This window comes from Cellulomonas palmilytica, from assembly GCF_021590045.1.
Lineage (GTDB): Bacteria > Actinomycetota > Actinomycetes > Actinomycetales > Cellulomonadaceae > Cellulomonas > Cellulomonas palmilytica.
The window spans coordinates 1,372,863-1,430,186 of record NZ_CP062221.1; the positions used below are offsets into that span (position 1 = coordinate 1,372,863).

Annotated in this window: 54 protein-coding genes and 2 tRNA genes (2 of these 56 running past the window's edge); 43 read left to right on the forward strand and 13 right to left on the reverse strand. The window is 74.5% G+C overall.

All coding sequences use genetic code 11. The features are described 5' to 3' along the window. The 3 genes from F1D97_RS06435 to F1D97_RS06445 all read left to right on the forward strand — a co-directional run. A protein-coding gene (locus tag F1D97_RS06435) for an endo-1,4-beta-xylanase (RefSeq protein ID WP_236123043.1) crosses the window boundary here: on the forward strand, positions 1-1,035 show its 3' portion. The gene continues 822 nt to the left of window position 1, outside the view; 1,035 of the gene's 1,857 nt are visible here — the last part of the coding sequence; its start codon lies beyond the left edge, outside the window; its stop codon occupies positions 1,033-1,035. 130 nt (positions 1,036-1,165) lie between these two features. After that, on the forward strand, positions 1,166-1,675 hold the full coding sequence (locus tag F1D97_RS06440; protein ID WP_236123044.1) for a helix-turn-helix domain-containing protein: 510 nt from the start codon (positions 1,166-1,168) through the stop codon (positions 1,673-1,675). Positions 1,676-1,802: 127 nt separating this feature from the next. Continuing rightward, positions 1,803-1,967, forward strand: a complete 165-nt coding sequence (locus tag F1D97_RS06445) for a hypothetical protein (protein WP_236123045.1) — start codon at positions 1,803-1,805, stop codon at positions 1,965-1,967. 63 nt (positions 1,968-2,030) lie between these two features. Here the strand turns inward: F1D97_RS06445 and F1D97_RS06450 are convergent, their stop codons facing one another. Continuing rightward, complete coding sequence (locus F1D97_RS06450; protein ID WP_236123046.1) at positions 2,031-2,315, reverse strand: ribbon-helix-helix protein, CopG family; 285 nt, start codon at positions 2,313-2,315, stop codon at positions 2,031-2,033. Between the two features lie 36 nt (positions 2,316-2,351). Between F1D97_RS06450 and F1D97_RS06455 the strand changes: the two genes are divergently transcribed. The 4 genes from F1D97_RS06455 (at position 2,352) to F1D97_RS06470 (ending at position 6,575) form a co-directional block, all read left to right on the forward strand. After that, positions 2,352-2,753 (forward strand): OsmC family protein, encoded by a 402-nt coding sequence (locus tag F1D97_RS06455; RefSeq protein WP_236123047.1) that lies wholly within the window; start codon positions 2,352-2,354, stop codon positions 2,751-2,753. Positions 2,754-3,071: 318 nt separating this feature from the next. Continuing rightward, positions 3,072-5,219 carry a DEAD/DEAH box helicase gene (locus tag F1D97_RS06460; RefSeq protein ID WP_236123048.1) on the forward strand — a complete coding sequence of 716 codons (2,148 nt, stop codon included), beginning with the start codon at positions 3,072-3,074 and terminating at the stop codon, positions 5,217-5,219. Positions 5,220-5,311: 92 nt separating this feature from the next. Then, a complete protein-coding gene (locus F1D97_RS06465) occupies positions 5,312-5,683 on the forward strand; it encodes a PH domain-containing protein (RefSeq protein WP_094181928.1) in 372 nt (123 codons plus the stop codon). Between the two features lie 106 nt (positions 5,684-5,789). Next, positions 5,790-6,575, forward strand: a complete 786-nt coding sequence (locus F1D97_RS06470) for a DUF4184 family protein (RefSeq protein ID WP_236123049.1) — start codon at positions 5,790-5,792, stop codon at positions 6,573-6,575. Here F1D97_RS06470 and F1D97_RS06475 read toward each other — a convergent pair. Then, complete coding sequence (locus tag F1D97_RS06475) at positions 6,532-6,957, reverse strand: DivIVA domain-containing protein (RefSeq protein WP_236123050.1); 426 nt, start codon at positions 6,955-6,957, stop codon at positions 6,532-6,534. The two genes, F1D97_RS06470 and F1D97_RS06475, sit on opposite strands and share 44 nt — an antisense overlap. A 236-nt stretch (positions 6,958-7,193) precedes the next feature. Between F1D97_RS06475 and F1D97_RS06480 the strand changes: the two genes are divergently transcribed. Next, positions 7,194-8,732, forward strand: a complete 1,539-nt coding sequence (locus F1D97_RS06480) for a DEAD/DEAH box helicase (protein ID WP_236123051.1) — start codon at positions 7,194-7,196, stop codon at positions 8,730-8,732. A 491-nt stretch (positions 8,733-9,223) separates the two neighbouring features. On the opposite strand, the gene F1D97_RS06485 is transcribed toward F1D97_RS06480, so the two are convergent. Continuing rightward, positions 9,224-9,805, reverse strand: coding sequence for a TetR family transcriptional regulator (locus F1D97_RS06485; protein ID WP_236123052.1), 582 nt, complete (start codon positions 9,803-9,805; stop codon positions 9,224-9,226). Positions 9,806-9,921: 116 nt separating this feature from the next. Between F1D97_RS06485 and F1D97_RS06490 the strand changes: the two genes are divergently transcribed. Beyond that, positions 9,922-10,131 carry a BldC family transcriptional regulator gene (locus F1D97_RS06490; RefSeq protein WP_236123053.1) on the forward strand — a complete coding sequence of 70 codons (210 nt, stop codon included), beginning with the start codon at positions 9,922-9,924 and terminating at the stop codon, positions 10,129-10,131. A 186-nt stretch (positions 10,132-10,317) separates the two neighbouring features. Then, positions 10,318-10,722 (forward strand): transferase, encoded by a 405-nt coding sequence (locus F1D97_RS06495; protein WP_236123054.1) that lies wholly within the window; start codon positions 10,318-10,320, stop codon positions 10,720-10,722. Positions 10,723-10,792: 70 nt separating this feature from the next. Here the strand turns inward: F1D97_RS06495 and F1D97_RS06500 are convergent, their stop codons facing one another. Then, a complete protein-coding gene (locus F1D97_RS06500; RefSeq protein ID WP_236123055.1) occupies positions 10,793-12,217 on the reverse strand; it encodes a basic amino acid/polyamine antiporter in 1,425 nt (474 codons plus the stop codon). 567 nt (positions 12,218-12,784) lie between these two features. Here F1D97_RS06500 and F1D97_RS06505 point away from each other — a divergent pair. From F1D97_RS06505 to F1D97_RS06530, 6 genes are all read left to right on the forward strand, one after another. Then, positions 12,785-17,689: a hypothetical protein gene (locus F1D97_RS06505; protein WP_236123056.1), complete on the forward strand. Its 4,905-nt coding sequence runs from the start codon at positions 12,785-12,787 to the stop codon at positions 17,687-17,689. Between the two features lie 44 nt (positions 17,690-17,733). Further along, entirely contained in the window at positions 17,734-18,018 is a 285-nt protein-coding gene (locus tag F1D97_RS06510) for a hypothetical protein (protein WP_236123057.1), read from the forward strand. A gap of 105 nt (positions 18,019-18,123) precedes the next feature. After that, positions 18,124-18,795 (forward strand): SAF domain-containing protein, encoded by a 672-nt coding sequence (locus tag F1D97_RS06515; protein WP_236123058.1) that lies wholly within the window; start codon positions 18,124-18,126, stop codon positions 18,793-18,795. A gap of 48 nt (positions 18,796-18,843) precedes the next feature. Then, positions 18,844-19,392 (forward strand): large conductance mechanosensitive channel protein MscL, encoded by a 549-nt coding sequence (mscL, locus tag F1D97_RS06520; protein ID WP_236123059.1) that lies wholly within the window; start codon positions 18,844-18,846, stop codon positions 19,390-19,392. Positions 19,393-19,654: 262 nt separating this feature from the next. Next, entirely contained in the window at positions 19,655-19,990 is a 336-nt protein-coding gene (locus tag F1D97_RS06525; protein ID WP_236123060.1) for an FmdB family zinc ribbon protein, read from the forward strand. 36 nt (positions 19,991-20,026) lie between these two features. Then, a complete protein-coding gene (locus F1D97_RS06530) occupies positions 20,027-22,582 on the forward strand; it encodes a penicillin acylase family protein (RefSeq protein ID WP_236123061.1) in 2,556 nt (851 codons plus the stop codon). 58 nt (positions 22,583-22,640) lie between these two features. Here F1D97_RS06530 and F1D97_RS06535 read toward each other — a convergent pair whose 3' ends face one another. After that, positions 22,641-23,276: a 5-formyltetrahydrofolate cyclo-ligase gene (locus F1D97_RS06535; RefSeq protein ID WP_236123062.1), complete on the reverse strand. Its 636-nt coding sequence runs from the start codon at positions 23,274-23,276 to the stop codon at positions 22,641-22,643. Between the two features lie 211 nt (positions 23,277-23,487). On the opposite strand from F1D97_RS06535, the gene galU reads away from it, so the two are divergent. The 5 genes from galU (at position 23,488) to F1D97_RS06560 (ending at position 27,581) form a co-directional block, all read left to right on the forward strand. Next, positions 23,488-24,387: a UTP--glucose-1-phosphate uridylyltransferase GalU gene (gene galU / locus F1D97_RS06540; RefSeq protein WP_236123063.1), complete on the forward strand. Its 900-nt coding sequence runs from the start codon at positions 23,488-23,490 to the stop codon at positions 24,385-24,387. Between the two features lie 38 nt (positions 24,388-24,425). Then, positions 24,426-25,661: a molybdopterin molybdotransferase MoeA gene (locus F1D97_RS06545; RefSeq protein ID WP_236123064.1), complete on the forward strand. Its 1,236-nt coding sequence runs from the start codon at positions 24,426-24,428 to the stop codon at positions 25,659-25,661. Continuing rightward, entirely contained in the window at positions 25,661-26,263 is a 603-nt protein-coding gene (locus tag F1D97_RS06550; protein ID WP_236123065.1) for a GNAT family N-acetyltransferase, read from the forward strand. Before F1D97_RS06545 ends, F1D97_RS06550 begins: the two co-directional genes overlap by 1 nt. Positions 26,264-26,374: 111 nt before the next feature. Beyond that, positions 26,375-27,421, forward strand: coding sequence for a hypothetical protein (locus F1D97_RS06555; protein ID WP_236123066.1), 1,047 nt, complete (start codon positions 26,375-26,377; stop codon positions 27,419-27,421). A gap of 87 nt (positions 27,422-27,508) precedes the next feature. Then, a tRNA-Ala gene (locus tag F1D97_RS06560) sits at positions 27,509-27,581 on the forward strand. Between the two features lie 594 nt (positions 27,582-28,175). Here F1D97_RS06560 and F1D97_RS06565 read toward each other — a convergent pair. The 4 genes from F1D97_RS06565 to F1D97_RS06580 form a co-directional block, all read right to left on the reverse strand. Then, positions 28,176-28,688, reverse strand: a complete 513-nt coding sequence (locus tag F1D97_RS06565; protein ID WP_236123067.1) for a hypothetical protein — start codon at positions 28,686-28,688, stop codon at positions 28,176-28,178. Between the two features lie 82 nt (positions 28,689-28,770). Further along, entirely contained in the window at positions 28,771-28,938 is a 168-nt protein-coding gene (locus F1D97_RS06570; protein WP_236123068.1) for a hypothetical protein, read from the reverse strand. Further along, a complete protein-coding gene (locus F1D97_RS06575; RefSeq protein WP_236123069.1) occupies positions 28,925-29,512 on the reverse strand; it encodes an HAAS signaling domain-containing protein in 588 nt (195 codons plus the stop codon). The genes F1D97_RS06570 and F1D97_RS06575 overlap by 14 nt, the downstream gene beginning before the upstream one ends. Further along, positions 29,509-29,850 carry a PadR family transcriptional regulator gene (locus F1D97_RS06580; protein WP_094181947.1) on the reverse strand — a complete coding sequence of 114 codons (342 nt, stop codon included), beginning with the start codon at positions 29,848-29,850 and terminating at the stop codon, positions 29,509-29,511. Before F1D97_RS06580 ends, F1D97_RS06575 begins: the two co-directional genes overlap by 4 nt. Positions 29,851-29,984: 134 nt before the next feature. On the opposite strand from F1D97_RS06580, the gene F1D97_RS06585 reads away from it, so the two are divergent. From F1D97_RS06585 to F1D97_RS06595, 3 genes are all read left to right on the forward strand, one after another. Next, entirely contained in the window at positions 29,985-30,599 is a 615-nt protein-coding gene (locus F1D97_RS06585) for a hypothetical protein (protein WP_236123070.1), read from the forward strand. A 137-nt stretch (positions 30,600-30,736) separates the two neighbouring features. Continuing rightward, a complete protein-coding gene (locus F1D97_RS06590; RefSeq protein WP_317618964.1) occupies positions 30,737-31,720 on the forward strand; it encodes a bile acid:sodium symporter family protein in 984 nt (327 codons plus the stop codon). Between the two features lie 46 nt (positions 31,721-31,766). Continuing rightward, positions 31,767-33,272: a family 20 glycosylhydrolase gene (locus F1D97_RS06595; RefSeq protein ID WP_236123071.1), complete on the forward strand. Its 1,506-nt coding sequence runs from the start codon at positions 31,767-31,769 to the stop codon at positions 33,270-33,272. 51 nt (positions 33,273-33,323) lie between these two features. Here the strand turns inward: F1D97_RS06595 and F1D97_RS06600 are convergent, their stop codons facing one another. Further along, on the reverse strand, positions 33,324-35,303 hold the full coding sequence (locus tag F1D97_RS06600) for a dolichyl-phosphate-mannose--protein mannosyltransferase (RefSeq protein WP_236123072.1): 1,980 nt from the start codon (positions 35,301-35,303) through the stop codon (positions 33,324-33,326). Positions 35,304-35,404: 101 nt separating this feature from the next. Between F1D97_RS06600 and rsmI the strand changes: the two genes are divergently transcribed. The 14 genes from rsmI to F1D97_RS06670 all read left to right on the forward strand — a co-directional run bounded on the left by rsmI (position 35,405) and on the right by F1D97_RS06670 (position 50,231). Beyond that, positions 35,405-36,271, forward strand: a complete 867-nt coding sequence (gene rsmI, locus F1D97_RS06605) for a 16S rRNA (cytidine(1402)-2'-O)-methyltransferase (protein ID WP_236123073.1) — start codon at positions 35,405-35,407, stop codon at positions 36,269-36,271. Positions 36,272-36,361: 90 nt separating this feature from the next. Further along, complete coding sequence (locus F1D97_RS06610) at positions 36,362-36,952, forward strand: isochorismatase family protein (RefSeq protein WP_236123506.1); 591 nt, start codon at positions 36,362-36,364, stop codon at positions 36,950-36,952. A 196-nt stretch (positions 36,953-37,148) separates the two neighbouring features. Beyond that, positions 37,149-38,330 (forward strand): PQQ-dependent sugar dehydrogenase, encoded by a 1,182-nt coding sequence (locus F1D97_RS06615; RefSeq protein WP_236123074.1) that lies wholly within the window; start codon positions 37,149-37,151, stop codon positions 38,328-38,330. Between the two features lie 127 nt (positions 38,331-38,457). Beyond that, on the forward strand, positions 38,458-38,787 hold the full coding sequence (locus tag F1D97_RS06620; protein ID WP_236123075.1) for a hypothetical protein: 330 nt from the start codon (positions 38,458-38,460) through the stop codon (positions 38,785-38,787). After that, on the forward strand, positions 38,784-39,644 hold the full coding sequence (locus tag F1D97_RS06625; protein ID WP_236123076.1) for a hypothetical protein: 861 nt from the start codon (positions 38,784-38,786) through the stop codon (positions 39,642-39,644). The genes F1D97_RS06620 and F1D97_RS06625 overlap by 4 nt, the downstream gene beginning before the upstream one ends. Before the next feature lie 73 nt (positions 39,645-39,717). Further along, positions 39,718-41,502, forward strand: a complete 1,785-nt coding sequence (metG, locus tag F1D97_RS06630; protein ID WP_236123077.1) for a methionine--tRNA ligase — start codon at positions 39,718-39,720, stop codon at positions 41,500-41,502. Beyond that, on the forward strand, positions 41,502-42,467 hold the full coding sequence (locus tag F1D97_RS06635) for a TatD family hydrolase (RefSeq protein WP_236123078.1): 966 nt from the start codon (positions 41,502-41,504) through the stop codon (positions 42,465-42,467). Before metG ends, F1D97_RS06635 begins: the two co-directional genes overlap by 1 nt. A 276-nt stretch (positions 42,468-42,743) precedes the next feature. Next, entirely contained in the window at positions 42,744-43,934 is a 1,191-nt protein-coding gene (locus F1D97_RS06640; RefSeq protein WP_236123079.1) for an aggregation-promoting factor C-terminal-like domain-containing protein, read from the forward strand. Between the two features lie 355 nt (positions 43,935-44,289). Beyond that, positions 44,290-45,516 (forward strand): resuscitation-promoting factor, encoded by a 1,227-nt coding sequence (locus F1D97_RS06645; protein WP_236123080.1) that lies wholly within the window; start codon positions 44,290-44,292, stop codon positions 45,514-45,516. A 109-nt stretch (positions 45,517-45,625) separates the two neighbouring features. Next, the gene (gene rsmA / locus F1D97_RS06650) at positions 45,626-46,561 is read left to right on the forward strand and encodes a 16S rRNA (adenine(1518)-N(6)/adenine(1519)-N(6))-dimethyltransferase RsmA (protein WP_236123081.1); all 936 of its coding nucleotides are present in this window, start codon (positions 45,626-45,628) and stop codon (positions 46,559-46,561) included. Further along, a complete protein-coding gene (locus tag F1D97_RS06655) occupies positions 46,558-47,508 on the forward strand; it encodes a 4-(cytidine 5'-diphospho)-2-C-methyl-D-erythritol kinase (protein WP_236123082.1) in 951 nt (316 codons plus the stop codon). The genes rsmA and F1D97_RS06655 overlap by 4 nt, the downstream gene beginning before the upstream one ends. 50 nt (positions 47,509-47,558) lie before the next feature. Next, positions 47,559-47,927, forward strand: a complete 369-nt coding sequence (locus F1D97_RS06660; RefSeq protein ID WP_236123083.1) for an ArsR/SmtB family transcription factor — start codon at positions 47,559-47,561, stop codon at positions 47,925-47,927. Continuing rightward, complete coding sequence (locus F1D97_RS06665; RefSeq protein ID WP_236123084.1) at positions 47,924-48,388, forward strand: SRPBCC family protein; 465 nt, start codon at positions 47,924-47,926, stop codon at positions 48,386-48,388. The genes F1D97_RS06660 and F1D97_RS06665 overlap by 4 nt, the downstream gene beginning before the upstream one ends. A gap of 37 nt (positions 48,389-48,425) precedes the next feature. Further along, a complete protein-coding gene (locus tag F1D97_RS06670; RefSeq protein WP_236123085.1) occupies positions 48,426-50,231 on the forward strand; it encodes an ABC-F family ATP-binding cassette domain-containing protein in 1,806 nt (601 codons plus the stop codon). 37 nt (positions 50,232-50,268) lie between these two features. Here F1D97_RS06670 and F1D97_RS06675 read toward each other — a convergent pair whose 3' ends face one another. Both F1D97_RS06675 and F1D97_RS06680 read right to left on the reverse strand, forming a co-directional pair. Then, the gene (locus tag F1D97_RS06675) at positions 50,269-50,775 is read right to left on the reverse strand and encodes a MarR family winged helix-turn-helix transcriptional regulator (RefSeq protein ID WP_236123086.1); all 507 of its coding nucleotides are present in this window, start codon (positions 50,773-50,775) and stop codon (positions 50,269-50,271) included. 65 nt (positions 50,776-50,840) lie between these two features. Then, positions 50,841-51,515 carry a TetR/AcrR family transcriptional regulator gene (locus F1D97_RS06680; RefSeq protein ID WP_236123507.1) on the reverse strand — a complete coding sequence of 225 codons (675 nt, stop codon included), beginning with the start codon at positions 51,513-51,515 and terminating at the stop codon, positions 50,841-50,843. Between the two features lie 186 nt (positions 51,516-51,701). Here F1D97_RS06680 and F1D97_RS06685 point away from each other — a divergent pair. Both F1D97_RS06685 and F1D97_RS06690 read left to right on the forward strand, forming a co-directional pair. Continuing rightward, positions 51,702-51,773: transfer RNA gene (locus tag F1D97_RS06685), tRNA-Gln, on the forward strand. 98 nt (positions 51,774-51,871) lie between these two features. Further along, entirely contained in the window at positions 51,872-52,246 is a 375-nt protein-coding gene (locus F1D97_RS06690; RefSeq protein ID WP_236123087.1) for a glyoxalase superfamily protein, read from the forward strand. Between the two features lie 45 nt (positions 52,247-52,291). Here the strand turns inward: F1D97_RS06690 and F1D97_RS06695 are convergent, their stop codons facing one another. Further along, the gene (locus F1D97_RS06695) at positions 52,292-52,567 is read right to left on the reverse strand and encodes an isoamylase (protein ID WP_236123088.1); all 276 of its coding nucleotides are present in this window, start codon (positions 52,565-52,567) and stop codon (positions 52,292-52,294) included. A 291-nt stretch (positions 52,568-52,858) separates the two neighbouring features. Here F1D97_RS06695 and F1D97_RS06700 point away from each other — a divergent pair, with 291 nt between their 5' ends. From F1D97_RS06700 to F1D97_RS06710, 3 genes are all read left to right on the forward strand, one after another. After that, positions 52,859-54,820 carry a DUF4012 domain-containing protein gene (locus tag F1D97_RS06700; RefSeq protein ID WP_236123089.1) on the forward strand — a complete coding sequence of 654 codons (1,962 nt, stop codon included), beginning with the start codon at positions 52,859-52,861 and terminating at the stop codon, positions 54,818-54,820. 149 nt (positions 54,821-54,969) lie between these two features. After that, positions 54,970-56,673 carry a bifunctional UDP-N-acetylglucosamine diphosphorylase/glucosamine-1-phosphate N-acetyltransferase GlmU gene (gene glmU / locus F1D97_RS06705; protein ID WP_236123090.1) on the forward strand — a complete coding sequence of 568 codons (1,704 nt, stop codon included), beginning with the start codon at positions 54,970-54,972 and terminating at the stop codon, positions 56,671-56,673. Further along, positions 56,670-57,324, forward strand: partial view of a ribose-phosphate diphosphokinase gene (locus F1D97_RS06710; RefSeq protein ID WP_236123091.1) — the 5' portion only. The gene runs 332 nt beyond the window's last position; the window shows 655 of its 987 coding nt (coding positions 1-655); it begins with the start codon at positions 56,670-56,672; the stop codon falls past the right edge of the window. The genes glmU and F1D97_RS06710 overlap by 4 nt, the downstream gene beginning before the upstream one ends.

The window sequence follows — 57,324 nt, forward strand, 5'->3', positions numbered from 1 at the left end:
CGTGACTTCCTGCGCGGCGGCCCGAACGGCGGCTGGTCCAACTGGTACAACGCGTACCGCAACGGCGGCGACCTGGCCGAGGGTGAGAGCCCCGCGGACTTCCTGTACGACGCGTTCGTCTTCGCCCGCACGTACGACCCGGACACGCGGCTGGAGTACAACGACTTCAACGTCTTCCAGTCCGAGGGCAAGGCGCAGGCGATCATCGCGATGGCCACGGACCTCAACGCGCGGTACGCCGCCCAGCACCCCGAGGACCCGCGCCCGCTGGTCGAGGCGATCGGCATGCAGTCGCACAACTACATCAACCAGACCCCGGCGTTCGCGTGCTCGACGAACACGCGGCTTCCGAAGCTCGTGAACGACGCGGCGCCCGAGTGGAAGCCGGGCGCGTGCTCCGACCACGCGTCCGTCGAGCGCTCGCTGCAGCTCATCACCGAGGCGGGCTTCGAGGCCAGCATCAGCGAGCTCGACCTGCAGGTCTGGGAGGCGTGGAACGGCCAGCCCGAGGGCGACGACCGCTCCCAGTACCGGGACCTGAACGACCCGACGGTCGCGGACCGCATCTCGCGCGGTGAGTTCGACTACTGGGTCGGCAAGATCACCAACCGGGCCGAGCTGGAGAAGATCCAGGCGCAGCGGTTCGCGGAGTACTTCGCGGTCTACAAGAAGTACTCGCAGGACATCGACCGCGTGACGTTCTGGGGCCTGACCGACCAGCTGAGCTGGCGCTCGACGCACAACCCGCTGATCTTCAACAGCGACTTCTCCGAGAAGCTCGGCGCCGCCGCGGTCGCCGACCCGGAGAAGTGGCTGGGCGTGCGCAAGCCCATCACGGACACCTCGCGCCTCGAGGCGACCGTCGAGCAGGCCGAGGACCTCGACCTGCGGGCCTACACGCCGAAGAGCGCCGCGAAGGTCCGTGCGGCGCTGCACCGGGCGGAGCACGTCCTGCGCAAGTCCGAGCCGCAGCGCGCCGTCAACGACGCGACCGCGGCCCTCGCCTCGGCGATCGCCAAGCTCGAGCGCAGGTAGCGGTCAGCGTCCACCCGGGGTCCCGCAGCGCGAGCATCGCTGCGGGACCCCGGTCGCGCGTGAAGAGGGAAACGGTCCCTGCACCTGCGCGGCCCTTGCGAATATTTCGTCTTGAGACGAGAGTGGTCGCATGGCCACCGCTCTGCTCGCCACGACGACGCTTCCCCCTGAGGACGCCCCCGCTCGGGAATCCGTGCACCGGTTGGCGGCCGCGCTCGAGCAGCCGACCGCGAAGCTCGTCGCGCCCGACGGGACGACGGTCGAGGTGCCTTCCCCCGTGCACGAGATCCTCGTGCGCGTGGTCGAGGCGATGGAGGCCGGCCACGCCATCACCGTGGCCCCGGTCGAGCAGCGGCTGACGACGTCGCAGGCGGCAGAGTTCCTCGGGATCTCCCGCCCGACGCTCGTCAAGCTCCTCGACGACGAGCGGATCCCGTACGAGCGAGTCACGCGGCACCGCCGCATCAGGCTCGACGACCTGCTGCACTTCCGGGACCTCCGCCGGACCGAGCGGCGGGCGTCTCTCGACGAGCTCACGCGCGAGGCGCAGGCGGACGGGCTCTACGAGGACGCCGCCGAGGAGTACGCCGAGGCGCTGCGGCTCGCCCGCCGGACGTCCGGCGGTGGGCCGCAGGGGTGAGCTTCGGCGCCCTACTCGACGCGTGTGTGCTCGTGCCCATCTCGCTGGCGGACACCCTCGACCCCAAGATCTAGCGGGAGGCGGTCACGGTCTTGCACTCGTACATCGGTGGGTCAACCGTTGCTCCATGTCGAAGATCCAGGATCTCGAGCGGATGGTTGACGCCCTCCGGCGCCAGCGGAACGACTGCGAGCCGAAGTCGAACCAGAACCCCCGGTATCTGCGGTACTCGAACGCCGTCTCGGCACTTCTCTGGCTCATTGATGACTTGCGTGCGGAGGAGACGGCGTAGCCGACGACGAGGGGGCTCCCTGCCTTCCGAGAGGGCGCCGTAGGTGTGCGCGTTGATGGACCTTCAGGCGTGGAAGCGTGCGAGGGCGGCGCGGATCGCCTCGGCCCTGGTCAGGCCGTGGCGCGCTGCCGCCGCGTCCAGGGTGTCGAGCTCCTCGGCGGTGAGTCGGACGACGACGACCTGCATCGGCTGTGCGCCGCGGCCCGGACGTCCTCGTGCGCGGCGCCTCGGCACCTCGACGTCGTAGCCCTTCTCGGCTTCGTGGGCCAGCTCCCGGACCCGCTCGTCACTCACCACCCACGTGACGTATGACGAAAACGCGGCATGCGGGGTGACTTCTTGCGCCACCCCTCCCTCCCGCTCAGGATGGCGGCGGGAGGGGTGATGGCGGAGACGTACGGGGTCGTCGTGGGTGCCGGGAGTCTGCGCTCGTCGTCGGACGGGGCGTGGCGGCTGCCGCACCGGTGGACGGACGAGGGCGTCGCGGTCGAGGCGGCGTTCACGGGCGCGCACCTGCTGCACGTCGCGGCGGCGGGCTGCGTCCTCAACGACGTGTACCGGGAGGCCGCCGGGCTCGGCATCACGCTCCAGGGGGTGCGGGTGACGGCGGGCGGCGGGTTCGACGGGGAGTGGGTGTCGACCGGGATCACCTACGCGGTCGAGGTGGACACGCAGGCCTCGCCCGACGAGGTCGCGCGGCTTGTGGCCGTCGTCGACGAGGTCGCGGAGATCCCGCGCGCGATCCGGGCCGGCGCGCCGGTCCAGCGGGTGAGCACGGCCGGGTAGGCCGCGCACGAGCGGGTGACTTCACAGCACTCGTCGGCGCCGCGTGCACCCCGGCGGTACGATGCGAACCGCCGGTGGATGGCGCGCGACCTCACGTCGTGCCGCAGCTCGTCGAGGACACGCCCCGGCAGTGACACCACGGTGCCGGTGCGATCCCCACGCGGCGCCGACGAACAGCTGCGCGATCGCGCGGCGGCGCTGACCTGAGCGCCCCGCCCCGCCGTTCCCGGCGGCACGCGGTGAGCCGGTCCGGTCTCGGCCGGGCACGGGCAACGCACGCCGCGCCCGCGGTCGGGTGCGGACGTCGAAGGAGGAGATGTGGCAGGAGCAGGCCGGGGCCGGCCGGGACGCGGAGGCGCCCAGCCCGGTGGTCAGCGACGCCGCACGACGCGTCCCGACGAGGAGGGCCTCATCCCGGTGCTCGCCGGGATCGCCCGCGACGTCGACAACGCGGTCAAGCGCCCGCCGACGCGCCCGGCGGTGCGCACGAAGTTCCAGGTCGTGGCGCTGCTGGTGCGCGAGGAGCGGGCCCGCGTCAACGCCGACGAGTCGCTCGGCCACGCGAAGCGCACCCAGGAGCTCAAGCGCCTCGACGGCGTCGCGACGCAGCTCGCCAAGACCGCCGCGCGCGACACGTCCCTGCTCGAGCTGCTGCGCGAGGACGCGCGGGTCTCCGACGCGGCGCGCGAGTACCGGGCGTCGGTGCTGCGGGCGGGGGGCATCGAGCCGCCCGACGAGCCCGAGCCGGAGCCGGTGGCGCCGCCGACGCCCGCGGAGGACAAGCGCGTCCTGCCGCAGTCGGTGATCTCGCGGCGCCTCGCGAACCCGTTCCTCGCCCCGGACTTCGAGGCCGCCGCCGAGCGCGCCGCCGCGCGCCCGCGTCGACTGGCGGGCTGGGAGCTGTTGGAGCCGCTGTTCTGGTCGTTCGAGAAGGCCGCGACGGGCAAGCCCGCGTGCATGGCGCTGCCCGAGCCGGGCGTCGCGTTCGTCCCGCGCGCGGAGGTGCTGATGCACCACCAGGCGCAGGTCGTCGCGGCTGCTGCGCGTGGTCACCGCACGTTCCTGCTGGCCGACGAGCCGGGCCTCGGCAAGACGGCGCAGGCGCTGCTCGCCGCGCAGGCCGCCGACGCGTACCCGCTGCTCGTCGTCGTCCCGAACGTCGTCAAGACGAACTGGGCGCACGAGGTGAAGCTGTGGACCCCGCAGCGCCGGTCGACCGTGGTGCACGGCGACGGGGAGGAGGTGGACGCGTTCGCGGACGTCGTGATCGTGAACTACGAGATCCTCGACCGGCACGTCGGCTGGCTGGGTGAGCTCGGGTTCCGCGGGATGGTCGTCGACGAGGCGCACTTCATCAAGAACAAGGGCTCGCAGCGCTCGCGCAACGTGCTGACGCTCTCCGAGCAGATCCGCCTGCGCACCGCCCGACCGCTGCTCATGGCGCTCACCGGGACGCCGCTGATCAACGACATCGAGGACTTCCAAGCGATCTGGGAGTTCCTCGGCTGGATCGACGACGAGAAGCCGCTCGGCGCGCTGATGAACGCGCTGGAGGACACGGGCCTGACGCCGGCCGACCGTGGCTTCTCCGCCGCCGCGCGTGCCGCGGTGATCGACATGGGCATCGTGCGTCGTCGCAAGATCGACGTGGTCGCGGACATCCCGGCCCGCCGGGTCGCGGACCTGCCCGTGGAGCTCGACGGCGCGGTGGGACGCTCGATCCGCGCGTCGGAGGAGGCGCTCGCCCGCCGCCTCGTCAGCCGCTACCGCGCGGCGCTCGAGGCGCGCGGCGACACGTCGATCGGCGGGGCGGTCGACCACGACCTGGCGCGCCGCGTCGCGGCCGGCGAGCTCAAGGACTCGTCGTCCAAGAAGACCGGCGACAACGTGTTCACGATGGTCCGGCGCATCGGCCAGGCCAAGGCCGGGCTGGCCGCCGACTACGCCGCGCAGCTCGCGCGCAACGTCGGCAAGGTCGTGTTCTTCGCCAAGCACGTCGACGTCCTCGACGCCGCCGAGCAGACGTTCGCGGACCGCGGCATCCGGTCGGTGTCGATCCGCGGCGACCAGACGACGAAGGCCCGCGACAAGGCCATCAAGGAGTTCACCGAGGAGCCGGACGTGCAGATCGCGGTCTGCTCGCTGCTCGCGGCGGGCGTGGGCCTGAACCTGCAGGTCGCGTCGAACCTGGTGCTCGCCGAGCTGTCCTGGACCGACGCGGAGCAGACCCAGGCGATCGACCGCATCCACCGCATCGGCCAGTCCGAGCCCGTCACGGCGTGGCGCATCATCGCGGCGCAGACCATCGACGCGAAGATCGCCGAGCTCATCGACGCCAAGTCCGGCCTCGCGGCCCGCGCGCTCGACGGCGCGGACCTCGACGACGCCGAGACCTCCACCGACGTCCAGCTCGAGGCCCTGGTCAGCCTGCTGACCGACGCCCTCGCCGCGGGAGTGGTCGCCTGAGCCCGACCGGGTGACACCTCCACGGACCGCGGCACGGAGCGTTGCTCGGCGCGCCATCCTGGGGCCCCGTCACCGACCCCGGAGGCACACCCGTGGAACCCGCCGCCATCGCCGCATGGACCCTGCTGCAGGAGATCCCGATCCCGCCGGACGTCGTCGACCTCCTGATCGAGGGCGAGCAGGCCGTCGCGGCCTTCAAGACGTTCCGCGACAGTGCCGTGTTCACCACGCGACGGCTGATCGTGCGCGACGCGCAGGGCCTCACCGGCAAGAAGGTCGAGATCTACTCGCTGCCCTACAGCTCGATCAACATGTGGTCCTCGGAGAACGCGGGCAAGGTCTTCGACATCAACGCCGAGCTCGAGCTGTGGACGCGGGCCGGTCACATCAAGGTCAAGCTCGGCAAGGACATCGACATCCGCCGGCTCGACAAGCTCCTCGCCTGGGCGATCCTCAAGGGCTGAGGGGACAGCGGTCGCGCATGGCGTGCGACCGCAGGTGGACCCCCGAGCCGGGTGGTCCATTCCCCGGCACGACGACGAGCGGCGGGGGACCGGGTCATCCTCGAGCGTGCCGTTCACGCTCTCGCACCCTGCCGTCGTCCTGCCGCTCGCGCGCGGCCCGCTGGTGCCCGCCGCGCTCGTCGTCGGGGCCATGGCGCCGGACGCGCCGTACTTCGTCAAGCTGCCGCGCTACGCGGGGGCCTGGTACGAGCCGTTCGTCAACGCGACGACGACGCACCACTGGCCCGGTGCGCTGACGGTCGCCGTCCCGACGGCCGCGGTGCTGCTCGCGGTGTGGTGGGTGGTGCGTGCGCCGCTCGTCGCGCTCGTGACGCGCGAGGGAGGAAGGGCCGGGTCCGACGAGCGCGCCGGGCTGGCCGAGCGCGCCGGGTGGACGCTGCTCTCTCTCGTGATCGGGGTCGCGACGCACGTGCTGTGGGACTCGTTCACGCACGGCGACGGGTTCCTGGTCGAGCGCGTCGACGCGCTGCGTGAGCCGGCGTTCGCGGGGATGGACGTGGCGCGCGTGCTGCAGCACGCGAGCACGGTCGTCGGGCTGCTCGTCGTCGCCGCGTGGGCCGTGCGGTGGGCCGCTCGGTGGCGGGAGCGCGGCGGCCGGCTCGAGGTGTCGACCACGAGCGCGGCGGTGATCGCGGGCGTCGTCGTGCTCGGGCTGGTGGCCGCGGGGGTCGCGCTCGCGGCGAGCATCACGGCGCGCGAGCCGGTCGAGTCGACGCTCGCGCGGCTCGTCACGACGTCCGGCGCCGTCGTCGTCGCGGCCGTGGTCCTGTACGCGGTGGTGTGGCGGGTCAGCCGCCGAACAGCCGACGCCAGCCGCGTCGGGGCGGGATGAGCCCCGGGGTCGCGCCGGGGTCAGGGGCGTCCGCGACCACCCGGTCGTGCGCGACGGGCGGCGTCGCCGAGGTGCGGGGCGCCCCACCGGCGAGCGCGGTGGCGATCCGGTCGAGGAAGTCGTCGACCTCGTCCATCGCGTACCCCTCGCGGAACCGCGTACGGCTGAACGTCGTCCCCGCGACCTGCTCCGCGCCGAGCTCCCCGAGCTCCCCGGGCTCGCCCGCCTCCCGGGCGCGCAGCGTCGCGATCACCCGGTCGAGGAGGTCGTCGACCTCCGACTGGTCGTAGCCGTCGGTGAACTTCGTCGTGCTGAAGCGGACGTGCAGCACCGTCTCGGCGCTGATCGGCTCGCCGTAGCCGGGTTCGTCGGACGCGGTCATGGACCCGATCATGCCGTGCGCCTGCGGTGGGCGTGCGGTGGGTGCTCGACGTCCCGCGCGGTCCCGACGAACGCGCCCGACGACCGGTGTGAGCGGACCGACAGCGGATCTTCGCTGCTCATAGGGCACACTGGGGGTGGCTCCGGCGCGGCGGAAGGTTCTGCGCGGGCCCGCGTCCTGGGTGCTGTGGCTGCCTGGCGGGCGCCCCACTCGACGCCTGAAGGGCGACACTTTCCTTGACTTCTTTCTCCAGCCTCGGCGTGCCCGAGGTCCTCGCCGGTGCGCTCACGAAGGCCGGCATGACGTCCGCGTTCCCCATCCAGGAGGCGACGCTCCCGGACACGCTGCGCGGGCGTGACGTGCTCGGCCGCGGCCGCACCGGCTCCGGCAAGACCCTCGCGTTCTCCCTCCCGCTTGTCGCGCGCCTCGCGGGCCTCGTCCCGGGCACGACGATGGTGCGGCACGTCCCCAGCCGCCCCACGGGCCTCGTGCTGGCCCCGACGCGTGAGCTCGCGACGCAGATCGCCGCGACGCTCGAGCCGCTCGCGAAGGCCGCGCGCCTGAGCGTCACGACGATCTTCGGTGGCGTCTCGCAGCGCCCGCAGGAGTCCGCGCTCAAGGGCGGCGTCGACATCGTCGTCGCGTGCCCGGGGCGCCTCGAGGACCTCATGAAGCAGGGCGTCATCTCGCTCGCGGACGTGCAGATCACCGTGCTCGACGAGGCCGACCACATGGCCGACCTGGGCTTCCTGCCCGGCGTGAAGCGGATCATGGCGGCGACCGACAAGCGCGGTCAGCGTCTGCTGTTCTCCGCGACGCTCGACAACGGTGTGGACAAGCTCGTCGCGGCGTTCCTCAAGGACCCGCTGCGCCACTCGGTCGACACCGACCGCTCGCCCGTCTCGCAGATGACGCACCACGTGCTCACGGTCGCGGACGCCGACGCGAAGAAGCACGTGGTGCAGCACCTCGCGTCCGGCACGGGCCGACGTGTGCTGTTCACGCGCACCAAGCACGGCGCCAAGAAGCTCGCGAAGCAGCTCACCGCCGCGGGCGTGCCCGCCGTGGACCTGCACGGCAACCTCGGCCAGGGCGCGCGCGAGCGCAACCTCGAGGCGTTCTCGTCGGGCGCGGTGAAGGTGCTGGTCGCCACGGACATCGCGGCGCGCGGCATCCACGTCGACGAGGTCGAGCTCGTCGTGCACGTCGACCCGCCGGCGGAGCACAAGGCGTACCTGCACCGCTCGGGCCGTACCGCGCGTGCCGGGTCCGCGGGTGACGTCGTGACGATCGTGCTGCCCGAGCAGGTCGGCGAGGTCCGCGCGATGACGCGGCAGGCCGGCATCACCGCGAAGCCGCAGCCGGTCGGCCCGGGCGCCGCGGTGCTCGAGCAGCTCGTCGGCGAGACCGCGCCGTTCGTCCAGCCCGCGCGTCCCGTGCAGCCGCAGCAGCAACCGCGCCGGTCGAACGCGTCCGGCGACGCCGCGCGTCCCGGTGCTGCGCGTTCGGGCCGTCGTCGCGGCGGCCGGGGGCGTGGCGGCGAGCAGGCCGCGACGGCCCGTCCCGCGAACGGCGGCCAGGCGGGTCGTCGCCAGTCGGCCGGCGCCGAGGCCCCGTCGCCGGCGCGCCAGCCGCGCACGTACACGACCTCGACGCCGGGTTCGGCATCGCGCGCGTCGGCGTCGTCGGGTACGACGAGCGGCGCCCGCCGCCAGGGCCCGCGCCGCGCGGGCCGCACCGCGGGCGCCCCGAGCGCCCGCACCGACCGCTCCTGACCCGCTCCTGACCCGCTCCTGACCCCGCCGAAGGCCGGCGCCCGCCGCACCAGGTGAGCGCCGGCCTTCGTCGTCCCCGCACGCCTCCGCCGAGGTCGCGCATCGCACGGGAGGTCGCGTGTTTCCTGGTGGGTCGCGCAGTCGACCGCGCGACTCACCGAGCAACGCGCGACCCCGCGAGGAACCCGCGACGCAGCGGGGGGTGGGTGGCCGCCGCGCGTGCCGGAGCCGCCCGACGTGGGGCGTTCGCGCGCACTGCGGCCTTTGGTCCCAGGCGCGGACCGGGCCCGGGACGGTAGGCCTTGATCCGTCACAAGGAGGTGATGCCGGTGTTCTCCATCGGGGCGAAGCCGGGCAAGGGAAAGTTCCTGGACGCCTGTGGTCACACGGTCCAGCTCGAGGACGACGAAGCGCTCCCGCCGTGCCCGCAGTGCGCGCACGAAGTGAGGTGGTGGCGGCTCGTCTGACGCCGCGACGGGCGGTGGTCGCGGTCAGGGCAGGTCGTCGACCGTGGCCATCGCCTCGTCGAGCAGTGCGTCGAACTCCAGCTCTCCCTCGGCGAGCGCCCACGCCTCGCGCGTGGTCTCGAAGCAGCCGACCGCCGCGCCGACGATCGTCAGCGCGGCGAACTCGGTGAGCTCGGGCCTGCGTTCGCGCACGACCTGGGTGAGGTCGGAGCGCCAGAGCCACATGCGCGCGGAGTGCCGCGTGCGCAGCGCCGGTGTGAGATACACCAACTTCATGAGGGGCATTGCGCGGTCCTGCTGGAGCGTCGTGGCGATGTAGCCGTCGAACGCCCGACGCAGCGAGGTCCACAGCCGCTCGTCGTCCGGCCGGGCCTTCAGCGCGGCCGCCACCTGGGCGCGCCAGCGGGCCGAGACATGCTCGATGACGTCGTCTTTCGTGGGGAAGTAGCGGAAGAACGTGCGCTCCGACATGCCCACGGTCGCGGCGATCTGACCCACCGGCGTGTCGTCGAATCCCTGCTTGATGAACAGGCCGATCGCGGCGTCGGTGATCTCGTCCTGGATGGCGCGGCGCTTGCGCTCGCGGAGGGACACATCGGGGGCCATGCGCACACAGTAGGACACAAGGGGTGGACTTTTCGACGAAACGTGTCAAACTTGTCATGCACTGACACGAACGTGTGACGACTGACCGAGTTGTCACGAGGGAGAAACCGGAAGTCATGACTGACCACACCACCGCCCAGGAGCTCCTCACCCCCCAGGAGGTCGCGATGCTGTTCGGCGTCGACCCCAAGACCGTCACGCGCTGGGCCCGCGCCGGCCGCCTCAACGCGATCCGCACCCTCGGCGGTCACCGCCGCTACCTCGGCTCTGAGGTCCGCGCGCTCATCACCCCCTCCGTCCCCACGCAGGCCGGCCCGCGCGACTGACGCCGGCGCCCGCCGCGCCGTCGCCTGACGGCGGCGCCCCCTCCGCAGCCCCACAGCCGGGGCGGTCAGGTCCCGGCTGACGCAGCTCCCGTCCCCCGGAGCGCGCGACGGCCGGACTTGTGTCTGCGGAAGCGCTGTGCGCGCGGCGGGAACAAGGGCCCCGGTCGAATCGTTCCAAGAGACGCCATGAAGAAGCGATACGAAGAGCTCGAGACCGACGACGGCACGACCGTCCGCTACCGCCGGCACGACAACGGCGGCGGACTCGTGGCGATGGCCGCGACCGTCGATCCCACCACGTACGTCGCCGAGACCGCCTGGGTCGACCCGGGAGCGTTCATCGGCGGCGGAGTTCACATCGGGGCCCACGTCTGGGTCGAGCCCGGCGCGGTCGTCGGACCGCACACGCAGCTCGGCACGCACGTCCACGTCGGACGAGGCGCCGTGATCGGGTCGGGCGCGCGCCTCGCGACGCGCGTCACGGTCGGTGACGGCGCACGCGTCGCGGACGGCACGCGCGTCCCCGCGGAAGCAGTCGTCCCCGCCCGGTCGCAGGTCACCCCCGCGACCAGCCACACGCTCGCAGCCTGATCCGCAGCACCCCGACCCGCACCCGCCCGCGGCACAACCCCCGGCCGCGACGGGTGCGGGTCGCTCGTGTCTACAGCCGGATCGCGCCGGTCGCGAGGGCGACGAGGCCGGCGACGGCACCGAGCAGGGAGATCGCGAGGACCACGCGCTCGCGCGCGGTGAACCAGCGGCGGCCCTGCTCGCGGCGCGTGAGCACGAACAGCAGGGACGCGGGTGCGTAGACGATGAACACGACGAGCAGGTGGTCGAGCCCGGCCGCGTAGAGCAGCCACGTCGTGTAGAGCGTCGCGGCGACGGCGACGACGAGCGCGCCGCGTGACCCCTGGTCGCGGCGCAGCAGCCGCACGCCGTACGCGGCCGCCAGCAGGTAGGGGATGAGCACGAGCGAGCCGGTGAGCTCAAGCGCGAAGTCGAACGCGTGCTCGGAGGCGAGCGTGAGCAGCAGGACGGCCTGCGCGAGCGCGGTGCTCATCGCGAGTGCGGGCACGGGGGCGTCGTGCTCGTTCGTCCTGCGCAGGAACTGCGGCATGTCCCCGTCGCGCGCGGCGACGAACAGGACCTCGGCGGCCATGAGCGTCCACGCGAGGTAGGCGCCGAGCACGGAGATGATCAGGCCGGTCGAGACGAACGTGCTGCCCCACGAGCCGAACGCCGCGTCGAGCACGCCACCCATGGACGGCTCCTCGAGCTGGGCGATCTCGTCGGCGGGCAGGATGCCGTAGGACACGATCGTCACGGACGCGAACAGCGCGAACACCGACCCGAAGCCGAGCAGCGTCGCGCGTCCGACGTCCGTGCGGCGACGTGCGTGCCGGGAGAACGTGCTGGCCCCCTCGACGCCGAGGAACACGAACACGGTCGCGAGCATCGTGCCGCGCACCTGGTCGAGCAGCGTGCCGGAGCCGGGGGAGCCGCCCCAGTTGTCGGCGAACACCGCGGGGTCGAACGCGACGACGGCGAGGACGACGAACACGACGATCGGCACGAGCTTGGCGACGGTGACGACCCGGTTGACGGCGGTGGCCTCGCGGATGCCGCGCCGCACGAGGAGGAAGAACACCCACAGCCCGACGCTGCCGACGGCGACCGCGAGGAGCGTGTCGCCCGAGCCGAGTGCGGGGAACACGGCGCCGAGCGTCGAGGTGATGAGCACCCAGTAGGTCACGTTCCCGACGCACGCGGACGCCCAGTACCCGAACGCGGAGAAGAACCCGAGGTACTCGCCGAAGCCGGCCTTCGCGTAGGCGAAGACGCCCGCGTCGAGGTCGGGGCGGCGCAGCGCGAGGGTCTGGAAGACGAGCGCGAGCATGAGCGTGCCGGTGCCTGCGACTCCCCAGGCGACGAGTGCGCCCGCCGCGCCGGTGGACTCGGCGAACTGGCGGGGCAGGGAGAACACGCCCGCGCCGACCATCGAGCCGACGACGAGCATCGCCATCGTCGGGACGCCGAGGTGCGTGGTGCGGGGTGCGTCCGCGACGGGTGCGGGGGTCGTCATGGGGTCCTGCCGGCGTGCGTCGACGGCCTCCGACGATGGTGCGGGTACGGCTGCGTAGGGCTGCGGGCGGCTCGGAGGCGCGCCGCGCCCCCGACTCTGCCGCATCGTGGACACGTTCGCGTGGTGGGGCGCGCGGGTGTGCGAGGGCGTGTTGGGCGCCTGACCTGGACGGTCGTGGCAAACGGGTGCCCTGTGACTCGGGTCACGACCGAAAAATCTGCAAAGTCATGGACTGGACGGTTGACCAAGAGGGTGGTCAAGGAGCACACTGTCTCCCGACGGTGCGCATCGCCTGCCCCCTGCGCGGTGCGCACCGTTTCTACGTCCGAGAGGCGGCCGCGATCATCCGCGGCCGCCTCTCGCGTGTTCCAGGACCGTCCGGGGTCGGCCGTGCCACGTGTCCAGGGCGCCCCGCCCGGTGCGCGACCAGACCGCCGCACCCGGCGCGCTGACCTGCGGACGAGCGCTCGATCCGCACGATCACGCGGATCGTCCGCCCGAGCGGAACTCGGGGGCCCCTCGGCGCGTCACGTCCGGGCGCGCCGCGCCCGCGGTTACCGTCGCAGGGTGACCGTCCCCGCGCGCGCGCCAGGCTCGGGAGCCGGCTCGGACCTCGGGCCTGCCCCCGGCACGGCCGACCCCACCTCCGTCCCCACGGGCACCCCCACGCCCGCCACCCCCGGCCGCGGCACGCCCCGCACCGCCGCCACCGGGGCCGTGCCCGCCGTCGCGGGCGAGGCCGCCGGGCCCGTCGCGCTCGTCGAGCCGCCGTCCGACGCCGAGCTCGTCGAAGGTGCGCTCGCCACGTGGCGCGGCGCGCTCGTCGAGGCCGCGGGCGGCTCCACGCTCGCCGACATCGACCTGCTCGGCGAGGCCGCGCTCGACCTGTCGGCCGCGCACCCGTCCGGCATGGCGCAGCTGTTCGCGGGCCGCGAGACCCGCCTGTCGAACCTCGTGCGCGAGGGCGCGGCGCTGTCCACCGCCCGCCGGCGCGCCCGCGCGGTCGGCTCGCGCGCCGCCGCCTACGAGCAGCGCTACGGCATCGCGCCCACCTCGCTCGCCATCGGCGTCGCCACGTGGACCGAGCGCACCACCGCGGACGTCGCGCAGGACGACGTCGCCGCGCTCGCCGCCGCGACCGCCCGCACCCCCGCGCCCGCACCCGCCGACGAGCCCGCGACCGCACCCCGGCGACTGCGCGCCCCCGTGCTGCTGCGCCCCGTCGCGCTGCGCGCCCGCGGCACGGGGGAGAGCGACTACGAGCTCGCGCTCGAGCCGTCGCTCGAGGTCAACCCCGTCCTCGCCCGCGCGCTGCGCTCGCGCGGCGCGCTGCTCGACCCGGCCGCGGTCGCGCGCGGCGCGTTCACCGGCGGCGGCTTCGACCCGCGCGCCGCGCTGCAGCGGCTCGCCTCCCTCGGCGAGGCCGTGCTCGAGGACTTCGAGCTGAGCGAGCGCGTCGTCGTCGGCACGTTCGTCCACCCCGGCCAGGTGCTCGTCGACGACCTCGACAACCTCGCCGCGGGCGTCGCGCACCACGAGGTCCTCACCGCGCTCGCGGGCGTCGAGGCGGACCGCGAGCGCCTGCGCGCGCACCCGCTGCCCGCCGCCGTCGTCGGCGACCGCGACCCCGCGCACGAGCGCGGCGTGGGGGACCTGGACCCCGCGCAGCAGCACGTGCTCGACGTGGTCGCCACGGGTGCGCACCTGTTCGTCGACAGCCCCACGGGCGCCGACGACTCCGGCACGATCGCCGCGATCGTCGCGGACGCGGCCGCCGCGGGCCGCACCGTCCTGTACGTGCCCGGGCACCGCCGCGCCGCGGTCGCGCTCACCGAGCGGCTCGCCGCGCACGGCCTGCACGACCTGCTGCTCGACATCGCGCCCGAGGCCAGCTGGCGCAGCGCCGCGGCCCGCCGGATGCTCGGCGCGATGACCATGGAGTCGCCCGTCGTCGACCCGCGTGGCGTGCAGGCGCTGCGCTCGGACCTCGTCGGGCACCGTGAGGCGCTGCGCGGCTACGTCGCCGGCCTGCACACGCCCCGCGAGCCGTTCGGCGTGTCCGCGTACGACGCGCTGCAGCACCTCGCGCGCCTGACGTCCACGCGCCCCGCACCCCGCACGACCGTGCGCCTCGCCCCCGAGGTCGCGCGCGCGCTCGACGGCGCGGACCGCTCGCGGCTCGCCGCGGACCTGCGCCGCGCGGGCGAGCTCGGCGCGTTCTCCGTGCGGCCGACCGACACCCCCTGGTACGGCGCGGACCTGCGCACGCACGCCGACGCGGACGTCGCCCGCCGCCGCCTCGCACGCCTGCTCGACGACGCCCTGCCGCGCCTCGCGCAGCGCTCCGCGCAGGTCGACGCCGAGACGGGTCTGCTGCCCGCCGAGACCGTCGACGCGTGGGGCGAGCAGCTGCGCATGCTCGACGGCGTGCGCGCGTCGCTCGACGTGTTCCTGCCGATCGTGTTCGAGCGGACCGCGGCGGACCTCGTCGCGGCGACCGCCACCAAGCAGTGGCGTGCCGAGCGCGGGATCGCGATGGGCTACTGGCTGCGGCGCCGCCTGCGCCGACAGGCGCGCGACATGGTGCGCCCCGGACGCCCCGTCGCGGACCTGCACACCGCGCTCGTCGAGGTGCAGGCGCGCCGCGAGACGTGGCAGGCGCACTGCCCGAGCGGCGGCTGGCCGCGCCTGCCCGAGGGCCTGGAGACGCTCGAGGAGGAGTACCGCGCGGTGCGCGAGGACCTCCGCGCGCTCGACGAGGTGCTCGCCACGACGCCCGGCGGCGGGGGCCTGTGCGCGCTGCCGCTGGCCGCGCTCACCGAGCGGCTCGAACGGCTGCGCGGCGCGCAGGAGGCGCTCGACACGCTGCCCGACCGCACGGGGCTGCTGCACCGCCTGCGCGACGCGGGCCTCGGGGATCTCGTCGACGACCTCGCCGAGCGGCGCATCGCCGCCGCCTACGCGCCCGCCGAGCTCGAGCTCGCGTGGTGGAGCACCGTCATCGAGCAGATCATCGCCGAGGACCCCGCGCTCGCCGGCTACGACGGCGAGGCGCTCGGCGCCATGGCACAGCGGTACGCCGAGCTCGACCGCGCGCACGTCGCGAGCCTCGCACCGCCCGTGCGCACCGCGGTGGCCGCGCAGGTCGCCGCCGTGCTGCGCCGGCACCGCGAGCAGGCCGAGGAGCTGTTCGCCGAGCTCGTCGAGGAGCGTCTCACGTCGCTGCGCGACACGTTCGCCCGGTACCCCGACGTCGCGCGCCGGCTGCGCCCCGTGCTCGTCGCGAGCCCCATGCTCGTCCCGCAGGTGCTCCCCGCGTCCCGCACCGTCGACCTCGTCGTGCTCGGCGCCGCCGCGCACCTGCCCACCGAGGTCGCGCTCGCCGCGATCGCGCGCGGCCGCCAGGTCGTCGTCGTCGGCGACGCGCGCTGCGCGTCCGGCAGCGCCGTGCGCGAGCTCGCCGACGTCCTGCCGCGCGCGACCCTGCGCGCCGACACCGTCGCGCGCGACCCGTACCTCACCACGTTCCTGTCCGAGCACGGCTACGGCGACGCGCTGGTCGCGACCCCGCTGCCCACGAGCCGCCCGCTCGTGCGGCTCGACGTCGTCGACGGCACGGGCATGCCCGCGCAGGGCAGCGGCGTCGTCGAGACCACCGCCGCCGAGGTCGCGCACACCGTCGACCTCGTGCTCGAGCACGCTCTGTCCCGGCCCGAGGAGTCGCTCGCGGTCGTCACCGTGACCCCCGCGCATGCCGAGGCCGTCCGTGAGGCCGTGCTCGACGAGGTCCGCACGAACCCCGCGCTCGCGGCGTTCTTCGACCCCGCGCGGCCCGAGCCGTTCGTCGTCACCGACCTCACCGGGGTCGCCGGCCTGCACCGCGACGCCGTGCTGCTGTCGCTCGGCCTCGGCCGCACGCCGCACCGCCGCGTGCTGCACACGTTCGGCGTGCTGTCCGGCCCCGGCGGCGACGCGCTCCTGCTCGACGCGCTCGGCTCGACCCGCCACCGCCTCGGCGTCGTGGCCTGCTTCGGCGCCGACGACCTCGACCCCGAGCGCCTGCGCGGCGACGGCCCCCGCCTGCTGCGCGACCTGCTCGCGTTCGCCGCCGAGCGCGGTGCCGGCCAGACCGCACCCGCGTCCCACGCGGTCGACCCCGACCGCCTGCTCGTCGACCTCGCCGAACGCCTGTGGCGGCACGGGCTCGTCGTCGAGCTCGACTACGGCGTGCCCGGCGGGCAGCGCATCCCCATGGTCGTCGGCCACCCGTCCCTGCCCGGACGCATGCTCGTCGCCGTCCTCACCGACGACGACGCGTACGTCGGCGAGCCGTCCGTGCGCGTGCGCGAGCGGCTCACCGCCGACCGGCTCGAACGGCTCGGCTGGACGGTCGTGCGCGTGTGGTCCGCGGCCGCGTTCCTCGACCCCGAGGCCGAGGTCGACCGCATCCGCCGCTACGTGCACCGCGCCGTGCCCGCGCCCGTCGAGCCGCGCACCGGCACCGCCGTGATCGGCCTGCCGCAGTCGTGGACCGACGACGAGCGCGCCCTGGGTGCTGAGGTGCGCGGCAGGCGAACCGACGCGCCCGCGTCCGCGTCCGTGTCCGTGTCCGACGAGCGAGCGACCGACGAGCGAGCGCGGGCCGAGGACGGCGTCGACGAGCCGACGACCACGGCGCCGACTGCTGCTGCACCGACGCCGACTGCTCCCACGCCCACTGCTCCCACGCCTGCCCAGGGGTCGGTCGACCGCCACGAGGCTCCCGCGGCCGGCGTGTTCACGCCCGTGAGCCCCACGCCTGCCCGGCAGGGCGCCGACCACGCCACGGCCGAGCCGCGGGGACGTGCGGCGCGCCGCAAGGGCCGTCAGCGCAAGGGCCGCGGGCACGACGAGCGTGCGGGCGCCGCACCCACGGCGAGCGCAGCCGCTCCGACGGCTCCCGCTGCCGCGGCGCCTGCTCCCGAGGTGCCCGCCGCGGGCACCTCGGCGGAGCCCGGTCCGGCGGTCGTCGGACCGACGGGGACGGCCCCGACGCCCGCGGTGCCCGCGCAGCGTGAGGCCTCCCAGCGGCCCGCGAGCCCGACCGCGGGACACGCCTCGACCCCGACCGAGCCGCCGGCCGTGACGGGCGCGATGGTCGTGCAGAACGCGCCGCGCACGGGCGTCGTGCCGGTCGCGATGGACGGGGTGGTGGTCGACGACGCGCAGCGCCGTCCGCTGTCGGTCGTGCGGACCGAGCAGCCCGCGCTCCCGGTGCGTGCGCTGCCGCGCCCTGACGTGCGCCGCGGTCTGCCGATCGCCGCGTACAGCGACGACCAGCTCGACGACCTCGTCGGCTGGCTGCAGTCCGACGGCGTGCAGCGCTCGCGCGACGAGCTCGCGGCGGCCCTGCGCGACGAGCTCGGGGTCACGCGCCGCTCGTACCGCATCGACACCGCGGTCCGCGGCGCGATCGAGCGCGCCCTGTCCTGAGCCACCCTGGCGGGCGGACGCGTGTGCGGTGCGATGATCGAGCGGTGAACGGTCAGGAACCCCGGGCGCGTCGTCCTCGGCGCGCGGTGCGTCAGCCCGGGACGGTCGGGACCGACGAGTCGGTGCTGCGCACGACGCTGCCCGCGGTGCCCGCGCCTGAGCCCGTGGTTCCGCCCGCCCCGCCCTCCCCGCCCGCCGGTGGTCCGCGCGACCGGTCCGGTGACGCGTTGCTCGCGGTGCGCAGCGCGGACGACTCCGACGTCGGCTGGGGCGACGGCTCCGACGCGAACGACGAGCGCCTGCGTCGCGACAAGCCCCCGCACTGGTGACCTGACCGGCCGCGACCCGACCCCAGCCCCTCGTCGGCGCCGGCCCGTCCCCAGGTCCGCATCAGGCGGTGCCGACCGTGTGCGGCGGCTGCCTAGCGTGCGGGCGTGCCGTCGACCAGGTTCCCCGTCCCGCCGCTCGAGCGGCGACGCCGCCCCGTGCGCGCCGCGTGGCGCGGGGTGCTGTGGCGGTGGCGGTTCGTGGTCGCGGCGGTCGGCGTCGGGATCGCGGCGTCATCGGCGCTGCAGGTGCTGCGCCCGCCCGCGCCGCAGGTCCGCGCGGTCGTCGTCGCCGCGCGTGACCTGCCGGCGGGCACGACGCTCGCCGCAGGCGACCTCCGCGTGGCGCGGCTCCCGGCGGGCCTCGCGCTCGACTCCACGCGGGCCAGGGCGGACGGCCTGGTCGGCCGGGCGACCGCCGTGCCCGTGCCCGCCGGTCTGCCGGTGGTGCCGGGGCTCCTGACGTCCGAGGACCTCGTGGGCCCGCCGGGCACGGTCGTCGCGGCCGTGCGGCTCGCGGACCCGGCGATGGCCGCGCTGCTGACGCCCGGGACGCGGATCGACGTGCTCGCGGCTGCCGCCGAGACCGGTGCGCAGGGCGTGGTCGTCGCGCGGCGCGCGCTCGTCCTCCCGGTCGCGCCGGGCGACGACGAGGGCGGGTGGGCGGTGGGCGGCGAGACGGACATCCCTCCCGTTCTGCTCGCCGTGACGCCCGACGAGGCCGCGGCCCTCTCCGGAGCTGCCGTCGGCGCGTTGCTCAGTGCCGTGGTCGTGCCATGATCGAACGTCTGACCAGGCCGTCGCGCCCCGCGCTCATCGGAGGTACTCGTGTCGCAGTCCACAGTCGGTTCGGCGGCGGGGTCCGCCGCGAACGCCCTCGGCTCCGGGGCCAAGGGCCTCGCGAAGGTGTTCGAGGGGTTCAAGGACTTCATCTCCCGCGGCAACGCGGTCGACCTCGCGGTCGGTGTCGTCATCGGTGCCGCGTTCGGCGCCTTCGTGCAGTCGATCGTCGACGGGTTCATCAACCCGCTCATCGGCTGGGTCTTCGGGCAGCCGAACCTGGACGAGGTCCTGGCGTTCGGCCCGGAGGGCAAGACCCCGATCAGCTTCGGGCACATCATCAGCGCGGCGCTCACGTTCCTCATCACCGCCGCGGCCGTGTACTTCGTCGTCGTGCTGCCGCTGAACAAGCTCGCGGCGCGTCGCAAGCGCGGCGAGGAGGCCGAGCCGGCCGCGCCCGCCGAGGACATCCTGCTGCTGCAGGAGATCCGCGACCTGCTGGCCCAGCGTCCGACGCCCGCGCTGCAGTCGGACCTCACGACGCCGCCGACGATCCGGCCCGAGGACGGCCCGACGCCGCCCGCGCCGACGGCCTGACGCGCGCCGCCTGACGCGCACCCCCTGACGCGCTCCCGCACGAGGACCGCCCCGCCACCGGCCGGGCGGTCCTCGTCGTCTGCGCGCGTCGCCGGTCCCTGGGCGGGGCGCCGGAGGGAGGGTGTGTGGGGCGAACCACGCGTGCGCGGGGAGTCGGAGGGGTTGCACGGGTCGTTACCATTGGCACTCGGAACGTGCGAGTGCCAGGCTGCGCCACCCCGGCGCCCGGCTCGCGCCATCACGGACGAACCAGGGAGAACCGGTGCCCACCTACTCGTACGCGTGCACGGCGTGCGGCCACGCCTTCGACATCCACCAGTCGTTCTCGGACGACTCGCTGACGGTCTGCCCCGAGTGCGAGGGCAAGCTGCGCAAGGTGTTCTCCTCGGTGGGCGTCGTGTTCAAGGGCTCCGGCTTCTACCGCAACGACGCGCGCTCGGGCGCGAAGTCGTCGTCGGTCCCCGCGGTCTCGTCCGACAAGAGCGCGTCGTCGACGAGCACCTCGTCGTCGGACTCGTCGTCGTCGACCTCGTCGTCGACGAGCACGTCGAGCCCGGCCCCGGCCGCCGCTCCGGCCGCCGCTCCCGCTGCGTCCTGACGGCAGCCGCCCCACGCCCGCACTACCCTCGCAGACGTGCTCCGTAGCCGTGCCGCCCGTCTGACCGTCCTCTCGGTCGCCATCGTCCTCGTCGTCGCGCTGGTCGCGGCGGTCGTCGCCGCGTTCGTCGTCGTGCGCCGCCCGCTGCCGCAGGTGAGCGGGACGCTCGAGGTCGCGGGCCTGCACGACGAGGTGACGGTGACGCGCGACGCGCGCGGCGTCCCGACGATCACGGCGCAGGACCCGCACGACCTGTTCCTCGCGCAGGGCTACGTCGCCGCGCAGGACCGGTTCTTCGAGATGGACTACCGCCGGCACGTCGTCGCGGGCCGGCTCTCGGAGCTCGTCGGCGAGAACGAGGACGCGCTCGACGCGGACAAGGTGATCCGCACGTTCGGCTGGCACCGGGTCGCGCAGGAGGAGCTCGGGATCGTCGACGCCTCGACGCGCGAGGCGCTCGAGGCGTACGCGGACGGCGTGAACGCCTACCTGGACGGCAAGGCGCCCTCGCAGATCGCGGTGGAGTACACCGTCCTCGGCCTGCAGGTGGACGTCGAGGCCCCCGAACCGTGGGACGCGGTCGACTCGCTCGCGTGGCTCAAGGCCATGGCGTGGGACCTGCGCGGCAACTACGAGGACGAGCTCGCGCGGGCCCGCGCGTACGCGTCGGTGCGGGACGTCGCGAAGGTCGACCAGCTGTTCCCGACGTACCCGTACGACGTCAACCAGCCGATCGTCGCGGCCGACGACCTGACGAGCGCTGAGCCGGCGTCCGCGACCACGGACCTGGACCTCGACGACGCGGGCCTGCAGGCGGCCGTCGACAGCGCGCAGAAGGCGCTCGACGCGGTCCCGCACCTCGTCGGCGAGGGCGAGGGGGTGGGGTCGAACTCGTGGGTGGTCGCGGGCGAGCACACCGCGAGCGGGTCGCCGATCCTCGCGAACGACCCGCACCTGGGCATCTCCGCGCCGGGGATCTGGATGCAGGTCGGCCTGCGCTGCGCGACCGTCGACGAGGCGTGCCCGTTCGACGTGTCGGGCTTCGGGTTCGCGGGCTTCCCGGGCGTCGTCATCGGCCACAACGCGGACCTCGCGTGGGGCCTGACGAACCTGGGCGCGGACGTCACGGACTTCTTCCTCGAGCGCGTCGACGGGAACCGGACCGTGCGCGGCGACGGCACCGCGCCGATCCGGACGCGCACCGAGGTCATCAAGGTCAACGGCGGCGAGGACGTGACGATCGAGGTCCGCCAGAGCGTGCACGGGCCGATCGTGTCCGACGTGCTGGACGTCGACCGGGCCGGTGACGCGCCCATGCCGGACGGGACGTCGGGCCGCGGGTACGAGGTCGCGCTCGCGTGGACCGCGCTGGCGCCGGGGCACACGGCCGACGCCGTCCTCTCGACGGCGACCGCGAAGGACGCGAGCGACATCGCGCGCGTGGGCCGGCTGCTCGACGTGCCCTCGCAGAACATCGTGTTCGCGACGACGGACGGGCACATCGGCTACCAGGCGCCCGGCCGCATCCCGGTGCGGCAGAAGATCACCGGTGAGGTGCCGTCGGACGGCACGTGGCCGCGCCCGGGCTGGGACCCGGCCTACGACTGGCAGGGGTACGTCGACCCCGAGGAGATGCCGCGCGCGCTCGACCCGGCCGAGGGGTTCGTCGTCGCGGCGAATCAGGCGGTCACGCCGCAGGGCGTCGGTCCGTTCCTCACGGACGACTGGGACTACGGCTACCGCGCGCAGCGCATCCGCACGACCTTGACGAACGCCGTCACGCGCGGCGAGAAGCTCGACGTCGCGGCCATGAGCACCCTGCAGAACGACGAGCGCAACCCGTACGCCGACGTGCTCGTGCCGTGGCTCCTGCGCATCGAGATCGACGACGCGTTCGCCGACGACGGCCAGGAGCTGCTGCGCACGTGGGACCACGTGTCGAGCGAGGACTCCGCGGCGGCCGCGTACTTCGCCGCGGTCTGGAAGACGCTGCTCGAGCTGACCTTCGCCGACGACCTGCCCGACGGGGACCTGCCGAACGGCGGCTCGCGCTGGCTCGAGGTGGTCCGCGGCCTGCTCGACGACCCGGGCTCGACGTGGTGGGACGACCGCACGACCCCGGGTCTGCTCGAGGGTCGCGACGAGGTGCTCTACCAGGCGATGGTCACGGCACGGCTGACGCTCACGCAGCAGCTCGGGCGGGACGCCGACGAGTGGCGCTGGGGCCGACTGCACACCGCGGCACCCGAGCACCCCGTGCTCGGCGGCTCGTCGGTGCCCGGCCTCGTGCGCAACTTCGTCAACCCGGACCCGGTCGCGGTGGGCGGCGGCTCGTCGATCGTCAACGCGACGTCGTGGGACGCATCGGAGGGCTACGGGGTGACCGCGGCGCCGTCGATGCGGATGGTCGTCGACCTGGGTGACCTGGACTCCTCGACGTGGGTCGCGTTCACCGGGACGTCCGGGCACCCGGCGAGCCCGCACTACACCGACCAGCTCGACGCGTGGGCCCAGGGGACGACGTTCCCGTGGCCGTTCTCGACCGCCGCGACGCAGGCGGACGCGGTCGACCGGTTGACGCTGCGGCCCTGACGCGCGGCGGGCCGGCCCCCAGGGCCGTTCCGAGGCCGGGCCCGTCAGGGACGGCGGCTCAGGAGCGCAGCGGGACCCAGCCCTCGGGCGTCGCGTACGCGTCGACGCGCCGGTCGTGCGGCTCGCGGGGGAGCGGGTCGACGGCCGCGTCCCGCACCTCCTCGGGGAACACGACGGCGACGACGAGCGCGTCGGGCCGCGCGTGCTCGAGCGCCCGGTCGTACCAGCCGCCGCCCTGGCCGAGCCGGCTGCCGGCGGTGTCGACCGCGAGCGCGGGGGCGACGATGACGTCCGCGTCGGCGAGCGCCTGCGGGCCGAGCGTCGGGCCGCCCGGCTCGGGCGGCCGCCCCGGGGCCCGCTCGCGCAGGTCGTCGGGACCGCGGTACTCGGCCCAGTCGCGCTGCAGGCCAGCGCCGAGCACGGGCAGCAGGATCCGCACCCCGCGCTCCGCGAGCCGTTCGAGCAGCACGCCGGTCGCGGGCTCGGTCGGCCGCGCGGCGTAGACGGACACGCAGCGCGCGTCGCGGACCGCGGGGATCGAGGTCACGACCTCCGCGAGGGCGTCCGCGGCCTCGTCGCGCAGCCGCTGCGAGCGGTGGGAGCGCGCCTTGCGGAGAGCCGAGCGGAGGAGCTCCTTCGCCTCCTCCGGCTCGGGAGGGGACGCGTGGAGCGACGGTCCGGCGGCGCTGCTCATGGCCCCAGTGTCGCAAACGTTCCGCCGAGGGCCGCACCGCCGCCCGGGCCGCGTCCCACCCCTCGGACACGCGACGAATGTCACCCGCACGGGTGAATCGGTCACGACCTGCGAAATCGCCCACGGACCCCGGATGCCGACGGACCGACATGACCCACGCCACACGGGCGTCCCCTGGGCGCGGTCCGAGGGGCGCGGCTAGCGTTCCGGCATGACGATCCACAAGGCAGTCATCCCCGCTGCAGGACTGGGCACCCGGTTCCTGCCCGCCACGAAGTCGACGCCGAAGGAGATGCTCCCGGTCGTCGACAAGCCCGCCATCCAGTACGTGGTCGAGGAGGCCGTCGCGGCCGGTCTCGACGACGTCCTGCTCATCACCGGGCGCTCCAAGCGCACGCTCGCCGACCACTTCGACGCCGTGCCCGAGCTCGAGGCCGTGCTGGAGTCGAAGGGTGACGCCGAGCGTCTCGCCAAGGTCCGCGAGTCGACCGAGCTCGCGAACGTGCACTTCGTGCGTCAGGGCCAGCCCAAGGGCCTGGGGCACGCGGTCCTGCAGGCCAAGCGCCACGTCGGCGACGAGCCGTTCGCGGTGCTGCTGGGCGACGACCTGATCGACGAGCGCGACGACCTGCTCGCGCCGATGCTCGCGCTGCAGGAGCGCCTCGGCGGGTCCGTCATCGCGCTGCTCGAGGTCCCGCGCGAGCAGATCTCGTCGTACGGCTGCGCGGCGGTCGAGGCGCTCGAGGGGGAGGACGAGGACACCGTGCGGATCACGGGGCTCGTCGAGAAGCCCCCGGTCGACGAGGCGCCGTCCAACCTCGCGATCATCGGCCGCTACGTGCTGCACCCCGCGGTGTTCGAGGTCCTCGAGAACACGGCGCCCGGCCGCGGTGGCGAGATCCAGCTGACGGACGCGCTCGCGACGCTCATGAACACCCCCGCCGAGCAGGGCGGTGGCGTCACGGGCGTCGTGTTCCGCGGCCGCCGCTACGACACCGGTGACCGGCTCGACTACCTCAAGGCCGTCGTCCGGATCGCGGTGGATCGCCCCGACCTGGGCCCCGACTTCAAGGACTGGCTCGAGAAGTACGTGGCCGGCTCCATGTCCTGACGCACGGCGAAGGGGCGCCGGCGCGGCACAATGCCGCCATGAGATCGGTCCAGGACCACCTGGCAGCCGTGCTCGCTGCCGTCGGGCCGGTCGCCCCGCTCGACGTGGCGCTGCACGACGCGGTGGGGTGCATCCTCGCGCGCGACCTCGTCGCGACGCGGGACGTGCCCGCGACCGCGGTGGCGGCGCGGGACGGCTACGCGGTCGCGGCGCACGAGACCGCGGCCGCGGGGCTCGACACGCCGCTCGCGCTGCCCGTCGCGCACGACGTGCTCGCGGGCGCGCCCGCGGGGGTGCGCCTCGCGCCCGGGCAGGCGGTGCGCATCGCGTCGGGCGGCGCGCTGCCCCTGGGCGCGGACGCGGTCGTGCCGCTGGAGGAGACCGACCGCGGTGCGGTGCGGTTCGCGCTGCAGCGACCGGCGGTCGCGGGGCAGCACGTGCGGCCCGCGGGCGCCGACGTGCGCACCGGTGAGGTCGTGCTCGCGGCCGGCACGCGACTGGGCGCGCGCCAGCTCGCGCTCGCGGCGACGCTCGGCCACGGCCGCCTCCACGTGCACCCGACGCCGCGCGTCGTGCTGCTGTCCGTCGGCGACGAGCTCGTCGAGCCCGGCACGTCCCGCCCGCGTGAGGGTGCCGTGTTCGAGACCGACGGGCACGCGCTCGAGGCCGCGGTCCGCGACGCCGGCGCGACACCCGTGCGCGTCGGGATCCTGCCCGACGACCGCGGCACGCTACGCGAGGCGCTCGACGACCAGCTGGTGCGCGCGGACCTCGTCGTCATCACCGGCGGCCTGTCGGAGCTCGTCGGCGACACCGTCAAGGACGTGCTCGCGACGCTCGGCACCGTCCGGCTCGACCACGTCGCCATGACCCCGGGCCTGCGGCACGGGTTCGGGACGGTCGGCAGCGACCTCGGCGCGGACCGGACCGTGCCGATCTTCGCGCTGCAGGGCGACCCGGTGTCCGCGCAGGTGTCGTTCGAGGTGTTCGTGCGTCCCGCGCTGCGGGCCATGGGCGGCCACGCCGAGCTCTACCGGCCCAGCGTCACCGCGCGCGCCACGCACGGCTGGACGTCGCCCGCGGGGCTGCGCCAGTTCGTGCCCGCCACCGTGCTCGGCTCGCCCGAGGAGGGCTACCGCGTGACGCCGCTCGGCGACCCCGCCGCGCCCACCGTCAGCGCGCTCGCGCACGCCAACGCGCTCGCGGTCGTCGGCGAGCACGACACGACCGTGCAGTCCGGGCAGGTCGTGCACTGCCTGGTCCTGGAGGGCTGATGGCGCGCGGCTGGCCCGCCGTCCTCGAGGACGGCCCGGTGCGCCTGCGGCCCCTGCGCCGCCGTGACGGCACCGCGTGGCTCGCGCTGCGCGCGCGCAACGCCTCGTGGCTCGAGCCGTGGGACGCCACCTCCCCGGTGCCCGTGGAGGGGCCGCGGCCCACGTTCGCGCAGTTCGTGCGGACGCTGTCCGCGCAGGCGCGCTCGGGCGTGAGCCTGCCGTTCGCGATCGACTACGAGGGCGAGCTCGTCGGGCAGGTCACGGTCTCGTCCATCACGTACGGGTCGCTGCGCTCGGGCGCGATCGGGTACTGGATCTCCGAGCACGTCGCCGGGCGCGGCATCATGCCCGTCGCGGTCGCGCTCGCCGCCGACCACTGCTTCACCGAGCTCGGGCTGCACCGCGTCGAGGTGAACATCCGGCCCGAGAACGGACCCTCGCTGCGCGTCGTCGAGAAGCTCGGGCTGCGCGACGAGGGCGTGCGCGAGCGCTTCCTGCACATCGGCGACGAGTGGTGCGACCACCGCACGTTCGCGATCACCGTCGAGGAGGTCCCCGGCGGGCTCCTCGCGCGCTACCGGGCCCACCACCCGACGCGCTGAGCACCCCGCAGGACTCTCGTCGGGCCCCGATACAACGCCCGCGAGCCGGATTCGGCTCGACACGCCGGACAGTTGCCCCGAGAGGGGGACGTCGCGCCCTACCGTCGGTCCGTGAAGGATCTCACCGGCTGGCTCGCGCTCGCGCTGGTCGGCCTGTGGGTGGGTTACCTGGTGCCGCACAAGCTGCGGTACCGGCAGCAGCTGGTGGAGTCCCGTGTCGACGACCGGTTCTCCGACGCGCTGCGCGTGGTCGCCGTGAGCGACCGACCGGCTCGCGACCGGGCGCAGGCGACGGTGAACCCCGGCGACTGCAGACCTGCCGGCACGTCGGGGTTGCTGACCCCCGGCAGAGGGGTGCTCGTGGCAGCGACGAGCTCCGCGACAGGAGGCAGGACCATGGACCGACCCACGGCGCAGCACGACCGACTGACCGCCGAGGTGGCTCGCCGGACCGCGCAGGCGCGTGCCCAGCACGCCGCCGCGGTCGCGCGCCGTGGAGCCGCGGCTCGTCGCCGCGGGCTGCTCGCCTCCGGCCTGGCCCTGCTCACCGTCGTGGGCACCGTCGTCGCCGTCGTCGCACCCGCGGTCACGTGGGTCGCGGGCGCCGTGCCCGGTGCGCTGCTCGGCACGGTCGTCGTGCTCGGTCGTCGCGCCGTGGTCGCCGGTCGTGCCGCCGACGCGGCGTTCGCGGAGCGCATGGAGCAGGCCGCGCGCGCCGCGCAGGAGGCCCGCGCCCGCGCCGCGCGCGCCGTGACCGGTGCGCAACGTGTGGTGCAGCCGACCGTCACCGGCCACGCCGTGCGCCCGTCGGACACGCCCACGCAGATGATCGCGCGTGTGAGGACCGCCGACGACGAGTCGTGGTCGCCCGTGCCGATGCCGCGCCCCACCTACACGCTCAAGCCCGAGGCGCCGCGCCGCGAGCCGGTCCCGCTGACGAACCTCGAGGGCTCCACGTCGGCCGTCGCGCGCCCGCCCGAGGAGGGTCTGGGCCTCGACGAGCAGGCGGATGCCACCGCCGCGTCGACCGCCACCGTGCCTGCCACTGTGCCCGCGACTGTGCCCGCGACTGTGCCTGCCACTGTCGCCGGCCCGTCGACCACCGGCTCGATCGACCTCGACGCGATCCTGGCCCGCCGCCGCGCCTCCGGGCAGTGACGCCGGACCTGCGCGGAGTCGCGCAGGTCACGCCGCCTCGATTTTTCTCGACGGGCATGCAGGGTGCTAGTCTGTAGCCCGCTTCAAGGGGCTGTGGCGCAGTTGGTAGCGCGTCTCGTTCGCAATGAGAAGGTCAGGGGTTCGAATCCCCTCAGCTCCACCGATGACGAAGGCCGGACCCCAGGGTCCGGCCTTCGTCATTCCCCCCGCCCACCCAGCGCCGACTGCGCACGTTCCTGCGCGAGCGCGCACGCCGAACGCCCGCACTCGGGTCGGAACGTGCGCACTCGGCGGTGGGGGACGGGGTTCGTCCCGCCCGCGCGCCCTCGCCCGCACTCTCGTGCGCCGACCCCCACCGGCGAGTGCGCACGTTCGTGCGTGAGTGCGCACGCAAGGCGTCAGCAGTCGGTGCGCGACGTGCGCACTCGGCGTGGTGGTGGGTTCGGGGTCGTCGGACTCGCCGCCGCGCGCCGTCCGGGACCCTGGCGGCGACTCCCAACGGCGAGTGCGCACGGGCGTGCGTGAGTGCGCACGCCGGGCGGGTGCGCTCGGGTCGGAACGTGCGCACTGGAGGCTCGCGCGCGGGGGCGCGACGAGGCGTGTGACGACGGGGGGAGTGAGGTGCGCCGGTGCGGGTTTCGGTGCAGCACCACGACGAGGCCCCGGTTCCCCCGATCCGGGGCCTCGTCGTGTGCGGACGCGGCCGCCCCCTGCTCAGCCGCGTCCGTCAGGAATCCGCAGGGGGGCGGGGTCTCTAGGCGCTCCGCTGCGTCGGGCAGGACCCGCCGCAGAGGAAGGGCGCGACGGTGTACTGCGCGCCGACGTCGCCGCGCAGGAGCCAGGTCAGGACGAGCGCGGGCGCGGTGCGCGCGGTGTGCCGCCACTGCGCCCCGACGCGCAGCACGGGCGCGTGGCCGCAGCGCCGCGTCACGCGGGACAGCACGGTCACGGCTGCGGCCGGGTCGGGCCCGGAGCCCACCTGGTAGGTGCCGCGTTCGCCCGTGAGCTCGACGAGGAAGCACGCGCCGTCACCGCCCACCGCGCGGACGACCTGCGCGATGCGGGTGTCGGTGACCTCGAGCGTGACGATCACGGCGTGACCGGCCTCGAGCTTGACGAGGTGCTCGCCGAGCGCTGCGGCGGGCAGCGGCGACCAGCGGTCGGGTGCGGACGCGGACATCACGAGCAGCTCGCGGGCGGGCTCGTGCGAGGACCAGGAGGTCGGGACGGTGTCGGGCACGGTGGCCCGTGCGGCGGGGCGGTGCACGGGATGCTCCTTCGGTCGCGGCTGCGATGCGGACGATCCGGCGCCGCCGCAGCCTGGCGGGTGTCGGATGTGAGCGGCGGCGCTACGCCGTGGTGCGCACCGGTGGGCGGGTGCGCGTACCTGCCCCGCGCAGGGCGAGGGTCACGCGTTGGTCGAGCGGGAGGCTCGCGAGGGCTCGTCGCTGCAGGTAGGCGGCCCGGCGCAGGTTCCGCAGGTCAGCGGCGCGCCGGTCGGCCTCACCCCTGGTCAAGGGGCTCACTGTGCACCGGTCCCGGGGCGGGGTCATGGTCGCTGCCCGTCGCCAGCAGCGACAGGCTGAGGAGCGCGGCGACGAGCAGCGCGGAGCCCGAGAGCACGACGGCCGACCACGCGAGCGCGCCGCTGCCGGCGGTGCGCCGCACGCGCAGGACCGCGACGACGAGCGCGACGAGCGCGACCGGGATCGCCAGGAGGGGGACGAGCAGCACCAGCAGGAGCGCGAACGCCCCGGCGACGAGCGCGACGACCGAGCCGGCGTCCGGTCCGGCGGGTCGCCCGGCCACCGCGGGTGCGGTGAGCGTCTCCTGCGCGGCGGCGAGCGCCACGACGGGTGGCCGGCCGGCGGGCGTGACGCTCGCGGCGATCACGTCCACCGACCCGAGGTCCGTGAGGACCTCGGTGACGTCGGCGGTCGACGGCTTCGCGCCGAGCGCCTCGAGGAGGTGCTCGCGCACGGCGTCGAGCGTGTCCTCGCGCTCACGCGGGTCGGCGGCGACGAGCGCGCGCTCGAGGTCGGCGAGGTACGCCGCGACGAGCGGGTGCTCGGGGGCGGGGGTCCGGCTCATCGGGACTCCTCCAGCACGGTGTCGACGTCCTGGCGGAACGGTTCCCACGCGCGGGTGAACAGGTCGAGCGCGGTGCGACCTTGCGGGGTGAGCTCGTAGTAGCGCCGTGGTGGTCCGCTGGTGGACTCCTGCCACGACGTCTCCACCCAGCCCTGCCGGCGCATGCGCGACAGCAGCGGGTAGAGCGTGCCCTCGCTCGCGAACAGCACCTGGTAGCGGGAGAGGCGGGTGGCCAGCTCGAGGCCGTACGCCCTGTCCTTACGCAGGCATGCGAGGACGCAGTACTCGAGGACCCCCTTGCGCAGCTGCGTCAGCAGCGCGTCCGACTCTGCGGCCATGCGGGGGAACTAGCAGTCTCTTGCGTCGCAAGGTAGTGACTGGTGCAAAGATCTCTGCTGTGGTTAGTCCTTGCGGCGTACGGTGCCAACCCAGGCGCCGACCGGAGAACGGAGATGGGGGTTCGGTGCAGTACATGAGGAAGATCGCGACCGCGTTCGTCGCGGCCGCGCTCGTGCTGGGTGGGGGGACCGCAGCGCACGCCGAGGACGACGCCCCGGTGTCGGAGGACACCACCCTGCAGGAGTACCTCGACTCGCTGAGCCCTGCCGAGCGCGACGAGTTCATCGCCACGCAGCTGCCGGCCACGACGGACGTGGAGGTCGGGGGGCAGCAGCCCGAGGACTTCACCGCGGTGCGCTCGCTGCTCGCCGCCCGCGCGTCCAGCCTGTCCATGACCACGTCCGCCTCCGGCTGCTGGTCGCAGCGGTGGACGTGGGCGCCGAAGGCGGCCGCCGGCAACACGCTGTACACCTACTACCACGTGGGCCACTGGTGCGCGTCGGGCAGCTCGGTCACGTCCGCGAAGATCTCGGACCACGGCGGCGAGACGTCCACGCCCGGCTGGTCCTACTCCGGCGTCGTCGGCAGCGGCAGGGGCGTCGTGTCCAACGAGGGCCGGTCCTACACGCGGCACAAGTTCGTGCTCAAGATCGGGGGCATCACGCTCCAGACCTCCACGCCGTGCGCGCGGGTCAAGGGCAGGTCCTCGGGCTCGTCGACCGCCGACTCGGTGTGCGGGATCTCCTGACGCACCCCTAGCAGGACCACCGCGGTGACCGGTCGTGGAGGGCGACCGGTCACCGCGGAGCAGTGCGTGACGAGGCGCACACACTGTCGTGCCGCGGCGCGCAGGGGGCGCCGCGGCACGTGGGGCAGGATGACCGGGTGACCAGGCCCGGGACGTCCGCGCTCGCGCGGGTCAAGGCGTGGGTCGACCCGCTCGTCGTCATGATCCTCACCGTGCTCGCCGTCGGGCTCCTGTGGCCCGCGACCGGCGCGCTCGCGGACGTGCTCGAGGTCGTCCGGACCGTCGCGATCGTCGTGCTGTTCGGCCTGTACGGCGCGCGGATGCCCACGCACGAGGTGCTGCGCGGCCTGCGCAACTGGCGCCTGCAGGGCTCGATGCTCACCGCGACGTTCGTCGTCTTCCCCCTCCTCGGCCTCGCCGCGCAGCTCCTGCCCGACGCCGTGCTGGCGCCCGAGCTGCAGTCCGGCGTGCTGTACCTGTCGCTCCTGCCGTCGACCGTGCAGGCCTCGGTGGTGTTCACCTCCGTCGCGCGCGGCGATGTCGCCGGGGCCATCACGGGCGCGACGATCTCCAACGTCGCCGGCGTCGTGCTCACCCCCGCGCTCGTCGCCGTGCTGCTCGGCGCCACCTCGGGCGGCCTGCACGGCGACGCCGTGCGCAGCGTGCTGCTGCAGATCCTGCTGCCGTTCGTCGTCGGGCAGGCGCTCGAGCGCTGGACCGGCGCGTGGCTGCGCGCGCACAAGCGCCTCACGCAGGTCACCGACCGCGTCGTCATCCTGCTCGTCGCCTACACGTCGGTGAGCCAGGCGCAGACCTCGGGTGCGTGGGACCACGTGACGCTCGCCGCGCTCGTCGTGCTGGCGCTCGTGTGCGCGGTGCTGCTCGCCGTCATGCTGTCGCTCACGTGGTGGGCCGGCGGGCGGCTCGGGCTCGACCGCGGCGCGCGGATCGCGCTGCTCATGTGCGGCTCCAAGAAGAGCCTCGCGACCGGTCTGCCGATGGCCGCGGTGCTGTTCTCGCCCGTCGTCGCGGCGACCGTCGCGCTGCCCGTGATCGTGTTCCACCAGATCCAGCTGGCGACGTGCGCCGTGGTGGCCCGGCGCCTGGGCGGCGTCCGGTAGCGTGCCGCTCGAACCGCACCGTGCGGAGAGCACCACAGGGAGCATCGTGTCGCAGCCCGGAGTCGTCCCCCGACCCGTCCACCTCGAGGTGGGCAGCCAGGCGCCGTTCGTCGTGGGGGAGACGACCACCGTCGTCGTGGACCCCCGGCCGGACCTCATCGCGCACGGCGTGCTCGCCGCCGACCTGCTCGGGCGGGTGACGGAGCAGGCGATCGAGGTGCGGTACACCGACGACGCGCGCGGCGCGCGCGACGTGATCCGGCTGCGCCTCGCCGCGGCCGACGAGCCCGACCTGCTGCCCGGCGACGAGGCGTACAAGGTCGTCGCGGGCCCGAGCCGCGTCGAGGCCGTCGCGCGCACGTCCGCCGGACTGACGCGCGCCGTGGTGACGCTGCGCCAGCTGCTCGAGCAGGGCAGCGACGGCGCGTGGCGCGTGCCCGCGGTGGAGGTGCGTGACGCGCCACGGTTCGCGTGGCGCGGGCTGTCCGTGGACGTGGCCCGCCACTTCCTGTCGGTCGACGTCCTCAAGGTCGTCGTCGGCCTCATGGCGCACTACAAGCTCAACGTCCTGCACCTGCACCTCACCGACGACCAGGGCTGGCGCCTGCACGTGCCGTCGCGCCCGCACCTCGCGCGCAAGTCGTCGGGCACGGCCGTGGGCGGGGACCGGGGCGGCTGCTACACGCCGTCGGACTTCGCCGACCTGGTGCAGTACGCCGACGCGCGAGGCATCACGGTGATCCCCGAGATCGACGTCCCCGGGCACGTCAACGCCGCGACGCACGCGTACGGCGACCTCACGCCCGACGGCGTGCCGACCGACGAGTACACCGGCATCGAGGTCGGCTTCTCGCGCCTGTACGCCGACCTGCCCGCCACCGGCGAGTTCCTGCGCGCCGTGTTCACCGACGTCGCCGCGATGACCCCCGGGCCGTACGTGCACATCGGCGGCGACGAGGTCCTGACGATGGAGCACGACGAGTACGTGACGCTCGTCGGGCAGGCCGCCGCCGCGGTGCGCGCGGCGGGGAAGAAGGTCGTCGGGTGGCAGGAGATCGCGTCGACGCCGCTCGAGCCCGGGACCGTCGTGCAGTACTGGGACACGCGCGTCGACCCCGAGCCGTTCGTCGCGGCCGCGCGCGCGGGCGCGTCGATCCTCATGTCGCCCGCGTCGAAGGTCTACCTCGACATGAAGTACGACGAGCGCACCGCGCTGGGCCTCGACTGGGCCGGGCACGTCGAGGTGCGTGACGCGTACGACTGGGAGCCCACCACGTTGGTCGACGGGCTGCCGGCGGAGTCCGTGATCGGGGTCGAGGCCGCGGTGTGGACCGAGACGATCCGCGACCTCGACGCCCTGACCACCATGCTGCTGCCGCGGCTCGCGGCCGTCGCCGAGGTCGCGTGGACCGCGCCCGAGCGGCGCGACTGGGACGACTTCCGCGCTCGCATCGCCGCGCACGGGCCGTTCTGGGACCGCCTGGGCGTGCGCTGGTACGCCAGCGGCCAGGTCGAGTGGCCCGGCCGCACGCGCGGGGTGCGCACGGCCTGAGCCCCGACCGGCGGGCCGGGGCACGTGCCCCGGCCGGGGATCAGGCGCCGGTCAGACCCACTGGCGCATCCACATGTGCTGGTGCCAGAAGTCGTACGGCACGGTCCAGCCGACCCAGATCGGGTAGAAGTACGCGCTGATCGCCACGACGATCCCCAGGAACACCCCGACGCCGATGATCGCGCCGCGCCTCGAGCGGGGCGGGAGCGTGGGTGGTCCGACGATCAGCGTCAGCACGTAGACGAGCGTGAGCACCACCCACGGCGCGAACGCGATCGAGTAGAACGCGAAGATCGTGCGATCGGAGTACAGGAACCACGGCGCCCACCCGGCGACGAGGCCGGACAGCACCGCGCCCGCGCGCCAGTCGCGGTACCAGACGAGCCAGAACAGCGCGACGAGGATCGCCGCGGCGCCGGCCCACCACACCACGGGGTTGCCGATCGCGAGGATCGCGCGCGCGCAGTGGTCCGTCCCGCACGCCGCCTGGGCGTCCGCGCCCGACAGGCCGGACTCGTCGCCCCAGAAGAAGGACGTCGGTCGCCACTGCACGATCCAGCCGAGCGGGTGCGCCTGGTAGGTGTGCGGCGAGTCCAGGTCCCGGTGGAAGTTCCACATCTGCCGGTGGAACTCGAACAGCGAGCGCAGCCCCTCGGGCAGGAACGTCAGGCCCTCGCCGGGGTGCTCCGCCGCCCACTGCCGCCCGTAGGAGCCCGCGTTCGTGAACCACGACCACCACGTGCCGACGTACACGACGACCGCCGTGCCGACCATGAGGAACGCCGCCGGGATCGCGTCGCGCACGAACGCCACCGCGGCCCACACGCGCACGCCCGCGGTGCGACGCGCGGTCGCGTCCCACAGCACCGACACCACGCCGAACACCGCGAGGAAGTACAGCCCGGACCACTTGGTGCCGATCGCGAGGCCGAGCAGCACCGCGGCCGCGAACCGCCACCACCGCCAGCCCAGCCCCGGCCCGAACTCGGTGTCCTTGCCGTCGGCGAGCAGCGCCGCCTGACGTTCCGCGAGGCGTCTGCGGGACTGCTCGCGGTCGAGGAGCAGCGCCCCGAACGCCGCGAGCACGAAGAACATGAGCACCGGGTCGAGCAGCGACGTGCGGGACATGACGATGCCCATGCCGTCGATCGCGAGCAGCCCGCCCGCGACCGCGCCCCACGCGGTCGACGCGAACAGGCGCCGCGCGATGCGCGTGAGCATCAGGACCGACAGCGTGCCGAGCACCGCGACCGCGAGCCGCCACGAGAACGCCGACTCCACACCGCCGCCGACCCGCATGCCCAGCCCGATCAGCCACTTGCCGACCTGCGGGTGCACGAAGTACTCGGCCTTCGTGCCGAGCATCGACGTGTCGCCCTGCTCGAAACGCGGGTTGGGCTCCTCGCCCCAGTCGGCCTCGTAGCCGCGCTCGACGAGCGACCAGCCGTCCTTGACGTAGTACGTCTCGTCGAACACGAGCTCGTGCGGCGAGCCGAGGTTCCAGAACCGCAGGATCCCGCCGAACGCCGTGACCACGAGCGCGACGACCCACCCGATCACGCGGTTGCGACGCGTCGCGTCGAGCGCGATGGTCGCGGCGCCGAGGAGCCGTTCGCGCAGCTCGGCGGCGTCGGGGACGCGGCGCGGCTCGGGCTCGACCTCGGCGGTCGCGACGGACGTGCGGGGGGTCCACGGGCTCGTCCCGTCGTCGCCGACGGCGTACGGGTCGGGCCAGTCGCCGGTCGTCGTGCCGGCGGGCTCGGCCGCGGCCTCACCGGCGGTGTCGGTCGACGAGCCGTCTCCGGCGTCGTCGGACCCGTCCTCCGGCTCGAGCGGGACGGGCGCGACGTACGGCGTGCTCCAGCCCGCGGGCGGGCCGGGCAGGGGCGTCGTCGGGGGCGTGACCGGGTGTGGTGCGCCGTTCGACCCGGGCGGCGCGAAGTCGCCGTCGGTGCGGGCGGCGGCGGCGCGCGCACGCGCGTCGTCGGGCGCTCCCGTGGTGGGGTCGACGGCGTCGGGCGACTGCGGCACGCGGACATGCTACGGGTGCGACCAGTTGATGGGGACTGGTCCTCAATCGTTCCGGGTGCCGGACGGACCGGGCGGCCCACGTCGGGTGGCAGGCTGGGCGCATGGCGCACGACGAGACCGCGGGACGACTGGTGCTCGCCGCGACCCCCATCGGCAACGTCGACGACGCCTCGGCGCGCCTGCGCACGCTGCTCGAGACGGCCGACGTCGTGGCGGCCGAGGACACGCGCCGGCTGCGGGTGCTCGCGGCGCGCCTCGGGGTCGAGGTCCGCGGCCGCGTGGTGTCCCACCACGAGCACAACGAGGCGTCCCGGTCCGACGAGCTGCTGGACGTCGTCGCGGGCGGCGGCACGGTCGTCGTCGTGACCGACGCGGGGATGCCCGCGGTGTCCGACCCGGGGTTCCGCGTGGTGACCGCCGCGGTGCAGGCCGGCCTGCCGGTCACGGCCGCGCCGGGCCCGAGCGCGGTGCTCACGGCGCTCGCGCTGTCCGGGCTGCCCACCGACCGGTTCTGCTTCGAGGGGTTCGTGCCGCGCAAGCCGGGTGAGCGCGCGCGGACGCTCGCGGCGCTCGCGGACGAGCGGCGCACGATGGTGTTCTTCGAGGCGCCGCACCGGCTCGAGGCTCTGCTGGGCGCGATGGTCGAGGCGTTCGGCGCGGACCGGCCCGCCGCCGTGTGCCGCGAGCTGACGAAGACGTACGAGGAGGTCCTGCGGGGTCCCCTGGCGGAGCTCGCGCAGTGGGCCGCGGGCGAGGTCCGTGGCGAGATCGTCGTCGTCGTGGGCGGTGCGACCCGGCCCGCGGGCGGTGGCGACCTGACGGCCCTCGTCGCGCAGGTGCGTGCCCGTGTGGACGCCGGCGAACGCCTCAAGGACGCCGCGCGCGCGGTCGCCGCCGCGGCGGGCGTGCCGACGCGCACCCTGTACGAGGCGGCGCTGCCGAGCGCCGGGACACGTCCGACGCCCTGACGAGGCGGGCGTGCGGTGGCAGGCTGGGACCGGACGCCGGCCACCGACGAGCCGACCATCGACGAGCCGACCACCGATGAGAGGGGTGTCATGGACCACGGCCGACGCGCGCTGCTCGTCGTCGACGTGCAGCCCACGTTCTGCGAGGGTGGCGCGCTGCCCGTCGCGGGCGGCAACGACGTTGCGGAGGCGATCGCGCGGTACGCCGCCGCGCACCGCGACCGGTACGACGTGGTCGTCACCACGCAGGACTGGCACGTCGACCCGGGCACGCACTTCTCCGACGAGCCGGACTTCGTCGACACCTGGCCGCCGCACGGCGTCGCCGGGACCGCGGAGGCCGAGCTGCATCCCGCGCTGTCCGAGCTCGGGCCGGACGTGAGCGTGAAGAAGGGCGAGTACGCGGCGGCGTACTCGGGGTTCGAGGGCGTGGACGCCCAGGGCCGGGCGCTGGCCGCGATCCTGCGCGAGGAGCAGGTCACGGACGTGGACGTCGTCGGGATCGCCGAGTCGCACTGCGTGCGCGCCACGGCGCTCGACGCGCACGCCGAGGGGCTGCGCACGCGCGTCCTGACCGACCTGACCGTCCCGGTGACCCCCGAGCTGGGCGCGGCGGCGCGCGACGACCTGCGGGCCGCGGGCGTCGAGCTGGTGCCGAGCTCCGCGGCGTTCGTCGAGTAGTCGTCCGATGCCCCGCGCCCGCCGGTCGCCCGCCGCCGAGCCCGGGGCTGCTCCGGTTCCGGCCGGTCGGAACCGGAGCGACGACGGGCTCGTCGGCGGTTCGTCGGCCGAGACCGCGGTTGCTCCGGCTCTGGGCCCTGGGAGCCGGAGGGACGGCGGGGTCGACGAGCGTCGGGGTCGTCGCCGGGGCGGCTGGGTGGTCGGGGTCGTCGTCGGGGGAGCCCTGCTCGCGGGGTGCGTCGAACCCGCGCCGACGAGCGGGCCGACGAGCCTGGGGTCGCCGGTCGAGGGTCCGACGACGAGCGTGCCGACCGACCCGGAGGCCGGTGCGACGACCGGGCCCGCTGTCGTCCAGCCGTCCGGACCCGCGACCGTCGAGCTGGACGTCGCGACGCTCGCGACCGGGCTGGACGTGCCGTGGGGGATCGCCCCGCTGGAGGACGGCCGCTCGCTCGTGACGCTGCGCGAGGAGGCACGCCTCGTGCTCGTCGACGCGGGCGGCACCGTCACACCGGTGACCGGACCGGGTGCGCGCCAGCTCGCGGACGTCGTCGTGCCGCAGGGCGAGGGCGGTCTGCTGGGCGTCGCCGTGGTGGGCGCGTCGGCGGACGGCCTCGACGTCGCGCTGTACACGACGACCGCGCAGGACAACCGCGTCCTGCGCGCGAGGCTCACGGGCGACACGCTCGGACCGCTCACCGCGGTGCTCACGGGCATCCCGGCGGCGCGCAACCACGACGGCGGTCGGCTCGCGGTCGGTCCGGACGGGTTCCTGTACGTGAGCACGGGCGACGCGGGCGACCCGCGCCGCGCGCAGGACCCCGACGACCTGGGCGGCAAGATCCTGCGCCTCACGCCCGACGGCGACGCCGCGCCCGGCAACCCGGTGGACGGCTCGCCGGTGTGGAGCCTCGGGCACCGCAACGTGCAGGGCCTGGGCTGGTCGTCGGACGGGCGGATGTTCGCGTCCGAGTTCGGCCAGAACACGTGGGACGAGCTCAACGTGATCCACCGGGGCGCGAACTACGGCTGGCCGGTCGTCGAGGGGCAGGGCGGTGCGGGCGACGGGTTCGTCGACCCGGTCGCGGTGTGGCCGACGTCCGACGCGTCCCCGAGCGGGCTCGCGGTGACCGAGGAGGCCGTGTACGTCGCGGGGCTGCGCGGTCAGCGGCTGTGGCGCGTGCCGCTGCGGCCCGCGGCGGCGACCGACGCCGACGGCGTGGGGGAGCCGCACGCGTTGCTCGAGCGTCAGCACGGGCGCCTGCGCGCGGCCGCGGTCGCGGCGGACGGCACGCTGCTCGTCGTCACGGGCAACACCGACGGGCGCGGTGACCCGCGCCCGGGCGACGACCGGATCCTGCGCCTGACGATCCGCTGACGATCCGCTGACGATCCGCTGACGATCCGCTGACGATCCGCCGACCTGCGACGACGCGCCTGTCGCCTCGTCGTCCACAGGCCCCCGCGGGGTCTGGCGCGACCCGGCTACCGTCCTGCCACGACCGATGCAGGGGGTGGAGATGGACGGGTTCGAGGTGGACACGGACATGCTGCGCGAGCACGCGCGGCACGTCCGCGACCGCGCGGGTGAGGCCGCGGTGCTCGCGCCGGCGGCGCTGGCGATGGCTGCCGACCCGGGCGCGTTCGGGATCGCGCTCGCCCCGCTCGGGAGCGCGATGGCGGTCGCGCAGGCGGCGTGCGGGGTCGCGATCGGCGGCGTGGGGGGCGTGCTCGCCGTCACCGGTGTCGCGGTCGAGGTGCTCGCCGACTCGTACGACGTGACCGACACGGCCGTGCGTGCGGTGTTCCGTGCGGGCCAGGAGGTGCTGCGGTGAGCGCCGGGACCGTGCCGTGGGTCAGCGAGGTGGTCGAGACCGAGAGGTGGCACTCCGGCGCGGGTCTGGTCAGCGACCTCACGAGCCTGGCCGAGCAGGCGGGCAGCGGCGCGTGGGTCGACGCCGCGCTGAGCACGACGGCGGCCGCGGCGAACGGCGTGGCGTTGGCGATGGACCCGCTCGGTGCGGCCGTCGCGTGGGGCGTCGGGTGGGTGCTGGACCACCTGCAGCCGCTGAAGGGCTGGCTCGACGAGGTCGGGGGTGACGCGGACCAGGTCACGGCGTACGGGCGCACGTGGGAGAGGATCGAGCGGGACCTCGTCGCGGTCGCCGACGGGCTCGAGAGCGACGTGGCGCGCGACCTGGCGTTCATGACCGGTCCCGCCCTCGCGGCCTACCGTGCCGTCGTGTCGGTGCAGGCCGACGGCGCCCGGGTCGTCGCGCGCGCGGCGGGTGCGCTGGGTGGCGCGCTCGCGGTCTGCGCCAAGCTGGTGCGCGCGGTGCACGACCTGATCCGCGACGCCATCGCGGACGTGGTCTCGGCTGCCGTCTGCTGCATCAACCCCGTGTCGGCGGTGATGAAGGCGACCCGGCTCGTGGCGCGCTGGGCGGCGCGACTCGGTCCGATGGTCTCCGCGCTCGCCCGCACCGTCGACAACCTCCGAGGACTCGTGGGCTCGGTCGCGGACGGGATCCGCGCCGTCGGCGGGTTCCTGAAGCGGTGCCAGGACGGGATCACGCTCTCGCGCGCGGTCGAACCCGCCGTGACCGGACTCGGGTACTTCACGACGGCGGTCGCGCCCTTCCTCCCCGGGCCCCCGGCACCGGCGGGCGGCGCGCCGCGACCCTCGCCCTAGCGTGGACGCGTGGTCGCGGCCGGTCCGTGGTCCGCGCCTCGGCGAACCGGACCGCTCACCTAGGATCGGGCGCATGTCCCGCATCCTGTCGGCCGTCGCGTGGCCGTACGCGAACGGTCCCCGCCACATCGGTCACGTCGCCGGCTTCGGCGTCCCGTCGGACGTCTTCTCGCGCTACATGCGCATGGCGGGCCACGACGTGCTGATGGTGTCGGGCACCGACGAGCACGGCACGCCGATCCTCGTCGAGGCCGAGAAGCAGGGCACGACGCCGCAGGCGCTCGCGGACAAGTACAACCGGGTGATCGCGGAGGACCTCACCGCGCTGGGCCTGACGTACGACCTGTTCACGCGCACGACGACGCGCAACCACTACGCGGTCGTGCAGGAGATGTTCCGCACGGTGCACGCCAACGGCTACATGATCGAGAAGACGACCATGGGGGCCATCAGCCCGAGCACGGGCCGCACGCTGCCGGACCGCTACATCGAGGGCACGTGCCCGATCTGCGGCTACGACGGCGCGCGCGGCGACCAGTGCGACAACTGCGGCAACCAGCTCGACCCGGTGGACCTCGTCAACCCGCGCAGCCGGATCAACGGCGAGAAGCCGAAGTTCGTCGAGTCGACGCACTTCTTCCTCGACCTGCCGGCGTTCGCGAACGCGCTCGACGCGTGGCTGCGCACGCGCTCCGACTGGCGCCCGAACGTCCTGAACTTCTCGCTCAACCTCATCGACGACATGCGTCCGCGCGCGATGACGCGCGACATCGACTGGGGCATCCCGGTGCCGCTCGCGGGCTGGGAGGAGAACCCGAACAAGCGCCTGTACGTGTGGTTCGACGCGGTGATCGGCTACCTGTCGGCGTCGATCGAGTGGGCGCGCCGCTCGGGTGACCCGGACGCCTGGCGCCAGTGGTGGAACGACCCGGACGCGCGGTCGTACTACTTCATGGGCAAGGACAACATCACGTTCCACTCGCAGATCTGGCCGGCGGAGCTGCTGGGCTACGACGGCAAGGGCGCGAAGGGCGGCGCCCCGGGCGCGTACGGCGAGCTGCAGCTGCCGACGGAGGTCGTCAGCAGCGAGTTCCTCACGATGGAGGGGAAGAAGTTCGCGTCGTCGCGCGGCATCGTCATCTACGTGCGCGACATGCTGGCGCGCTACCAGCCGGACGCGCTGCGCTACTTCATCGCGGTCGCGGGCCCGGAGAGCCAGGACTCCGACTTCACGTGGTCGGACTTCCTGCGCCGGACGAACGACGAGCTCGTCGCGGGCTGGGGCAACCTGGTGAACCGCACGGCGAGCATGATCCACAAGAACTTCGGCGAGATCCCGGCGGCGGGCGAGCTGCTGGACGTGGACCGGGCGATCCTCGACCAGTCGCGGGCGTCGTTCGCCGCGGTGGGCGACCTCATCGGCACGCACCGGCACAAGGCGGCGATCGCGGAGGCGATGCGGGTGGTGCAGGAGGCGAACCGGTACGTCTCGGAGACGGAGCCGTGGAAGCTCAAGGGTGACCGTGAGCGCCTCGGGACGGTGCTGAACACCGCGGCGCAGGTGGTCGTGGACGCGAACACGCTGCTCGCGCCGTTCCTGCCGCACTCGGCGCAGAAGGTGCACGAGACGTTCGGCGGCACGGGTGTGTTCGCGCCGCAGCCCCGCCTGGACGAGGTCACGGACCTGGACGACGAGTCGCGCCACTACCCGGTGATCACGGGGGACTACTCCGACGTGCCGGCGTGGGCCTCGCCGACGCTGACGCCGGGCACGCCCGTGGGTGCCCCGACGCCGGTGTTCACGAAGCTCGACGACTCGATCGTCGAGGAGGAGCTCGCCCGGTACCAGAACCGCTGATGGGTCGGTCGCGCGAGCGGGGCTGGCCCGCGTCGCCGCAGGCGCTGCCGGTGCCGGTGGTGGACAACCACACGCACCTCGAGACGGTGGCCGGCTGGCGGGCCACGGGCTGGGACGGCCCGGGGTCCGCCGCCGGGGAGCAGCAGGGCGGGGACGACGAGCCCGCGCCGCTGCCCGGGCTCGCGGCGCACCTGGCGCGCGCGGCGGCGGTCGGCGTGCCGCGGATGGTGCAGGTCGGCTGCGACGTCGAGGCGGTGCGCTGGACGGACGCCGCGGTGCGCGAGCACCCGGCCCTGCTGGGCGCGGTGGCGATCCACCCGAACGAGGCGGTGCTGCACGCGGGCGTGCACGAGGTCGCCCCGGACGGCCTCGACCCGGACCCGCAGCCGTGGCACGACGTGCCGCTGGACGAGGCGCTGGACCTCGTCGCGACGACCGCGCGCGGCAACCCGCGCATCCGCGCGGTCGGCGAGACGGGTCTCGACTTCTTCCGTGCGGGACCGCGCGGCCGCGAGGTGCAGCGTGAGGCGTTCCGGGCGCACGTCGCGCTCGCGAAGGAGCTGGGCCTCGCGCTGCAGATCCACGACCGCGACGCGCACGACGAGGTCGTCGAGGTGCTGCTGGCGGACGGCGCGCCGGAGCGCACGGTGTTCCACTGCTTCTCGGGCGGTGCCGGTCTGGCGCGGCTCGCGGCCGAGCACGGGTGGTTCTGCTCGTTCGCGGGGCCGGTGTCGTTCCCGTCGAACGAGCACCTGCGGGACGCGGCGCGCGTGCTCCCGGCCGAGCTGCTGCTCGTCGAGACGGACGCGCCGTACCTGACGGTGCACCCGCTGCGCGGCCGGCCGAACGCGCCGTACCTGCTCCCGGGGACGGTGCGGGCGCTCGCGGAGGCGCGCGGCGACGACCTGGCCGCGCTGTGCGCGACGCTGGCCCGCACGTCGGAGGCGGTGTACGGGACGTGGTGACGGGCGCCGCCACTCGACGGGTGCCGCGACGAACCCGTCTGCGACACGCCGGGCGACACGCCGGATCAGCCCTCGTGGGGTGCGTGCGTGCGGGTGATCACCTGCTGGGAAGGTCGAGGTCGCGGGTTTCCGGGCCGATCACAGATCGGTTACGGTCGGACGTGCGTCCGGGGGGCAGGACGATCGAGCACGGCCGCTCGTGAGCAAGGACGACGACGAGCACCAGCACGACGAGCGTCGCGGGACGTCCGCGACGACCGCCCCGAGTGACGGAGGATGCGCCGCGTGAGCCCTGCACGACGAGCTGCACGACGCAGCGGTGGCCGCCTGGGCAAGGCGGTCGCGCAGGGCACGGTCGTCGCGCTCGTCGTCGGTGCCACGACCGCGTTCGCGGTGCTGCACAAGGAGGTCGTCGTCGACGTCGACGGCGAGCTCGTGCAGGTCGAGGGCTTCGGCCGCACGGTCGGCCAGGTGCTCGCGGCCGGTGACATCGAGGTCGGTGAGCGCGACCTCGTCGCGCCGGGCGTCGGTGAGGCGGTCGCGCGCGGCGAGCAGATCGTCGTGCGTCACGCGCGCCAGCTCGACGTCGCGGTCGACGGCGAGGAGCAGCGCATCTGGACGACGGCGCTCACGGTCGGCGAGGCCGTGGACTCGCTCGGTCTGCGCGACGGCGAGGTCCGCCTGTCGGCGTCGCGCTCGGCGTCGCTGGGCCGCGGCACGCTGCACGTCTCGACGCAGAAGACGATCCACCTGGTCGTCGACGGCCAGGTGATCGACGGCATCTCGAACGGCTCGACGGTGCGCGACGCGCTGCGGGACATCGGCCTCGTGCTGAACGAGGGCGACCAGGTCTCGGTGCCGCTCGACGCGGCGGCGGTCGACGGGCTCGCGGTGCTCGTGACGCGCGGTGAGCAGAGCGGTGAGGTCGTCACGGAGACGGTTCCGTTCGAGACCGAGGAGATCGAGGACTCCGCGCTGCTCAAGGGCATGCGGATCGTCACGCAGGCGGGCCGCGCGGGTGTGCGGACCACGACGTACGAGCTCGAGGTCGTCGGCGGCGTGGTCGTCGGCCGGCGCATGATGACGTCGGTGGTGACGACGGAACCGGTCAAGCAGATCGTGAAGGTCGGCACCTCCGAGCTGCCGAAGAGCGCGGCGGTCTCGCCGGGCACGGCGCAGGCGCTCGGCAAGGAGATGGCCGCGGCGCGCGGCTGGGGCGACGACCAGTTCGCCTGCCTGCTGACGCTGTGGAACCACGAGAGCGGCTGGCGCGTCAACGCGGAGAACAAGTCGTCGGGGGCGTACGGCATCCCGCAGGCGCTGCCGGGCTCGAAGATGGCGTCGGTCGCGAGCGACTGGCGCACCAACCCCGCGACGCAGATCACATGGGGCCTGAACTACATCAAGAGCCGTTACAAGACGCCGTGCGGCGCTTGGGGACACTTCACCGCCAAGGGCTGGTACTGACCAAGAACGGCCATGCCGGCCCCGCCTGAAGGTCAAGGACGGGTCAGGTCCGGACCGCGTCGAACGTCCCGCTTCGCACCGCCCGGGGGTTGGCGGCTTGGTCACGATCGGGTTACGGTCGCCTGTCGTCGCGTGAGTGCACAGGTTCTTCCGCTCGCCGCGACCTCGTCGGACCGGCCTTCACGGCGGTCCGGGAGAGACAGCCGGATCGGGGATCCGGGACCGACGGTGAGCACTCCCTCCAGTGCTCACGCACCGGCCGCGCACGCACCAGCGCGCAGCGGACGGCGACGTCGGGCGTCCCGCGGGACGCGCACCGCCCCCCGTGCCCGGGAACCACGACGGCTGGAGCCCCGTGCCCTTCTCGACCCGCATCGGACGCCTGCTCACCCGCACGCGTGCCACCACGGAGCCCACGGCTCCGCACGACACCGACATCACGGAGCAGGACGGCCGACCGGGCCGACGCCTGGCTCTGCCCGCGCTGGTCGCGGCCGGCGCGCTCGTCGTCGCCGGCGGGACCGCCGTCTACGCCCAGGCCCACAAGACCGTCACGCTCGACGTCGACGGCGAGACCCGCACGGTGACCACGTTCGCGGGGTCCGTCGAGGGCCTGCTGTCCGACGAGGGCGTCACCACCGGCTCGCGCGACGCGGTCGAGCCGGCCGGCAGCCTGTCCGACGGCGACGTCGTGACCGTGCGCCACGCGCACCAGGTCACGGTCGCGCAGGACGGCAGGCAGCGCACGGTGTGGACCACCGCGCTCACCGCCGACGAGGCGCTCGACCTGCTCGCGGTCCGCGACCCGGACGTCCAGCTCGTCGCGTCGCGCTCCGGTGGCGGCCGCCCCGAGCTCTCCCTCGACCTGTCCCTGCGCGGCCCCGCGACGATCGCGGTGGACGGCAAGGAGCTCGAGGTCGGCGACGTGCGCACCACGGTCGCGGACGCGCTCGAGGACGCGGGCATCGCGCTCGGTGCGCGCGACCGCGTGCGCCTCGCGAACGACGACGCGCGTGACGTGCGCATCGTCGTGCAGCGCGTCTCGGTCCAGACCGTGACGCGCACCGAGGAGATCGCGTTCTCCTCGAGCGAGAAGGACGACGCGTCGCGCTACGTGGGCACCGAGGTCGTCACGACCAAGGGCGTTCCCGGCAAGCGCACGATCGTCGAGCGCGTCACGACGGTCGACGGCAAGGAGACCAAGCGCGTGGTCGTCGCCGACACGCAGACGGCGAAGCCCGTGAACGAGGTCGTCTCGGTCGGCACCAAGAAGCGCCCGGTCGTCCGCTCGAGCGGTGGCGGCTCGTCGAAGGGCGGCCCGATCGGCGACACGCGCGACGCGGACTCGCTCAACTGGGCCGCGCTCGCGAAGTGCGAGTCGGGCGGCAACCCGAGCATCGTCTCGGCCAACGGCCTGTACCACGGGCTCTACCAGTTCTCTGTGGGCACGTGGCGCTCGGTCGGCGGGGCGGGTCTGCCGTCGCAGGCGTCGCCCGCGGAGCAGACCGCGCGCGCGAAGATGCTCTACCTGCGCTCCGGCGCGGGCCAGTGGCCGCACTGCGGCCCGCGCCTGTTCAGCTGAGCCTCGCGCTGACCTGGAGCACCACCGCCCGTCCGACGAGGGCGCTCGACCCGGTCGCACGCAGCACGCGTGCGCGCCCGGGGCGGGCGCCCTCGTAGGCTTGGCGCCCATGACCGTCACGCTGCTCGGCCCCGCGCAGATCCGCGACCTCGCCGAGCGGGCCGGGGTGCGCCCGACCAAGACCCTCGGGCAGAACTTCGTGCTCGACGCGGGCACCGTCCGCAAGATCGTCCGCCAGGCCGGGGTGGAGCCGGGGATGCGGGTCGTCGAGGTCGGGCCGGGCCTCGGTTCGCTCACGCTCGGCCTGCTCGAGGCCGGCGCGGACGTGGTCGCGGTCGAGATCGACCCCGTGCTCGCGCGCCTGCTGCCGAGCACGGTCGCGGCGCACGCGGGCCTGCACGCGGACGAGACGGCTCGCGACGAGCCCGCGGTGCTGCGGGACGACGAGGGCCGCGCGCGCCTGACCGTCGTGCTGCGGGACGCGCTCGAGGTGACCGGGCTGCCGGGGGAGCCGCCGCGCGCGCTCGTCGCGAACCTGCCGTACAACGTGTCGGTGCCGGTGCTGCTGACGTTCCTGGAGCGGTTCGGCTCGCTCGAGCACGCGCTCGTCATGGTGCAGGCGGAGGTCGCGGACCGGCTCGCGGCGCCGCCGGGCAGCCGCACGTACGGCGTGCCGTCCGCGAAGGCCGCCTGGTACGCGCACGTGCGCCGCACGGCGACCGTGGGCCGGTCGGTGTTCTGGCCGGTGCCGAACGTCGACTCGGCGCTCGTGCGCCTGGACCGCCGCGAGCCGCCGACGACGTCGGCGACGCGCGAGGAGGTCTTCGAGGTCGTCGACACCGCGTTCGCGCAGCGGCGCAAGATGCTGCGCGCGGCTCTCGCGCCGCTGTTCGGCTCGCACGAGGCCGCGGTCGCGGCGCTCGCGGCGGCGGGCGTGGACGCGCAGGCGCGCGGTGAGACGGTCGACGTCGAGGGGTTCGCGCGGATCGCCGAGCAGCTGGCCGGTACGCGCCGCGGCGCCCCTGCTGGCACAGTGGAGCCGTGACGCTGAGCCCGGTGGAGGTCGCCACCACCCGCGAGGTCCGTGTGCGTGCTCCCGGCAAGGTGAACCTGTCGCTGCACGTCGGGCCGGTCGCACCGGACGGGTACCACCCGTTGACGACGGTGTTCCAGGCGGTGTCGGTGTTCGAGGAGGTCACGGCGCGGGCGTCCGACGAGCGCGTCGTGACGGTCTCGGGGCCGCAGGCGGACCTGGTCCCCACGGACGCCTCGAACCTGGCGATGCGGGCCGCCGAGCTCGTCGCGCAGGCGGCGGGCATCGACGAGGGCGTGCACCTGCACATCGACAAGGGCGTGCCCGTGGCGGGCGGCATGGCGGGCGGCTCGGCGGACGCGGCGGCGGCGCTGCTGGCGTGCGACGCGCTGTGGGGTGCGGGGCTGTCGCGCACGCAGCTGCTGGAGCTCGCGGCGCAGCTCGGCTCGGACGTGCCGTTCGTGCTGCAGGGGCACACTGCGGTGGGGCAGGGCCGCGGCGACCTGCTGACGCCGGTGCTGGGGCGCGGCGAGTTCCACTGGGCGTTCGCGGTGCAGGACCGGGGGCTGTCGGCGGGGTCGGTGTACGGCGCGCTGGACGCGCTGCGCGACGGCTCGGACGCGCTCGACCTGCCGCCGGCCCTGGACGACGACGTGCCGCTGCTGCAGGCGCTGCGCGCGGGCGACCCGCGCGCGCTGGGCGCGGCGCTGCACAACGACCTGCAGGACGCGGCGCTGTCGCTGGACCCGCGGCTCGCGGACCCGCTGGGCGTCGCGAAGGACGCGGGCGCGCTGGGCGTGCTCGTCTCCGGCTCGGGGCCCACGGTCGCGGCGCTCGCGCGCAGCCGTCAGCACGCGCTGGTGCTCGCGGCGGCGTTCACGGCGTCCGGCGCGGCGGACCGTGTGCTGACGGCGACGGGCCCGGTCGCGGGCGCGCGCGTCGTGTCCTCGTCGGACTGATCGCGTCCCACCCCTTGACGGGGGTTCCGCGCGGGTCAATAGTTAAGTACATGCTTAACCATGACAGGGATGCCGAGGGCGCACGGCTCGACGCCGTGTTCCGGGCCCTGTCGGACGCGAGCCGCCGCACGATCGTCGAACGCCTCGTGCGCGGACCCGCCACCGTCGGCACGCTCGCCGCACCGCTCGACATGTCGCTCCCCGCGGTTCTGCAGCACCTCGCGGTGCTCGAGTCCGCCGGGATCGTGCAGTCGCAGAAGATCGGCCGCGTCCGCACCTGCACGCTCGTCCCCGGCGCGCTCGTCGGCCCGACGGCCTGGCTGGCCGGCCAGCGCCTGCCGGCCGAGCGCCGCCTCGACCGGCTCGGCGACCACCTCACCGGTCCCGCAGCCGGACCCCCACCCCAGGAGCAGTCATGACGACCACCACCACCCCGCTCACGCACGCGTCGTTCACCATCGAACGCACCTACCCCGTCCCCGTCGAGCGGGTCTGGGCCGCGCACGCCGAGCTCGAGCAGCGCCTGCAGTGGTTCGGCGACGACGAGAACTTCGACCTCGACGCGCGCTCCAACGACTTCCGGCCCGGCGGGATCGAGATCGAGGACGGCCGCTGGCACGACGGGCCGCGTAGCAAGTACGTCGCGCGGTACTCGGACATCGTCGAGAACGAGCGCATCGTGCACACGTACGACATGTGGATCGACGAGGCGTACCTGTCGACGTCGCTCGTCACGACGACGTTCGAGGCCGTGGACGGCGGCACGCGCCTGACGTACACCGAGCAGGGCGTCTACACCGACGGCCCGGACGGCGTCGCGAGCCGCGAGACCGGATGCGCGTCGATCCTCGACAAGCTCGGGGCCTACCTGACGCGGTGAGGGAGCCACGCCGGGGGCCGGTAACCTCGGAGGCCTCATGGCTCACCTCCTCGGCGCGGACCGCGTCACCCTCGCGCTCGGCACCCGGGTCCTCCTCGACGGCGTCTCCCTCGGCCTCGACGACGGGCAGCGCGTCGGGGTCGTCGGGCCCAACGGGGCCGGCAAGTCCACGCTCCTGCGCGTGCTCGCGGGCAGCCAGGAGCCCGACGACGGGCGCGTGACGCGCGCGGGCGGCGTGCGCCTGGCGATGCTCGACCAGCGCGACGAGCTGGGCTCCGGCACCGTGCTCGACGCGATCCACGGCACCGCCGACGCGCACGAGTGGGCCTCCGACCCGCGCATCCGCGCCGTGCACGCCGGCCTCCTGCCGGACGTGGACCTCGCCGCGGACGTGAGCACGCTGTCCGGCGGGCAGCGCCGCCGCGTCGCGCTCGCCGCGCTGCTCGTCGGCGACGACGAGGTGCTCGTGCTCGACGAGCCCACCAACCACCTCGACGTCGAGGGCGTGGCCTGGCTCGCCGCGCACCTGAACCAGCGCTTCTCGCGCGGGTCGGGCGCGCTCGTCGTCGTGACCCACGACCGCTGGTTCCTCGACGCGGTCTGCACGCGCACGTGGGAGGTGCACGACGGCGCGGTCGATCAGTACGACGGCGGCTACGCGGCCTACGTGCTCGCGCGCGCCGAGCGGGCCCGCACCGCCGCGGTCACCGAGGAGAAGCGGCAGAACCTGCTGCGCAAGGAGCTCGCGTGGCTGCGCCGCGGCGCCCCGGCGCGCACGTCCAAGCCGAAGTTCCGCATCGACGCCGCGAACGCGCTCATCGCCGACGAGCCGCCGCCGCGCGACCAGCTCGAGCTGTCCCGCATGGCCACCGCGCGGCTCGGCAAGGACGTGCTCGACGTCGAGGACGTCACGGTCGCGCTCGGCGGGCGCACGCTGCTCGACGACGTCACGTGGCGCATCGGACCGGGGGACCGGTACGGGGTCGTCGGCGTCAACGGCGCGGGCAAGACGACGCTGCTGCGCCTGCTGTCCGGTCGCCTCGCGCCCGACGCGGGGCGGGTCAAGCGCGGCAAGACCGTGCAGGTCGCCGAGCTGCGCCAGGACGTCGAGGACCTCGACGAGGTCGCCGACCTGCGGGTCGTCGAGGTCGTCGAGGCCGAGAAGCGGTCCGTCGTCGTCGGCGGCAAGGAGCTCACCGCCGCGCAGCTCGTCGAGCGGCTCGGCTTCACGCGCGACCGCGCCCGCACGCCCGTCAAGGACCTGTCCGGCGGCGAGCGGCGACGCCTGTCGCTGCTGCGCCTGCTCGTCGGCGAGCCCAACGTGCTCCTGCTCGACGAGCCCACCAACGACCTCGACACCGACACGCTCGCCGCCCTCGAGGACCTGCTCGACGGCTGGCCCGGCACGCTGGTCGTCGTCTCGCACGACCGCTACCTGCTCGAGCGCGTGTGCGACCGGCAGGTCGCACTCCTCGGCGACGGGCACCTGCGGGACCTGCCCGGCGGCGTCGAGGAGTACCTCGAGCTGCGCCGCGTCGCGCTCGAGGGCGGGTCGTCGAGCGACGCACCCGCCGCGGGCTCGTCGTCGTCCGACGAGGCCGCGGGACAGACCGCCGCGCCGAGCGCCGCCGACGTGCGCGCCGCGCGCAAGGAGGTCACGCGCATCGAGCGTCGGCTCGCGAAGATCGCCGACCTGGAGGCGGCGCTGCACGCGACGCTGGCCGAGCGGGCGACCGACCACGAGGCCGTGCAACGCCTCGACGCCGAGCTCCGCGCGCTCGCCACCGAGCGCGAGCAGCTCGAGGAGGCGTGGCTCGAGGCCGCGGACGTCGCCGGCGGCTGAGACCCTGCGGGTCCCGCGGTGCGAGCGCCCGGTCGGGTCAGTGCGGGGCGTCGAACGGCACGAGCGCCGTGCGCAGCAGGTCCGCGAGGCGCGTGCGGTCCTCCTCGGAGAGGTCGCCCAGCAGCGTGCGCTCGGTGTCGAGCAGGTCCGCGAACGCCGCGTCGACCCGCTCCAGCCCCGCGGGCGTGAGCTGCACGAGCACCCCGCGCCGGTCGTCAGGCGACGGCCGACGCTCGACCAGGCCCTTCTCCGCGAGCCGGTCGATGCGGTTCGTCATGGTCCCCGACGTCACGAGCGTGAGCGTCAGCAGCGCCCCCGGCGACAGCCGGTACGGCTTGCCCGCGCGACGCAGCGCGGACAGGACGTCGAACTCCCACGTCTCCAGGTCGTGCCGGTCGAACGCGCCTCGACGCGCCAGGTCCAGGTGCCGCGCGAGGCGGCTCACGCGCGAGAGGACCTCGAGCGGCCGGACGTCCAGGTCGGGTCGCTCCCGGTTCCAGGCGGCGACGATGCGGTCCACCTCGTCGTGAGCCGTCTCCGCCATGCGACGAGATTACTCGACGTCGACACAACGCACGGGTGCGACGGGCGTCCGAGCGGGTGGTTCTGCTACGCGGTCCCGGCGGCCGGCGCGGCGTCCGCGCCCGCGTCGTGATGCTCCGGCGCGGGCCGCGGCTTGTCCGCCACCGTGACCTTCGTCAGGCTCGGGCGGCGCTCCAGCCCGGACAGCCCGTTCCACGCGAGGTTCACCAGGTGCGCCGCGACGTCCGCCTTGCCCGGGCGCCGCGCGTCGAGCCACCACTGACCCGTCAGCGCGACCATCCCGACGAGCATCTGCGCGTACATCGGCGCGGTCTTCGGGTCCTGGCCCTGCTTCTTGAACTCGTTCGCGAGCAGGTGCTCCACCTGCGTCGCGACGTCACCGATCAGGCTCGAGAACGTGCCCGTCGCCTGCGCCACGGGGGAGTCCCGCACGAGGATCCGGAACCCGGCCTCGTTCGCCTCGATGTACGACAGCAGCGCGAGCGCCGTCCGCTCGACGAGGACCTTGGGATGCCCGCCGCCCTCGAGCGCACCCGTGAGCGCACCCGTCAGGGCCTGCACCTCACGGTCGACGACGACCGCGTACACCCCCTCCTTGCCGCCGAAGTGCTCGTACACCACCGGCTTGGAGACCTCGGCCCGGGCCGCGATCTCCTCGACGCTCGTGCCCTCGAACCCCTTCTCGGCGAACAGCCGACGCGACACGTCCAGCAGCTGCGCACGCCGCTGGACCCCGGTCATGCGCGACCGGGGTGCCCGTCTGCTCTCCGCCATGGCGCCCATCATGCCGTGCCACGGCCCGCTCCCCGGCCCTCCCGGCCCGCGGGGAGGTCGCATCACCCCGACGGGCCACCGGTGCGGCCGGCACCCCGGTCCGAGCACGCACGCGCGGCTGGCAGACTTGGGGCGCCGTCGGCGCGACGGCGTTCCGCCCTGGTGTAACGGCAGCACGCAGGCCTTTGGAGCCTCGCGGTCCAGGTTCGAATCCTGGGGGCGGAGCACTGCCCCCGGTGGGGTGCCGCCGTGTCGGTGGTCGGGGTGACGATGGGCGGACCGTCGCCGGCGGCCCGCCGGTGGCTCGTCGTCAGGGGTGCGCGATGGAGTTCAGGCTCGAGCTCGTGATCCTCCCGGTCAGTGATGTCGACCGGGCCAAGGCCTTCTACTCGGAGCAGGTCGGCTTCGTCGTCGACCACGACCAGCGGGTCAGCGACGACGTGCGGTTCGTGCAGCTGACCGCACCCGGGTCGGCGTGCTCGATCGCCGTCGGCCAGGGGCTGACCGACGCCCCGCCGGGGTCGGTCAAGGGGCTGCAGGTCGTCGTCGACGACGCCGACGCGGCCCGCGCGTTCCTGCTGGAGCACGGCGTCGACGCCCCGCCCGTGCAGGACCTGCCGTGGGGCCGGTTCACGGGCTTCACGGATCCGGACGGCAACGGGTGGACGGTGCAGCAGATGCCGGCCTGGCGCGGCTGACGAGCCCGCCGCGCCGACGGGCGACGCCGCCCCGTGCCCGGCGGGTCAGGCGTGGACCAGGGAGCCCTCGGGGGTGATCTCGTCGGCGGTCTCGTCGTCGAACCAGCGGCCGTGCTCGCCGAGGTAGCGGAACTGCACGACCGTGCCTGTCGGGACGGTGACGGTCACGCTCGACGTGCCGTTCGAGCGGCGGCGCAGCACGTGCGTGCCGGGCGTCCAGTCGTTGAACGTGCCGACGACGCTCACGGGACCGTCGACGGCGGTCGCCGGGAGGGCGAACGTGAGGCGGGTGGCGGACGCGGCGCGGGACTTCTTGAGCAACGGGACCTCGCTTGAGCGGGAAATGGCTGCGGACGACGGTGCGTGCGGTGACGCGGGCGGGTTCGGGCGTCGCGGGCATCGTGGCGCGGTCCTGTTACGTGCAGGCCCCCGGCGGATGACACCCGTGTGACTTCACGGGTGTGACTTCACGCGCCCGATCGGTCGGCGCCGAACCGGGTGAATCGGGACGAACTCTGCTGACTGTGCCAGAACCGGCACCTAGCCTCGAGCAGGAGGGCCGTGTCGTGGCCCGGAAGAGCACCGGCCGTGCTGGTGGGGGACGGGGGTCGGGTGTCCGAGCGGGCTGACGTCGTGGGTGCGGACGACGAGCGTGCCGTCACCGACGAGCACGCGCCGGGTACCGCGCCCGACGAGCACGCGTCCGACGAGCACGCGTCCGACGAGCACGCGTCCGACGAGCACGCGTCCGACGAGCACGGCGGGGTCCCGACGAGCCGGCGGCCGGTCGCGCCGTGGCGGCGGTCGGTGCGGCGCGTGCTGCTCACGCTCGTCGTCGTGCTGGTCGTCGTCTTGCTGCTGGGGGTGTGGCTCGCGTGGCGCGGGACGCAGGTCGCGAGTGCGCTCGCGGACGCCGACGCGCAGCTCGGGACGGTCCGCGAGGCGGTGAGCGCCGGGGACGTCGCCGCGGTCGGCGGTGTGCTGCCCGGGTTGCAGGATTCGGCGGACCGCGCGAGCGCTGCGACGGGCGACCCGGTGTGGCGGGTCGCGGAGCACGCGCCGTGGCTGGGTGCGCAGCTGTCGGCGGTCTCGGCCGCCACGGACGCCTTCGACGCGCTCGCGCACGACGCGCTGCCGCCGCTCGTCGACGTCGCCGGGGACTTCTCCACCGACGCGCTGACGCCGCAGGACGGCCGGGTCGACGTGGCGTCGCTGACCGCGATGGCGCCGGCGGTGGCGCAGGCGTACGGCGCGGTCGACGCGGCCGTGGCGCAGCTCGACGCGGTCGACACGGACGCGCTCGTCCCGCAGCTCGCGGACCGGCTGGTCCCGGCACGCGAGCAGCTCGCCGAGCTGCGCGACCGGCTGGAGACGGCGGACACCGCGCTCGCGATCGTGCCGCCGCTGCTCGGTGCGGACGGCCCGCGCTCGTACCTGGTCCTGGTGCTCAACCCCGCGGAGCTGCGCAGCGCGGGCGGCATCGTGGGCTCGGTGCTGGAGGTCCGCACGGACGCGGGCGTGATCACGGTGGGCGCGCAGCAGCCGGCGCGCACCATGGGTCGGCCGGACCAGCCCGCGGTCCCGCTCGACCCGGCGGAGCGTGCGCTGCTGGGCGACGTGCCCGCGCGGTACATGCAGGCGGTGACGGCGACGCCGGACTTCGCGCGCACGGCCGAGCTCGCGAGCGCGCTGTGGGAGCGCGAGACGGGCCGTCAGGTCGACGGCGTGCTCACGGTCGACCCGGTGGTCCTCGCGCGGCTGCTGGACGTGATCGGCCCGACGACGACGCCCGACGGCACCCGGCTCACGTCCGACGACGCGGTCGAGACGCTGCTGTCCGGCGCGTACGCGCGCTACCCGGACGCGACGGACTCGGACACGTTCTTCGCGCAGGTCGCGCAGTCCGTGGTGAGCGCGACGTTCGCGGGCGGGTACTCGGGCAAGGAGCTCGTCGACGCGGTCGGTGACGTGGTGGGGGAGGGCCGCGTCTCGGTGTGGACCGCCGACGACGACGTGCGCGAGCGCCTGCGCGACGTCGGGCTCGTGCACGACTTCCTCGCCGACGACGCCGCGGACGTCACGGCGGGCGTGTTCCTCAACGACACGACCGTCTCCAAGATGGACTACTACCTCGACACCGAGCTCACCGCGGACGACCTGACGTGCTCCGCGGACGGGGCGAGCGCGTGGCTGCACCTCACGCTCACGAGCACGGCCCCGGCGGACGCCGCGACGTCGCTGCCGCACTACGTGACGGGTGGCGGGGTCAACGGCACGCCCGCCGGGTCGTTCACGACGCAGGTGCTGCTGTACTCGCCGCGCGGCGGGACGCTCGGCGAGATCCGCGTCGCGCGCGACGGCGGCGAGCCGCAGTCCGTCGGGCCCGGCCTGCAGGACCACGAGGGACGCCAGGCGGGCGCGCTCGCGGTGCGGCTCGCGCCCGGCGAGACCGCCACGGTCGACGTGCACGTGACCACCGCGACGGGAGCCGACGAGGTGCGCGTCGAGCGCACGCCGACGCTGCAGCACGGTCGCACGGGCCCCGTCCTGACGTGCGGGACGACGACGCCCTGACCTGCGGGACGACGCTGCGGTGTGACCCGTGACTCGGTCGCCACCCGGTCGTCACGGACGGGGGTGCCCGACCGCGGCGGTAGAGTGGCGGGCGCGCACGGATCCCACGCCCGGATCGTCGGGCACACCCTCGCGAGGAGCACCCACAGGTGACCGTCCCCCGCCCAGCCGCCGTCATCGTCCTCGCCGCAGGTGAGGGAACCAGGATGCGCTCGGCGACCCCGAAGGTCCTGCACACGCTGGCCGGTCGCAGCATGCTCGGCCACGCGCTGGCCACCGCGCAGGCCCTCGACCCGGAGCGGGTCGTGGTCGTCGTCCGGCACGAGCGGGACAAGGTCGCGGCGCACGTGACCGAGATCGTCCCCACCGCGCTGGTCGCCGACCAGGACGCGATCCCCGGCACGGGCCGTGCGGTGCAGGTCGCGATGACGACGCTCGACGCGGCGGCGCAGGCGAGCGCGGTCGCGGCGCTCGACGGCCCTGGCGTGCCGGGCTCGGCGTCGGGCGTGCTGCTCGAGGGTGCGGTCGTCGTCGTCGCGGGCGACGTCCCGCTGCTCGACGCCGGGACGCTCGGCGAGCTGCTCGCGGCCCACCACGCGGACGGCAACGCCGTCACGGTGCTCACGACCGAGGTCGAGGACGCCACGGGCTACGGCCGCATCGTGCGCGAGCCGGGCACCGGTGACGTGCTGCGGATCGTCGAGCACAAGGACGCGAGCGACGCCGAGCGCGAGATCCGCGAGATCAACTCCTCCATCTACGTGTTCGACGCCGCGGTGCTGCGCAGCGCGCTCGGCAGGCTCGGCCGCGACAACGCGCAGGGCGAGGTCTACCTGACGGACGTGCTCGCGATCGCGCGCGGCGACGGCGGTCACGTGCGCGCGCTGCGCACCGACGACGCGTTCGTCGTCGAGGGCGTCAACGACCGCGTGCAGCTCGCGGCGCTCGCCGCGGAGCTCAACCGCCGCCTCCTCGAGGACTGGATGCGCGAGGGCGTCACGATCGTCGACCCCGCGACGACGTGGGTGGACGTGGACGTCGAGCTCGAGCGCGACGTGACGCTCCTTCCGGGCACGCAGCTGCACGGCGCGACGGTCGTGCGCGAGGGCGCGACGGTCGGCCCGGACACCACGCTCACGGACGTCGAGGTCGGCCCGCGCGCCACGGTGGTGCGCACGCACGGCAGCCTCGCGGTCATCGGCGAGAAGGCCAGCGTCGGCCCGTTCGCGTACCTGCGTCCCGGCACGGTGCTCGGCCGCAAGGGCAAGATCGGCACGTTCGTCGAGACGAAGAACGCGCAGATCGGCGCGGGCTCGAAGGTCCCGCACCTGTCGTACATCGGTGACGCGACGATCGGCGAGCACTCGAACATCGGTGCCGCGTCGGTCACGGTCAACTACGACGGCGTGAACAAGCACCGCACGACGATCGGCTCGCACGCCCGCACGGGCGCCGACAACATGTTCGTCGCGCCCGTGACGGTCGGAGACGGCGCGTACACGGGCGCCGGGTCGGTCATCCGCCGCGACGTGCCGGCCGGTGCGCTCGGCGTGAGCGCGGGCGCGCAGCGGAACATCGAGGGCTGGGTGCAGCGCTCGCGCGCCGGGACGCCGGCCGCCGAGGCCGCCCAGGCCGCGACTGCCGCCGCCGGTCCCGCGCTCGACGAGTCGCTGTCGCCGCAGGCGCGCGCCGAGCTCGAGCGCGCCGCCACCGCCGCGCGCGGCATCCCCGTGACCCCGCCGCCCGGCCTGCCCGGCCAGCCGGCGCACCTGTCCGACCCGACCAGCCCCGCCGGCACCGGTGCGGGCCAGACCGCCGCGCAGCACGGCACTGAGGAGAAGAGCACGCGATGACGGGGATCATCTCCCACGACGGAGAGAAGCGACTCGTCGTCGTCTCCGGCCGGGCGCACACCGAGCTCGCGCAGGCCGTGGTCGACGAGCTCGGCATCGAGCTCGTGCCGACCAGCGCGTACGACTTCGCCAACGGCGAGATCTACACGCGCTTCGGGGAGTCCGTGCGCGGCGCGGACGCGTTCGTGCTGCAGTCGCACGCGTCGCCCGTGATCAACAAGTGGATCATGGAGCAGCTGCTCATGGTCGACGCGCTCAAGCGCGCCTCGGCCAAGACCATCACCGTGATCGCGCCGTTCTACGGCTACGCGCGCCAGGACAAGAAGAGCCGCGGACGCGAGCCCATCTCCGCCCGCCTGCTGGCGGACATGTTCAAGACCGCGGGCGCCGACCGGATCATGTCGGTCGACCTGCACACGTCGCAGATCCAGGGCTTCTTCGACGGTCCCGTCGACCACCTGTGGGCCATGCCGATCCTCGTCGACTACGTGCGCTCGCGCGTCGACCTGACGAACGTCACGGTCGTCTCGCCGGACGCCGGCCGCATCCGCGTCGCGGAGCAGTGGGCCGCGAAGCTCGGCGGCGGTCCGCTCGCGTTCGTGCACAAGACGCGCGACGTGCGCACCGCGAACAAGGCCGTCGCGAACCGTG

Coding starts and splice junctions, on each gene's coding strand:
- F1D97_RS06475 (WP_236123050.1), bottom strand. CDS start 6,957: ATGACCGCGTCCGACGAACCCGGCTACGGCGAGCCGATCAGCGCCGAG.
- F1D97_RS06490 (WP_236123053.1), top strand. CDS start 9,922: ATGACTGACCACACCACCGCCCAGGAGCTCCTCACCCCCCAGGAGGTC.
- F1D97_RS06680 (WP_236123507.1), bottom strand. CDS start 51,515: ATGACCGGGGTCCAGCGGCGTGCGCAGCTGCTGGACGTGTCGCGTCGG.
- F1D97_RS06635 (WP_236123078.1), top strand. CDS start 41,502: ATGGGTCGGTCGCGCGAGCGGGGCTGGCCCGCGTCGCCGCAGGCGCTG.
- F1D97_RS06550 (WP_236123065.1), top strand. CDS start 25,661: ATGGCGCGCGGCTGGCCCGCCGTCCTCGAGGACGGCCCGGTGCGCCTG.
- rsmI (WP_236123073.1), top strand. CDS start 35,405: ATGGCGCACGACGAGACCGCGGGACGACTGGTGCTCGCCGCGACCCCC.
- F1D97_RS06535 (WP_236123062.1), bottom strand. CDS start 23,276: ATGAGCAGCGCCGCCGGACCGTCGCTCCACGCGTCCCCTCCCGAGCCG.
- F1D97_RS06675 (WP_236123086.1), bottom strand. CDS start 50,775: ATGGCGGAGACGGCTCACGACGAGGTGGACCGCATCGTCGCCGCCTGG.
- F1D97_RS06620 (WP_236123075.1), top strand. CDS start 38,458: ATGCAGGGGGTGGAGATGGACGGGTTCGAGGTGGACACGGACATGCTG.
- F1D97_RS06495 (WP_236123054.1), top strand. CDS start 10,318: ATGAAGAAGCGATACGAAGAGCTCGAGACCGACGACGGCACGACCGTC.
- F1D97_RS06640 (WP_236123079.1), top strand. CDS start 42,744: ATGCGCCGCGTGAGCCCTGCACGACGAGCTGCACGACGCAGCGGTGGC.
- F1D97_RS06610 (WP_236123506.1), top strand. CDS start 36,362: ATGGACCACGGCCGACGCGCGCTGCTCGTCGTCGACGTGCAGCCCACG.
- metG (WP_236123077.1), top strand. CDS start 39,718: ATGTCCCGCATCCTGTCGGCCGTCGCGTGGCCGTACGCGAACGGTCCC.
- F1D97_RS06670 (WP_236123085.1), top strand. CDS start 48,426: ATGGCTCACCTCCTCGGCGCGGACCGCGTCACCCTCGCGCTCGGCACC.
- F1D97_RS06580 (WP_094181947.1), bottom strand. CDS start 29,850: ATGGCCGCAGAGTCGGACGCGCTGCTGACGCAGCTGCGCAAGGGGGTC.
- F1D97_RS06485 (WP_236123052.1), bottom strand. CDS start 9,805: ATGGCCCCCGATGTGTCCCTCCGCGAGCGCAAGCGCCGCGCCATCCAG.
- F1D97_RS06440 (WP_236123044.1), top strand. CDS start 1,166: ATGGCCACCGCTCTGCTCGCCACGACGACGCTTCCCCCTGAGGACGCC.
- F1D97_RS06545 (WP_236123064.1), top strand. CDS start 24,426: ATGAGATCGGTCCAGGACCACCTGGCAGCCGTGCTCGCTGCCGTCGGG.
- rsmA (WP_236123081.1), top strand. CDS start 45,626: ATGACCGTCACGCTGCTCGGCCCCGCGCAGATCCGCGACCTCGCCGAG.
- F1D97_RS06455 (WP_236123047.1), top strand. CDS start 2,352: ATGGCGGAGACGTACGGGGTCGTCGTGGGTGCCGGGAGTCTGCGCTCG.
- F1D97_RS06500 (WP_236123055.1), bottom strand. CDS start 12,217: ATGACGACCCCCGCACCCGTCGCGGACGCACCCCGCACCACGCACCTC.
- galU (WP_236123063.1), top strand. CDS start 23,488: ATGACGATCCACAAGGCAGTCATCCCCGCTGCAGGACTGGGCACCCGG.
- F1D97_RS06575 (WP_236123069.1), bottom strand. CDS start 29,512: ATGAGCCGGACCCCCGCCCCCGAGCACCCGCTCGTCGCGGCGTACCTC.
- F1D97_RS06660 (WP_236123083.1), top strand. CDS start 47,559: ATGCTTAACCATGACAGGGATGCCGAGGGCGCACGGCTCGACGCCGTG.
- F1D97_RS06585 (WP_236123070.1), top strand. CDS start 29,985: ATGAGGAAGATCGCGACCGCGTTCGTCGCGGCCGCGCTCGTGCTGGGT.
- F1D97_RS06445 (WP_236123045.1), top strand. CDS start 1,803: ATGTCGAAGATCCAGGATCTCGAGCGGATGGTTGACGCCCTCCGGCGC.
- F1D97_RS06690 (WP_236123087.1), top strand. CDS start 51,872: ATGGAGTTCAGGCTCGAGCTCGTGATCCTCCCGGTCAGTGATGTCGAC.
- F1D97_RS06665 (WP_236123084.1), top strand. CDS start 47,924: ATGACGACCACCACCACCCCGCTCACGCACGCGTCGTTCACCATCGAA.